Source organism: Canicola haemoglobinophilus, from assembly GCF_002015075.1.
In the GTDB taxonomy this organism is placed as follows: Bacteria; Pseudomonadota; Gammaproteobacteria; order Enterobacterales; family Pasteurellaceae; genus Canicola; species Canicola haemoglobinophilus.
Genome location: NZ_MUXZ01000017.1, coordinates 1 through 57,671, shown reverse-complemented (window position 1 = coordinate 57,671; position 57,671 = coordinate 1). Strand labels below are relative to the sequence as shown.

General features: G+C 37.0%; 60 protein-coding genes and 1 pseudogene (1 of these 61 running past the window's edge). 28 read left to right on the top strand and 33 right to left on the bottom strand.

From position 1 onward, the window contains the following. Positions 1 to 675, bottom strand: the beginning of a protein-coding gene (locus B0186_RS06145; RefSeq protein WP_078218497.1) for a solute:sodium symporter family transporter. Its footprint begins 1,005 nt before the window's first position; only the first 675 of its 1,680 coding nucleotides appear in the window; its start codon is at positions 673 to 675; its stop codon lies off the left edge, out of view. Between the two features lie 225 nt (positions 676 to 900). Between B0186_RS06145 and B0186_RS06140 the strand changes: the two genes are divergently transcribed. Then, a complete protein-coding gene (locus B0186_RS06140; protein ID WP_078218496.1) occupies positions 901 to 1,701 on the top strand; it encodes a sulfite exporter TauE/SafE family protein in 801 nt (266 codons plus the stop codon). A gap of 78 nt (positions 1,702 to 1,779) precedes the next feature. On the opposite strand, the gene B0186_RS06135 is transcribed toward B0186_RS06140, so the two are convergent. The 4 genes from B0186_RS06135 to ilvY form a co-directional block, all read right to left on the bottom strand. Then, positions 1,780 to 2,820: an autotransporter domain-containing protein gene (locus B0186_RS06135; protein WP_078218495.1), complete on the bottom strand. Its 1,041-nt coding sequence runs from the start codon at positions 2,818 to 2,820 to the stop codon at positions 1,780 to 1,782. Positions 2,821 to 2,886: 66 nt separating this feature from the next. Continuing rightward, positions 2,887 to 5,310: a S6 family peptidase gene (locus B0186_RS06130; RefSeq protein WP_078218494.1), complete on the bottom strand. Its 2,424-nt coding sequence runs from the start codon at positions 5,308 to 5,310 to the stop codon at positions 2,887 to 2,889. A gap of 84 nt (positions 5,311 to 5,394) precedes the next feature. Beyond that, complete coding sequence (gene rarD / locus B0186_RS06125; RefSeq protein WP_078218493.1) at positions 5,395 to 6,282, bottom strand: EamA family transporter RarD; 888 nt, start codon at positions 6,280 to 6,282, stop codon at positions 5,395 to 5,397. Between the two features lie 40 nt (positions 6,283 to 6,322). Continuing rightward, a complete protein-coding gene (ilvY, locus tag B0186_RS06120) occupies positions 6,323 to 7,201 on the bottom strand; it encodes an HTH-type transcriptional activator IlvY (RefSeq protein WP_078218492.1) in 879 nt (292 codons plus the stop codon). Between the two features lie 149 nt (positions 7,202 to 7,350). Between ilvY and ilvC the strand changes: the two genes are divergently transcribed. Next, positions 7,351 to 8,832: a ketol-acid reductoisomerase gene (ilvC, locus tag B0186_RS06115; protein WP_078218491.1), complete on the top strand. Its 1,482-nt coding sequence runs from the start codon at positions 7,351 to 7,353 to the stop codon at positions 8,830 to 8,832. A gap of 49 nt (positions 8,833 to 8,881) precedes the next feature. On the opposite strand, the pseudogene gpt reads toward ilvC, so the two are convergent. Further along, positions 8,882 to 9,348, bottom strand: a pseudogene (gene gpt / locus B0186_RS06110) (xanthine phosphoribosyltransferase). A gap of 125 nt (positions 9,349 to 9,473) precedes the next feature. Between gpt and B0186_RS06105 the strand changes: the two are divergent. Next, positions 9,474 to 10,934, top strand: coding sequence for an aminoacyl-histidine dipeptidase (locus B0186_RS06105; protein ID WP_078218490.1), 1,461 nt, complete (start codon positions 9,474 to 9,476; stop codon positions 10,932 to 10,934). Positions 10,935 to 11,051: 117 nt separating this feature from the next. Further along, a complete protein-coding gene (locus B0186_RS06100) occupies positions 11,052 to 11,603 on the top strand; it encodes a TIGR00645 family protein (RefSeq protein WP_078218489.1) in 552 nt (183 codons plus the stop codon). A gap of 79 nt (positions 11,604 to 11,682) precedes the next feature. Here B0186_RS06100 and B0186_RS06095 read toward each other — a convergent pair whose 3' ends face one another. The 6 genes from B0186_RS06095 to ltnD all read right to left on the bottom strand — a co-directional run bounded on the left by B0186_RS06095 (position 11,683) and on the right by ltnD (position 17,794). After that, positions 11,683 to 13,149, bottom strand: a complete 1,467-nt coding sequence (locus tag B0186_RS06095; RefSeq protein ID WP_078218488.1) for a GntT/GntP/DsdX family permease — start codon at positions 13,147 to 13,149, stop codon at positions 11,683 to 11,685. An 8-nt stretch (positions 13,150 to 13,157) separates the two neighbouring features. Further along, on the bottom strand, positions 13,158 to 14,108 hold the full coding sequence (gene denD, locus B0186_RS06090) for a D-erythronate dehydrogenase (protein ID WP_078218487.1): 951 nt from the start codon (positions 14,106 to 14,108) through the stop codon (positions 13,158 to 13,160). A 126-nt stretch (positions 14,109 to 14,234) separates the two neighbouring features. After that, positions 14,235 to 15,011 (bottom strand): 2-oxo-tetronate isomerase, encoded by a 777-nt coding sequence (gene otnI, locus B0186_RS06085; RefSeq protein ID WP_078218486.1) that lies wholly within the window; start codon positions 15,009 to 15,011, stop codon positions 14,235 to 14,237. Between the two features lie 2 nt (positions 15,012 to 15,013). Next, positions 15,014 to 15,646, bottom strand: a complete 633-nt coding sequence (gene otnC / locus B0186_RS06080; RefSeq protein WP_078218485.1) for a 3-oxo-tetronate 4-phosphate decarboxylase — start codon at positions 15,644 to 15,646, stop codon at positions 15,014 to 15,016. Beyond that, the gene (gene otnK / locus B0186_RS06075; RefSeq protein ID WP_078218484.1) at positions 15,643 to 16,884 is read right to left on the bottom strand and encodes a 3-oxo-tetronate kinase; all 1,242 of its coding nucleotides are present in this window, start codon (positions 16,882 to 16,884) and stop codon (positions 15,643 to 15,645) included. Before otnK ends, otnC begins: the two co-directional genes overlap by 4 nt. Position 16,885: 1 nt before the next feature. Then, positions 16,886 to 17,794, bottom strand: coding sequence for an L-threonate dehydrogenase (ltnD, locus tag B0186_RS06070; protein ID WP_078218483.1), 909 nt, complete (start codon positions 17,792 to 17,794; stop codon positions 16,886 to 16,888). Between the two features lie 172 nt (positions 17,795 to 17,966). Here ltnD and B0186_RS06065 point away from each other — a divergent pair, with 172 nt between their 5' ends. After that, positions 17,967 to 18,725: a DeoR/GlpR family DNA-binding transcription regulator gene (locus tag B0186_RS06065; RefSeq protein WP_078218482.1), complete on the top strand. Its 759-nt coding sequence runs from the start codon at positions 17,967 to 17,969 to the stop codon at positions 18,723 to 18,725. Here B0186_RS06065 and ruvX read toward each other — a convergent pair whose 3' ends face one another. Further along, a complete protein-coding gene (gene ruvX, locus B0186_RS06060; protein WP_078218481.1) occupies positions 18,726 to 19,151 on the bottom strand; it encodes a Holliday junction resolvase RuvX in 426 nt (141 codons plus the stop codon). It abuts the gene before it with no gap. Beyond that, the gene (locus B0186_RS06055) at positions 19,151 to 19,711 is read right to left on the bottom strand and encodes a YqgE/AlgH family protein (RefSeq protein WP_078218480.1); all 561 of its coding nucleotides are present in this window, start codon (positions 19,709 to 19,711) and stop codon (positions 19,151 to 19,153) included. Before B0186_RS06055 ends, ruvX begins: the two co-directional genes overlap by 1 nt. 133 nt (positions 19,712 to 19,844) lie before the next feature. Between B0186_RS06055 and B0186_RS06050 the strand changes: the two genes are divergently transcribed. Genes B0186_RS06050 through aroE form a run of 3 tightly spaced genes read left to right on the top strand, consistent with a single transcriptional unit; the run spans position 19,845 to position 21,748 of the window. Beyond that, positions 19,845 to 20,393, top strand: coding sequence for a DNA topoisomerase family protein (locus B0186_RS06050; protein WP_078218479.1), 549 nt, complete (start codon positions 19,845 to 19,847; stop codon positions 20,391 to 20,393). Next, positions 20,390 to 20,941, top strand: coding sequence for an L-threonylcarbamoyladenylate synthase type 1 TsaC (locus B0186_RS11870; RefSeq protein ID WP_172459650.1), 552 nt, complete (start codon positions 20,390 to 20,392; stop codon positions 20,939 to 20,941). The genes B0186_RS06050 and B0186_RS11870 overlap by 4 nt, the downstream gene beginning before the upstream one ends. Before the next feature lie 3 nt (positions 20,942 to 20,944). Further along, positions 20,945 to 21,748, top strand: coding sequence for a shikimate dehydrogenase (gene aroE / locus B0186_RS11865; RefSeq protein ID WP_172459649.1), 804 nt, complete (start codon positions 20,945 to 20,947; stop codon positions 21,746 to 21,748). A gap of 216 nt (positions 21,749 to 21,964) precedes the next feature. On the opposite strand, the gene B0186_RS06040 is transcribed toward aroE, so the two are convergent. After that, on the bottom strand, positions 21,965 to 22,984 hold the full coding sequence (locus tag B0186_RS06040) for a hypothetical protein (RefSeq protein WP_078218478.1): 1,020 nt from the start codon (positions 22,982 to 22,984) through the stop codon (positions 21,965 to 21,967). Positions 22,985 to 22,986: 2 nt separating this feature from the next. Further along, positions 22,987 to 23,232 (bottom strand): AlpA family transcriptional regulator, encoded by a 246-nt coding sequence (locus B0186_RS06035; protein WP_078218477.1) that lies wholly within the window; start codon positions 23,230 to 23,232, stop codon positions 22,987 to 22,989. Between the two features lie 193 nt (positions 23,233 to 23,425). Between B0186_RS06035 and B0186_RS06030 the strand changes: the two genes are divergently transcribed. Beyond that, positions 23,426 to 23,830 carry a hypothetical protein gene (locus tag B0186_RS06030; protein ID WP_078218476.1) on the top strand — a complete coding sequence of 135 codons (405 nt, stop codon included), beginning with the start codon at positions 23,426 to 23,428 and terminating at the stop codon, positions 23,828 to 23,830. Here the strand turns inward: B0186_RS06030 and B0186_RS06025 are convergent. Then, positions 23,820 to 24,284, bottom strand: coding sequence for a hypothetical protein (locus B0186_RS06025; RefSeq protein ID WP_078218475.1), 465 nt, complete (start codon positions 24,282 to 24,284; stop codon positions 23,820 to 23,822). The two genes, B0186_RS06030 and B0186_RS06025, sit on opposite strands and share 11 nt — an antisense overlap. Positions 24,285 to 24,327: 43 nt before the next feature. Beyond that, a complete protein-coding gene (locus B0186_RS06020) occupies positions 24,328 to 24,696 on the bottom strand; it encodes a helix-turn-helix domain-containing protein (RefSeq protein WP_078218474.1) in 369 nt (122 codons plus the stop codon). Between the two features lie 110 nt (positions 24,697 to 24,806). Between B0186_RS06020 and B0186_RS06015 the strand changes: the two genes are divergently transcribed. Both B0186_RS06015 and B0186_RS06010 read left to right on the top strand, forming a co-directional pair. After that, entirely contained in the window at positions 24,807 to 25,685 is an 879-nt protein-coding gene (locus B0186_RS06015) for a hypothetical protein (protein ID WP_078218473.1), read from the top strand. Positions 25,686 to 25,723: 38 nt separating this feature from the next. Next, complete coding sequence (locus B0186_RS06010) at positions 25,724 to 27,067, top strand: FtsK/SpoIIIE domain-containing protein (protein WP_078218472.1); 1,344 nt, start codon at positions 25,724 to 25,726, stop codon at positions 27,065 to 27,067. 28 nt (positions 27,068 to 27,095) lie between these two features. Here the strand turns inward: B0186_RS06010 and B0186_RS12000 are convergent, their stop codons facing one another. Together B0186_RS12000 and B0186_RS06005 are read right to left on the bottom strand one after the other, a co-directional pair. Continuing rightward, entirely contained in the window at positions 27,096 to 27,587 is a 492-nt protein-coding gene (locus tag B0186_RS12000; protein WP_235817192.1) for a tyrosine-type recombinase/integrase, read from the bottom strand. Next, positions 27,514 to 28,374, bottom strand: coding sequence for a DUF4102 domain-containing protein (locus B0186_RS06005; RefSeq protein WP_235817191.1), 861 nt, complete (start codon positions 28,372 to 28,374; stop codon positions 27,514 to 27,516). The genes B0186_RS12000 and B0186_RS06005 overlap by 74 nt, the downstream gene beginning before the upstream one ends. 188 nt (positions 28,375 to 28,562) lie before the next feature. Between B0186_RS06005 and mutS the strand changes: the two genes are divergently transcribed. The 4 genes from mutS (at position 28,563) to yggU (ending at position 33,386) form a co-directional block, all read left to right on the top strand. Further along, entirely contained in the window at positions 28,563 to 31,154 is a 2,592-nt protein-coding gene (gene mutS, locus B0186_RS06000) for a DNA mismatch repair protein MutS (RefSeq protein ID WP_078218471.1), read from the top strand. A gap of 383 nt (positions 31,155 to 31,537) precedes the next feature. Next, on the top strand, positions 31,538 to 32,488 hold the full coding sequence (gene corA / locus B0186_RS05995) for a magnesium/cobalt transporter CorA (protein ID WP_078218470.1): 951 nt from the start codon (positions 31,538 to 31,540) through the stop codon (positions 32,486 to 32,488). Next, the gene (locus B0186_RS05990) at positions 32,488 to 33,045 is read left to right on the top strand and encodes a YggT family protein (RefSeq protein ID WP_078218469.1); all 558 of its coding nucleotides are present in this window, start codon (positions 32,488 to 32,490) and stop codon (positions 33,043 to 33,045) included. Before corA ends, B0186_RS05990 begins: the two co-directional genes overlap by 1 nt. 41 nt (positions 33,046 to 33,086) lie before the next feature. Beyond that, on the top strand, positions 33,087 to 33,386 hold the full coding sequence (gene yggU, locus B0186_RS05985; RefSeq protein ID WP_078218468.1) for a DUF167 family protein YggU: 300 nt from the start codon (positions 33,087 to 33,089) through the stop codon (positions 33,384 to 33,386). A 48-nt stretch (positions 33,387 to 33,434) separates the two neighbouring features. On the opposite strand, the gene B0186_RS05980 is transcribed toward yggU, so the two are convergent. Both B0186_RS05980 and B0186_RS05975 read right to left on the bottom strand, forming a co-directional pair. Continuing rightward, positions 33,435 to 33,929: a YfbU family protein gene (locus tag B0186_RS05980; RefSeq protein ID WP_078218467.1), complete on the bottom strand. Its 495-nt coding sequence runs from the start codon at positions 33,927 to 33,929 to the stop codon at positions 33,435 to 33,437. Between the two features lie 21 nt (positions 33,930 to 33,950). Beyond that, positions 33,951 to 34,703: an MlaA family lipoprotein gene (locus B0186_RS05975; RefSeq protein ID WP_078218466.1), complete on the bottom strand. Its 753-nt coding sequence runs from the start codon at positions 34,701 to 34,703 to the stop codon at positions 33,951 to 33,953. 268 nt (positions 34,704 to 34,971) lie between these two features. On the opposite strand from B0186_RS05975, the gene B0186_RS05970 reads away from it, so the two are divergent. Both B0186_RS05970 and B0186_RS05965 read left to right on the top strand, forming a co-directional pair. Then, positions 34,972 to 35,817, top strand: a complete 846-nt coding sequence (locus B0186_RS05970) for a PhzF family phenazine biosynthesis protein (protein WP_078218465.1) — start codon at positions 34,972 to 34,974, stop codon at positions 35,815 to 35,817. An 84-nt stretch (positions 35,818 to 35,901) separates the two neighbouring features. Next, on the top strand, positions 35,902 to 36,654 hold the full coding sequence (locus B0186_RS05965; RefSeq protein WP_078218464.1) for an LEM-3-like GIY-YIG domain-containing protein: 753 nt from the start codon (positions 35,902 to 35,904) through the stop codon (positions 36,652 to 36,654). A 53-nt stretch (positions 36,655 to 36,707) separates the two neighbouring features. Here the strand turns inward: B0186_RS05965 and B0186_RS05960 are convergent, their stop codons facing one another. Then, positions 36,708 to 37,775 (bottom strand): Gfo/Idh/MocA family protein, encoded by a 1,068-nt coding sequence (locus tag B0186_RS05960; RefSeq protein WP_078218463.1) that lies wholly within the window; start codon positions 37,773 to 37,775, stop codon positions 36,708 to 36,710. A gap of 11 nt (positions 37,776 to 37,786) precedes the next feature. Further along, positions 37,787 to 38,476: a FadR/GntR family transcriptional regulator gene (locus tag B0186_RS05955; RefSeq protein WP_078218462.1), complete on the bottom strand. Its 690-nt coding sequence runs from the start codon at positions 38,474 to 38,476 to the stop codon at positions 37,787 to 37,789. A 143-nt stretch (positions 38,477 to 38,619) separates the two neighbouring features. Between B0186_RS05955 and B0186_RS05950 the strand changes: the two genes are divergently transcribed. From B0186_RS05950 to B0186_RS05930, 5 genes are all read left to right on the top strand, one after another. Next, positions 38,620 to 39,726: an ABC transporter ATP-binding protein gene (locus B0186_RS05950; RefSeq protein WP_078218461.1), complete on the top strand. Its 1,107-nt coding sequence runs from the start codon at positions 38,620 to 38,622 to the stop codon at positions 39,724 to 39,726. 36 nt (positions 39,727 to 39,762) lie between these two features. Further along, on the top strand, positions 39,763 to 41,118 hold the full coding sequence (locus B0186_RS05945) for an ABC transporter substrate-binding protein (protein ID WP_078218460.1): 1,356 nt from the start codon (positions 39,763 to 39,765) through the stop codon (positions 41,116 to 41,118). A gap of 119 nt (positions 41,119 to 41,237) precedes the next feature. After that, a complete protein-coding gene (locus B0186_RS05940; RefSeq protein WP_078218459.1) occupies positions 41,238 to 42,122 on the top strand; it encodes a carbohydrate ABC transporter permease in 885 nt (294 codons plus the stop codon). Position 42,123: 1 nt separating this feature from the next. Next, positions 42,124 to 42,957, top strand: coding sequence for a carbohydrate ABC transporter permease (locus tag B0186_RS05935; protein ID WP_078218458.1), 834 nt, complete (start codon positions 42,124 to 42,126; stop codon positions 42,955 to 42,957). Positions 42,958 to 42,989: 32 nt separating this feature from the next. Then, on the top strand, positions 42,990 to 44,093 hold the full coding sequence (locus B0186_RS05930; RefSeq protein WP_078218457.1) for a Gfo/Idh/MocA family protein: 1,104 nt from the start codon (positions 42,990 to 42,992) through the stop codon (positions 44,091 to 44,093). A 94-nt stretch (positions 44,094 to 44,187) separates the two neighbouring features. Here the strand turns inward: B0186_RS05930 and gnd are convergent, their stop codons facing one another. From gnd to cysQ, 9 genes are all read right to left on the bottom strand, one after another. Further along, complete coding sequence (gene gnd / locus B0186_RS05925; RefSeq protein ID WP_078218456.1) at positions 44,188 to 45,642, bottom strand: decarboxylating NADP(+)-dependent phosphogluconate dehydrogenase; 1,455 nt, start codon at positions 45,640 to 45,642, stop codon at positions 44,188 to 44,190. A 25-nt stretch (positions 45,643 to 45,667) separates the two neighbouring features. Further along, a complete protein-coding gene (locus tag B0186_RS05920) occupies positions 45,668 to 46,150 on the bottom strand; it encodes a hypothetical protein (RefSeq protein WP_078218455.1) in 483 nt (160 codons plus the stop codon). A gap of 149 nt (positions 46,151 to 46,299) precedes the next feature. Beyond that, complete coding sequence (locus tag B0186_RS05915) at positions 46,300 to 46,728, bottom strand: nucleotidyltransferase substrate binding protein (RefSeq protein WP_078218454.1); 429 nt, start codon at positions 46,726 to 46,728, stop codon at positions 46,300 to 46,302. A 27-nt stretch (positions 46,729 to 46,755) separates the two neighbouring features. Further along, positions 46,756 to 47,064: a nucleotidyltransferase family protein gene (locus B0186_RS05910; RefSeq protein ID WP_078218453.1), complete on the bottom strand. Its 309-nt coding sequence runs from the start codon at positions 47,062 to 47,064 to the stop codon at positions 46,756 to 46,758. Positions 47,065 to 47,095: 31 nt separating this feature from the next. Next, on the bottom strand, positions 47,096 to 48,133 hold the full coding sequence (locus tag B0186_RS05905; protein ID WP_115252387.1) for a glycosyltransferase family 2 protein: 1,038 nt from the start codon (positions 48,131 to 48,133) through the stop codon (positions 47,096 to 47,098). Positions 48,134 to 48,150: 17 nt separating this feature from the next. Beyond that, on the bottom strand, positions 48,151 to 48,318 hold the full coding sequence (locus B0186_RS12135; RefSeq protein ID WP_158077966.1) for a hypothetical protein: 168 nt from the start codon (positions 48,316 to 48,318) through the stop codon (positions 48,151 to 48,153). Then, positions 48,315 to 49,013: a 6-phosphogluconolactonase gene (gene pgl / locus B0186_RS05900; protein ID WP_078218451.1), complete on the bottom strand. Its 699-nt coding sequence runs from the start codon at positions 49,011 to 49,013 to the stop codon at positions 48,315 to 48,317. The genes B0186_RS12135 and pgl overlap by 4 nt, the downstream gene beginning before the upstream one ends. An 82-nt stretch (positions 49,014 to 49,095) precedes the next feature. Next, a complete protein-coding gene (zwf, locus tag B0186_RS05895) occupies positions 49,096 to 50,586 on the bottom strand; it encodes a glucose-6-phosphate dehydrogenase (RefSeq protein ID WP_078218450.1) in 1,491 nt (496 codons plus the stop codon). A 72-nt stretch (positions 50,587 to 50,658) separates the two neighbouring features. Further along, on the bottom strand, positions 50,659 to 51,477 hold the full coding sequence (gene cysQ, locus B0186_RS05890) for a 3'(2'),5'-bisphosphate nucleotidase CysQ (protein ID WP_078218449.1): 819 nt from the start codon (positions 51,475 to 51,477) through the stop codon (positions 50,659 to 50,661). A 72-nt stretch (positions 51,478 to 51,549) separates the two neighbouring features. On the opposite strand from cysQ, the gene hslR reads away from it, so the two are divergent. The 6 genes from hslR (at position 51,550) to tuf (ending at position 57,501) form a co-directional block, all read left to right on the top strand. Next, the gene (gene hslR / locus B0186_RS05885) at positions 51,550 to 51,960 is read left to right on the top strand and encodes a ribosome-associated heat shock protein Hsp15 (RefSeq protein WP_078218448.1); all 411 of its coding nucleotides are present in this window, start codon (positions 51,550 to 51,552) and stop codon (positions 51,958 to 51,960) included. 82 nt (positions 51,961 to 52,042) lie between these two features. After that, positions 52,043 to 52,903, top strand: coding sequence for an Hsp33 family molecular chaperone HslO (hslO, locus tag B0186_RS05880; RefSeq protein WP_078218447.1), 861 nt, complete (start codon positions 52,043 to 52,045; stop codon positions 52,901 to 52,903). Between the two features lie 157 nt (positions 52,904 to 53,060). Further along, positions 53,061 to 53,435, top strand: coding sequence for a 30S ribosomal protein S12 (gene rpsL / locus B0186_RS05875; protein WP_005543325.1), 375 nt, complete (start codon positions 53,061 to 53,063; stop codon positions 53,433 to 53,435). A gap of 131 nt (positions 53,436 to 53,566) precedes the next feature. Next, positions 53,567 to 54,037, top strand: coding sequence for a 30S ribosomal protein S7 (gene rpsG, locus B0186_RS05870; RefSeq protein ID WP_078218446.1), 471 nt, complete (start codon positions 53,567 to 53,569; stop codon positions 54,035 to 54,037). 105 nt (positions 54,038 to 54,142) lie between these two features. Beyond that, complete coding sequence (fusA, locus tag B0186_RS05865) at positions 54,143 to 56,245, top strand: elongation factor G (RefSeq protein ID WP_078218445.1); 2,103 nt, start codon at positions 54,143 to 54,145, stop codon at positions 56,243 to 56,245. A gap of 71 nt (positions 56,246 to 56,316) precedes the next feature. Next, on the top strand, positions 56,317 to 57,501 hold the full coding sequence (tuf, locus tag B0186_RS05860) for an elongation factor Tu (RefSeq protein WP_078218444.1): 1,185 nt from the start codon (positions 56,317 to 56,319) through the stop codon (positions 57,499 to 57,501). Positions 57,502 to 57,671 lie beyond the last annotated feature (170 nt).

Below are 57,671 nucleotides of genomic sequence, written 5' to 3'. Positions count from 1 at the left end.
AGTTGTGATGATTTTAAAACCTTCACTAATGCTACCATCACCTAAATAACTTAATGCGAAAATAGGCACTAACAATGCACCAATCACAAGGATAACCGCATTCCAAGTATCAGAAACAGCAACCGCTTTTAAACCACCGAAAATCGCATAAATCGCACCAACCACGCCGATGGCGATAACCGTATAAACAATGGCTTGACCATAACTTAAACCAAAAATAGTTTCTAAGTTAAAGACTTTGTTAAACGCAATTGCCCCTGTGTAAAGTGCGGTTGGAATTACGATAAATAAATAGAACACTAAGAATAGCGTTGACATAATCAAACGAGTTTGACGGTCAAAACGGCTCTCAAAGAATTCTGGAATGGTGGTATAACCATTACGAATATATTTAGGAAGAAGATAAAGTGCTAAGAAACAGAGTGGAATAACAGGTTGAACTGTCCAAGCAATAATAGAGAAATTGCCTTTATAAGAGTTCGCATTCACGCCAATAAGTTGTTCTGTTGATAATGAGGTTAATACCATTGAACAACCAATCACCACCGCACTTAAACCTCGACCCGCTAAGAAATAGCCTTTTGAGGTGGTTAAATCATCATTTCTGGTTTTATACCAAGAAATCCCCGCAATTAAGCCTGTTACCACTAGAAAACTGACAATGGTTAAAAACATATAGTCCTCCTGTAATGCATGAAAAAATACAAGCATCTATTAAGATACGTAATTAGTATAATACATAGGAAAATGGATACTTATGATCTTCATCATAGGCCAACTCTGAGCTAGATCACAGTTCAAAAAATAATTTCAGAATTTTTTTATTGAATATGAGCATGATCATAATAATTATTTCTACTCTAATTAGATAATTAAAGAAAAACTAAAAAAGGAGTCGTGATGAGTTTACAGCTACTTATGATTTTGGTGTTATGCGGCATGTTAACTAACTTGATGTCCGCTATATTGGGTATTGGTGGTGGCGTGCTGATGGTGCCTATTCTCTATACGCTTTTTCCTAATTTCCCTTTACAGATGGTTGCCGCCACATCTTTAACTATTGTTATTGGGTCTGCCCTGATTAATCTCACTTATTTTTATAAACAGAAAATTCAGATTAACATTAAGTCAATGTTGTTATGGTCATTAGGAATGTTAATTGGCGTGCAACTTGGCTTTGAGGCAAGTTTTTATCTTAATGACAATTTTATTATTGCTGTATTTGTGATAACGCTGACGACATTAGCAATAAAAACCATTTTTTCCAAAGGTAAAAAAGAACATGATGAACGACCTCATAAGGACGGATTAAAAGGCTGTCTTCTTTGTTTATTTGGTGGAAGTGTAGCAGGGATGACAGGGATCGGCGGAGGCTCAATTATGGCGCCCTTAATTAGCCAACTTCGTTCTGTGAAGCCTTATCAAATCGCACCTTATACAAACTATATGATGGTGCTTGGTGGTCTAGGAAGTTTATATGGTTATCTGTCTAAAACTGCACCATTTCAATTAGAAAACTCTTGGCAAATCGGCTATGTGAATTTCTCTATTGTAAGTATTGTGGTACTTAGTTCATTTTGTACTAGCTTTTTATCCATGAAAATCCGTGGCATTTTAAAACCTGAATTAGCAAGAAAAATTCTCGGTTTTATTTTGTTATTTATTGCTAGTTATATGTTGGTTGTACATTTGACTAAGTAAGATATAGCTGAAAAGTGCGGTTATTCTTCGAGTTTTTTGTATGCTATAAAAATAGCCTCTCAATCGAGAGGCTTATTTTTACCATGTATAACCAAATTGTAAATTCAATAATCGCTGTTTATCTACATTACTACCATACCCCAACCCAAATCCAAGGTTTAGATTCATATTTTTGTATTGCAGATTTACATTTAAATCATTGCGTAGTTGTCGATTAAATTCTGATGAAAGCTGAATATCATTACTTTCTATATTGGCAGATTTATGATTTGCATCCACATAATAAGAAGTAAATTCAGGACGTATGCTTAATTCATTGTATTGAAATACTTTACTAATTGAGATGCCAGCATGGTATGCAAGTACATTTTCATTTGCTTTGGCATTTAGCTCGTTAATTGCATAGTCAACGGAAGATAGTTGATAGTAGCGTAAAGCGAGATGAGGTTGGATTTTTACATTTGCAACATTAAACCCATAACCTAAATTAGCGCCAAAACTCCAGATATTACGACTAAACTTATTTTGTTCGCCATTTGCATCTATTTGGTTGTTGGACTTAGCATAACCAATATCAATACTGGAAAAGAAATTATCAGTCCAATATTTTTTTAGATACATTGACAATTGATGGATTTTTCTTTTTCCCACAATATTATCTGCATAAAGATCTTTTGTTTGGGTAAGAGAATAAAGCGTGCCAAAAGCAACATTATTAGATAGTTGCTTTTCTATACCCATTTGTTGCAAGTTGATATTTTGCTGATAAGAGCGGTATAAATCTGAGCGGTTATGCATTTTTTGATTTTCTACTCTTGACCAGAAATACCATTCTTTGTTTTGTTTTTCAGTCAGTTTTCTATCTAAATAGCTATTAATATGCAACAGAGCATTTATTTGCGATGAAAACTCAGATACGGCAGCATTTGCTGAAGCACTAATTAAGTCAGCTTGTGTATTGTTAGCTGCTAATAATTTCTTCTCTATTTCAGCAAGCCGAGCCATTTCAGCATCATATTCCGCTTGAACTGGGCTATATAAGTAAAACTCTTGATCATCTTTCATTAGGTGATAACGATAGGTGCCTAAATCCACGTGATCTTTATTATGTAGGCTCACATTTAGCTGATTATCTAAATTACCATTTTCGACTCTTAGTAAGGTAAGACGTTTTGATTTATCCGGCTAGGCTCCTTGATCTTCAACATCGAACTGATAGTTACCAAGTGCGGCTCCTTTTATTAGAATTTTATTTCCGACTTGATCTGAGGTATGGGTAGAAAATCGAAATATCCCGTTGCCTGATAAACTTCTATTAATGGTTAAGATATTAGTATTGTTTTCATCGCCATTTAGACTAACTCGACTGCCTTCATTTAGAACCAAATTATCGACAGTATTGTCATTGGACATAATCCAATGAGCATCTTTATAAAGCTGAACTTCAGTATTTGGCGAAGTTGTTATATGCCCTTTAAGCTCAGTTTTGCCTAATGCTAGTTTGCTGTTATCAGCTAAATTTACATTGCCTGATATTTTTGTCGTAGGAATGGATTGATAAACTTTTTCTTCGAGATTTTCTGCTTGGCAAGAAAGGACCTTGCCACTGTAATCAGAGCGAATACAAACTGGGGTATGATTTTGGATAAAACCTAAATGTAAATTGGCTTGATTTTGAGCACTAAAATTGGCATTGACACTTTGCACATTACGACCAACATAGAAATTGCCATGTTCTACATTGATTGTATTTGCGTTAAAAGTGCGGTCAATCCAATCATCTTCGATAATGACATCTTTTCCTTTCAAATGGTCATAGGCGTGTGGGGTTGGCCTACCAGAAAGTAATAAATTACCTTTTGTGATATTGATGTCACCATTAAGCTCAAGTCCACCAGTAATAAAGAAAAGGTGCTCATCTGTCTCTGGTGCAAAGTTTAAATTTAATTGCCCATTCTTTCTATTTTTATCATTTTCCCCAAAATAGCCATTAAAAGCAGAAATTTTATTGGTGTCAGTCAATGGAGGATTTGTTATTTTAACAGTGGCTGCTTTTGTTAAATTATGATTAACAATTCTCGCACCTTCATCTGTGTTTTGAATGTATTTAAAAGTTAAATTGTTACCATTTAAATCTAAGCGTCCACCACGGAAACCAAAATAGATTTTATCTGGATCGACTTGTGTTGCATCATTAAGAACAACTGTTGAACGTCCACTAACAATGCCAACTTGATTAAAGGCTTGTTTTTCTCCTGCATCATTCTCTTGCTGAGCAAGGATAACTTTCCCTTCACCAACACTAATGTCCCCTTTATTTGCCCCTTTGCCATTTACATATAAGGTTCCTTTGCCTATTTTAGATAAGCGATCATTCTCAGGGTTATGAATTTTCCAAGTTACTTGTTTATTTTCTGCAACCGAAACTCCTGCGCCAATCCATTCAATATCATCCCTGTTGCCTTCAACGCTGAAGTTGGTATCGAAATATAACGCACCAGCACCTTGATTGATATTTTGCATTAAATGCAATACACAATCTTGACCACTAAAATAGACGGTTTTACCATGATTTTTAGCTAGGTCAGCAGGTCTTTTTGATTCATTGACTAAATTAGGATTATGTATTGCGAGGCTAAAATCAATATCTGAACCATTGCTAATGTTACTTATTGCATTATCTTGAATTGTCCAATTAAGTGGCGCTGTGCTGTTATTTGTGATTGTGCCTGCAATATCTTCTTGCATTTGCTGCTTATTCCAATCTTTTCTAACAACAATATAACTATTTAGATTTCCATTAATCCCATTTTTTCCACCTCTTAGTGCAGCATAATAGACCCAGCGGTTTTCTTGCTTATCGAAAACCCAAAGAGGTGAGCCACTATCTCCAGCTGCTGCATAGTTTGCTAAAGGTCCATAATAGTCTTCAAAAAGGTTACCGCTGGCATCTGCCCAACCATTTAAATCTCCTCGTGTGATGTTGAGTGGTGTTCCACCAAGCAAATATCGGTAAGGATCTGCAATTCTTGTGGTCACATTGTTTGGATCTCGAGTTCCCTGAGTGCCTGCTCCCACACGAGCAAAAGAGGGAAAACGATTTTTATTTAAATAGGTTCTACTTGCGGAACCAGCAGATGTAATTACTGTAGGTTCAATTTCAGTAATTAATTTATGTAAGCGAGGTAAGTGGTAATCTGCATTGATCCCTTTGTCTTCACCTAGAAAATCATTTCGATCTACAACTAAATAATTATAGTGGTTAGCATCAGGGTTCTTTGTTGCTCCACCAAACTGAACACTCCCATAACCAGTATTATGCTTAACACTATTAATATACTGAGGGGAAATTGCTGTTGCAAAGCCATCACGGACTACCGCACTTAAATCAGGCATTGGTAAATCACGCATGGCAATTCCAACTAAATCGCCATTCTTATTATGAATGGCAATATTACTTGCCCCAACAAAAAATTTCCCTTTATTTTCAGCAAAATCTCGGAAGTATTGGTAATCCACATCATCGCGTACCACAGAAGCATAAGCAATTTGTTGGAATATTAAATGAGTGAATATAGCAAGAGCGGTTAATTTAAGGTTATTTTTCATTGGGTTATATTATTGGTTCACATTCGGTAAAAAAAGGGGCGAATTATAAAGCTGAACAAGTTAAAAATGAATACTAAACTATGATTATAGATGCACTTTATTTGCATTTTTGCCCCTTATTTTTATTATTCCATCAACCAAAATCAGCAACATTGCTGAAATTAAACAGATAAATAATGGATAGCTTTCAAGGGATATTTTTTCTCCCAACATAAAGGCAACCCCAAGCATTAATATGGGTTCTATATAACCTAGCAAACCAAGTAAATTGATTGGAAGTAAGTTGCTTGCAGCAATATAAAAAATGAATGCTACGCCACTGAAAATACCTAAAAGTAAGAGTAACCAAATGATATGCGGGTTAACTTGCTGCACTTGTTCAATATTGACTTGAGCAGCAAAAAAGATACAGATCGGCAAAATTAAGCTCATTTCAATAGCAAATCCTGCAATATCAGCGATATTGAAGTGTTTTCTTATCATGAAATATAAAGCATATCCACATACTGCAATACTTTCCCAAGACAATCCGCCTGTTAGGACTATATTGGTTGCAACGCCAATTGTTGCCAATAAAATAGCCAGGTATTTTAATTTTGAAATATGTTCTTTAAAGAAAATTCTACCTGCTGCCACCATGACTAAAGGAAGCAATAAATAGCCTAATGAGACACTTATCGCACCGCCATTGTTTGGCGCCCACAAAAATAGCCACATTTGAAATCCCATCATTAATCCGTTGAGTAAAAAGACGAGAATGAACCAAGGCTGGCGTTGAATACGTTTGAAATGAGCGATTAAATGGTATTTTTGCTTAAATAAAAACACCGCACTTATGACAAAAGGAGCGGTAAAAATAACACGATAGCCAAAAATATCCTCTCCACCTAGAGGTAAAAGCAACGTAGAAAAGTAATAAATATAGCCAAAGAGAAAAGAGGCTAATAATGAAAAAATAATACCTTTTATCATAATTCTCACAAAATAATAACCGCACTTAAGGCTGTATAGCCTACTCTAATACTTGCCAAAATGCACGAATTAGCGGTAATTCAAGGCACTTTTTTTGCACGCAAATACCTAGTTCAAAAGGCTCAATTGGCGTGTCGAGGGAGACATGAGAAACTTGGCTGTGCATTGGGCTATTGTTGATAACGACATCTGGCAACATTGCTAATCCACAACCTAATGCCACCATGGACACAATGCCCTCATGCCCACTGACTGTGGCATAAATTTTAGGGTGTTTGATTTTTTTCTGTTTAAACCATTGATCAATGCGTTGGCGAGCAGGGCCTTCCACCGGCAGAATAAAAGGAATGGTTTGCCAATCGATAGGATCTTGTTGCAGTAACTGTGTTGCTGAACAAGCTATTCGTGGTGCAATCAGGGATAAGGCAATATCATCAATATAATGGAAAATAATATTGTGCGGTAAATTTTGAGGACGTCCAGCTAGCGCTAAATCTACTTGTTGTGATTGTACCAGATGCAAGGCTAACGCTGGATCGCCTGTAGTTAGTTGAATTTCTACTTTGGGATAAAGGGTACGAAAACGTTCGAGAATAGCGGGCAAATGGCTATAGGCGGCGGTTACGGAGCAAAATAATTTCAATTCACCACTTAATTCCTCTTCGTTCGTATTTAGTTGCTGTTTGAATTGTTGCCAATGCTGCCAGTTTTGTTGAGCAAATTGCAGAAATTTCTCACCGCACTCTGTGAGCGATACCTGACGATTATCACGTAAAAATAAAGGCTGCCCCAAATTATCTTCCATTCGTTGAATTTGGCGTGAGAGCGTTGAAGGGGACATGTGGTGTTGAATGGCTGTTTTACTGAAGTTTTTATTTTCAGCTAAGTCAAGAAAGAGTTTTAAATCATTAAATTCCATAAAAAGAGACCGCACTTTTGATGTGATTTTGTTGCATTAATTGCAATATTATATTGAAATAATTTCAATTTACGCAATGATAAAAATACTTATAATGAAATACACACAAACAACATCATACAATTAAAATTTATAGAGGAATTAAAAACATGGCTAATTATTTCAATACATTAAATTTACGCCAGCAATTAGACCAATTAGGTCGTTGTCGTTTTATGGATCGTAATGAGTTTGCCAATAAGGCGGATTATTTGAAAGGGAAGAAAATCGTTATTGTTGGCTGTGGTGCACAAGGTTTAAACCAAGGTTTAAATATGCGTGACTCTGGTTTGGATATTGCTTATGCATTACGCCCAGAAGCCATTGCAGAAAAACGAGCCTCTTTCCAACGAGCAACAGAAAATGGTTTCAAAGTTGGCACTTATGAAGAACTGATTCCAACAGCAGATTTAGTGATCAACTTAACGCCAGATAAACAGCACTCAAAAGTCGTTGCTGATGTTATGCCTTTAATCAAAAAAGGCGCCGCACTTGGCTATTCGCATGGTTTAAACATTGTTGAAGTTGGCGAGCAAATTCGCCCCGATATTACTGTTGTTATGGTGGCACCAAAATGTCCGGGAACAGAAGTGCGGGAAGAATATAAACGTGGTTTTGGTGTACCAACATTAATTGCTGTGCATCCTGAAAATGATCCGCAAGGCGATGGTTTAGAAATTGCTAAAGCATGGGCAGCTGCGACTGGTGGTCATCGTGCTGGGGTTTTAGAATCTTCTTTTGTTGCGGAAGTAAAATCAGATTTAATGGGCGAACAAACCATTCTGTGCGGTATGTTGCAAGCGGGTTCAATTGTTTGCTATGAAAAATTAGTGGCTGACGGCAAAGATCCTGCTTATGCTGGAAAATTAATTCAATATGGTTGGGAAACGATTACTGAAGCCTTAAAACAAGGCGGTATTACCTTAATGATGGATCGTTTATCTAATAGCGCTAAGTTACGTGCTTTTGAGCTATCTGAGCAAATCAAGGAAGAACTTACTTTCTTATTTGAGAAACACATGGACGATATTATCAGTGGCGAGTTTTCGGCAACTATGATGGCGGACTGGGCAAATGGCGATGCGAATCTATTGAAATGGCGTGAAGAAACTGGCCAAACCGCTTTTGAAAATGCACCTGTTGGCGACAATATCAAAATTTCTGAACAAGAATATTTTGATCATGGTGTGCTTATGGTGGCAATGGTTAAAGCTGGGGTTGAACTTGCATTTGATACTATGGTTGCGGCAGGTATCTACGAAGAATCAGCCTATTACGAGTCGTTACATGAATTGCCATTAATCGCAAATACAATCGCTCGTAAACGTTTATATGAAATGAATGTTGTTATTTCAGATACTGCGGAATATGGTAACTATTTATTTGCGAATGTGGCGACACCAATTTTCCGTGCGAAAGTATTACCAACCCTACAACGTGGTGATTTGGGTGAACCAACACCAGCAGTAGAAATTGATAATGTTGTATTGCGTGATGTGAATGACGTTATCCGCAATCACCCAATTGAGCTTATTGGTCAAGAATTACGTGGTTATATGACAGATATGAAACGTATTTCATCAAAAGATTAACACATAAATGAATAAAGCCAGCATTAACGCTGGCTTTATTTTGTAGTAATTATTTTCTTGCCAATGGTGGAACGAAAGTAATTCCCATATCCCAAGGCTGTTCAATCCACGTATTTTGTGGAATATCAATAACACATAATCATCAACTAAAGCAGCGCCTGCTGGTTTAGCAAACACTGTTACAAAACGTGCATTTGGATAGAGTTCGCGAATAGCACGAGCTGTATTTCCTGTATCCACTAAATCATCTACAACGATAAAACCTTCGCCGCCATTTTCTACTTGCGCTGCGTGTAATACATTTAGCTCGCCTTGTTGATTATGGTCATAGCTTGAGATACAAACTGTTTCAACGTGACGAATACCCAATTCACGTGCAATTACTGCCGCTGGAAATAAGCCGCCACGACTTACTGCAATAAGACCTTTCCATTGTGTTGCTGGAAGTAAACGTTCAGATAATTTACGTGTATGCATTTGGAACATGTCCCAAGTTACAACATATTTTTCGCTCATAATTCACCTTAAAGTCAGTTAAGGGCGGAATGACCGCCAGAGAAATAAAATTGCGTTAGGATAACCTGAAATCTATTTTTATGCTATTATTTTCCACATTTTTCACAGATAAAAAGGAGAAACTTATGTCAGATCTTCAATCTTTACAACCTAAATTATTGTGGCACTGGTTTGATCAAATTTGTGTTATTCCTCATCCCTCTTATCAAGAAGAACAATTAGCGTTATTTATCCTTGATTGGGCAAAGGCTAAAGGCTTTTTTGCTGAACGTGATGAGGTGGGCAATGTGCTGATTCGTAAACCAGCAACAGCTGGAATGGAAAATCGTAAACCAGTGGTATTGCAAGCGCACTTAGATATGGTTCCACAAGCAAATGAAGGAACACAACATGATTTCAGTGTTGATCCAATTTTGCCTTATATTGATGGCGAATGGGTTAAGGCGAAGGGTACAACCTTAGGGGCGGATAATGGCATTGGTATGGCATCCGCACTTGCTGTATTAGAAAGCAATGATATTGCGCATCCTGAATTAGAAGTATTGTTAACCATGACTGAAGAAAGAGGCATGGAGGGGGCGCTTGGACTACGCCCAAATTGGCTTCAATCTGAGATCTTAATCAATACAGATACGGAAGAAAATGGCGAAATTTATATTGGTTGTGCTGGTGGCGAAAATGCTAATTTGGAATTACCAATTGAATATCAAGCGAATAATTTTGAACATTGCTATCAAGTGGTATTAAAAGGCTTGCGTGGTGGACATTCTGGCGTAGATATTCACACTGGACGAGCCAATACCATTAAAGTTTTAGTGCGTTTCCTCGCAGAACTTCGCCAAAATCAACCGCACTTTGACTTCACTTTAGCCAATATTCGTGGTGGTTCTATTCGCAATGCTATTCCAAGAGAAAGTTTTGCAACTTTAGCCTTTAATGGCGATGTGGCTGTGCTAGAAAGTGCGGTACAAAAATTTGCTGATTTAATTAAAACTGAATTAGCGCTTATTGAGCCAAATCTAACATTCACAATTGAAAAAGCAGAAAAAGCGCAACAAGTATTTTCTACCCAATCTGCGTACAATATCCTACATTGTTTGAACATTTTGCCAAATGGTGTAATGCGCAACAGCGATGTGATTGAAAATGTGGTGGAAACTTCATTGAGTATTGGTGTGTTAGATACGGTAGATAATGTGGTGAGAGGGACGATTTTAGTTCGCTCATTAATTGAAAGTGGCAAAACCTATGTTGCCTCATTATTAAAATCTTTAGCCGCATTAGCACAAGGCAATGTGAGTTTCTCGGGAGATTATCCAGGTTGGGAACCACAAAGCCACAGCGATATTTTAGATTTAACCAAGGAAGTTTATGCACAGGTTTTAGGTGCAGAACCAGAAATTAAAGTCATTCATGCAGGGCTTGAATGTGGCTTATTGAAAAGAATCTATCCAGCAATGGATATGGTATCTATTGGACCTACTATTAGAAACGCACATTCTCCAGATGAAAAAGTACATATCCCAGCAGTAGAAACCTATTGGAAAGTTTTAACTGGCATATTGGCTAATATTCCAGCTCGTTAAAATAACCTAGGATAAAAGAGCGGTGCAAATTTGCACCGTTTTTTTGTCTTTACATATTGAAATCTAGGGAGAAAAACGGTAATTTTTGCCGCTCAATTTTATTATTTATTTAGGAACATCATGGAACATATCCAACCGACAAAAAACAATTCACAACGCAGAGCGCCCACGTTTTTAAGTCATATTATTTTTGCTAGCCGTTGGTTACAGCTACCTATCTATTTAGGATTAATTGTTGTTCAAGGCGTGTATGCTTATAAATTTATCAAATCATTATGGCATTTGATTGTTAATTTACAAGAACTCGACTCTACAGCGATTATGTTGGCTGTATTAAATTTAATTGATGTGGTGATGATCGCAAACTTATTGGTCATGGTAATTGTGGGCGGGTATGAGATCTTCGTATCTAAATTACGCACAGGCGGACATCCAGATGAACCAGAATGGTTAAGTCACGTAAATGCTTCTGTCTTAAAAGTAAAACTTTCCATGTCGATCATTAGTATTTCTTCTATCCACATGCTACAAACCTTTGTAAATGCTGCAAACATGGATGAGAAAACAATGATGTGGCAATTATTTCTCCATTTAGGGTTCTTAGTTTCCGCAGTCGCTATGGCCTATACCGATAAAATCCTCTACGGCACAAGCCATAAAACTCATTAGGTCAAAGGTAAATTTTGATAAAAAACACCGCACTTTTTGGAAGTGCGGTGTTTTTTTGAGTTATATGTATTAGTATCAGCTACATTTTTTTGCTTTGTAGATTTACATAAGCAAGAATTGCAACTAGCACGCCTACTGGAAGTAATAAATCAGTAATTGAGCCATCGTTACCCCAAATTAAATTAGCGAGAATAACTAAACTACCGCCAATCGCCCAAGCAATAGTTGTTGGTACAGACCAAACGATCATTTGCTTTTTAACGTCATTAATTCCCATCATTCGATTTACAACCCAGAATAAACTATCGTTAAAGTAACCAAAGAATAATGATCCCATTGTCGCAGCCTGCGCTGCTAACAACATATTTACACCAGGAATTTGAGCCAAAATTGGAGCAGAAATAGAAGCCGCCGTAATCATTGCAACAGTACCAGATCCCTGAATAAAACGAACTAATGTTGAAACAATGAATGGGATTAAGATTGGTGAAATAGGTAACGCTGCAACTTGCTCTGCAAGTTGTTTTCCTGCTCCACTATCACGTAATACAGCGCCTAATGCCCCACCAGCACCAGTAACTAACAAAATAATACCTGCAGTTTTTACTCCTTCTTCAAGATGAAGTGCGGTTGTTGTTTTATCTGTTTTTGGTAATAAGGTATATACAGCTACAAGTACACTAATTGCTAATGCGATCATAGGATGGCCAACAAAATTAAATACTTGATATAACGTATTTTCTGCTAATGCTGGGTTACCTTTTGCGATTAAACCTAATATAGCTTTAATAAAGATTAGACCAATTGGTAATAAAATGGGTAATAATGATAAACCTAAGCTTGGTAAGTCTTTTTTCTCACGACTTTCAATATAATCATCGTATTTTTGCTTAAGTTCTTCTTGCGTAAAGACTTCTTGATTAAAAGTTGGGTACTTTTTATCTAACCATTTAGCATAGAGAACAATCCCAACTACAGGAAACACCGCCATTGCCATACCAACTAGCAACATAGCACCAATATCGACACCAAATAATCCTGCTACGCCTAACGGACCTGGTGTTGGTGGAACGGTATGGTGAGTTACCACTAAACCACCAGCTAAAGCAACCCCTAAAGTCAATAGTGAGCGTTTACCATTTTTGGCTAAGGCTTTAGCTACTGGATAGAGAATAACAAAGGCTGAATCCACAAAGATTGGAATACTAACAACATAGCCTGTAATTGCAAGTGCCCATTCTTCTTTTTTCTTGCCAAGGAATTTAATGAAGCTATATGCCATTTTCTCAGCAGCGCCTGAAACTTCTAGGATACTTCCCATCATAACGCCTAAGCCGATCACAATACCAATACCACCTAGCGTACCACCAAAGCCTTTGGTAATTGCACCTAAAGTACTATCTACACTCACACCGCCAATTAAACCAGCAATTGCAGAAGCAATTAACATCGCAATAAAGGCATGAACTCTGGTTCTTAACACTAAAATAACTAAAACAAATACCGCAACTAATAATCCTATAATGGGGATAGGTAAACCAAACATAATGCCTCCTATGACATGTCAAATTGAATAAATTGCTGGATAACATCAACAAAATTTTGATCTGCTTTAAAGCCAAGATTTAATGCTTGCTGACAGTTAATTTGAGCAGGCCAACTTGCCACGATATTGTTAATATTTTCATCAAATTCAAATCGCACTTTTTCTAGAATTTCTTTCCCTCTTACTTCTACTAAATTAGATAACATTTGTTCTACGCTGACAGTAAATCCAGGTAAGTTGATGGTATGCCAATCTCTCAAAGGCAAAGATGGAAGTGTTAAAGCATGAATAAAGTTATTTACTACGGTATTTGGACTAGAAAGCCATAAGTCCAATTTTTCAGAAACAGGACAAATGGCGTCTTCATGATTTAATGGCTCTCTAATAATACTGCTGACAAAGGAAGATGCAGCTTTATTTGGTTTTCCTGGACGGATACAAATTGTTGGTAAACGTAATGCGATACCATCAACAAAACCTTTGCGGGAATAGTCATTGATAAGTAACTCACACATTGCTTTTTGTGAACCGTATGTAGATTGTGGGGTAACAGAGGTATGATCTTGGATAACATCAGGTAAATCTCCACCGTATACTGCCAAAGAACTGGAAAAAATAAACCGCACTTTAGGGTTATTTTTCCGACATACTTCTAATAAATTACGAGTTGCTAGAAAATTAATTTCATATCCTAAATCAGGATCTTGCTCTGCATGGCTACTTACTATCGCGGCTAAATGGAAAATAGCATCTGTTTTAGCATCAATAATATCTTCTAGTCCTTTTGGATTGCGTAAATCCATTTCTAGACAACGTGCTCTAGGATCATTATTGGGGGCAACAGGTTGAATAACATCAATTAACACTAGCTCATCTATGGACAAATTTGAATGAGATAACAAAGTTTTCGCAAGGCGTTGCCCTAAAAATCCTTGTCCTCCAGTAATAACAATTTTCATTGTGTTCTCCTTAAAATTGTTTGCACCTTATACAAAAACTGCTTGTTTTTGGCACATTTTGCTGTTTGCAAGATGTAAAAAGCCCTACCCATGAAAAATAGGGCATTTCACGAAAAACGCTATAAACTATTTGTAGGGTTTAAACCAATCTAAACCAGCGATGGTTTCAGAGCGTGGTTTATACTCACAACCAACGAATCCTTGGTAGCCAATTTCATCAAGTTTATTGAATAAATATTCATAATTGATTTCACCTTCATTTGGTTCATGGCGATCTGGCACTGAGGCGATTTGAATATGTGCGACTTTATCTTTCAAGCGGTCAGTTAAACGAGATAAATTACCCTCTACATTTTGTGCATGAAAATAATCTAACTGAATAAATACATTCTCACGATCAACCAACTCAACGATTTCTAATGAGTCTAACTGACTCTTTAATAAATAATTGGGTTTGACTTGTGGACTAAGTGCTTCTAATAAAATTTTAATTCCATAAGGTTTAAATTTTTCCGAAGCATAACGAATATTATTTACAAAGGTTTGCTTATATAGTTCTCTGTCAGCATCTTCTGGTACTACTGCTGCCATAATGTGTACATTAGGGCAGTTCAACGCTAACGCATACTCCAAAGCAAGATCAATATCTTTATGGCTATCTTGTTCACGATTTGGGATAGCGGAAACACCCCATTCTCCAATATCTACATTACCTGCAGGAGTGTTAAAAAGAACCTGTTGTAATCCATATTGATCTAATTTTGCTTTTAGTACATCTGCGGAATATTCATAAGGCCAGAGATATTCGACATACTTAAATCCAGCTTTAGCTGCGGCTTCAAAGCGATCTAAAAAAGGAACCTCTGTAAACATCATTGTTAAATTTGCGGCAAATTTTGGCATTGTTATTTCCCCCTATTTTGCAGATCTTTAATTTCATTTTCCGTTAGATAGCGAATTTTCTGTCCTTGTAAAATGAAATAAAGCTTAGCGGTTTCTTCTAATTCTTCTGTATTATCTACTGCATCAATTAAGTTTTTTCCTGTAACTACAACCCCATGATTAGCAAGTAAGAAGGCTTTTCCTGATAAAGCTCTTTCGCCTAATTCTTTGGCTATATTTATATCTCCTGGTCTGTAATAAGGAATGACAGGCAATGTGCCAACACGCATTACATAGTAGGGGGTAAAGGCTTGTATTGCGTTCTCTGTATTGAGATTTTCTAAACAGGATAAGGCAGTTAAATACGTTGAATGCAAATGAACAATTGCATGACACTCAGGATTCTTGCGATACATTTCTAAATGAAAAACAGATTCTTTAGACGGTTTATCCCCAGACAACAAATTACCAGCAAGATCTAATACAGATAAACGTTCAGCTTGTAATCTACCTAAAGATGAGCCTGTTGGTGTAACCAGAACCCTATTCTCATCTAAGCGTACTGATAAGTTACCCGCCCCCCCGACTGTATAACCTCGTTCAAATAATGAACGAGCCAAATTGACCATTTCAATTTTTTGCTCTAATTCCGTCATAAAAACATTCCTTGTGCAAAAAAGAAAAAGTCTTCAGAACCAAAATTTCCTGACTTGAGAGCGAGGAAAATATCTTCGTCTAAGGCTTTTAACCAAGGAACACCAGGGGCAATCTGTTTACCTATATGGAATCCTGTAAAACCTAGCTGCTGAACAACAATACTCGAGGTTTCTCCACCCGCAGTAATGAAATTCTTAATCCCTGCAGCTTTCAGTTTATCTGCCAATTTTGCAAAAGTATGTTCGATGGACTGACTCGCAACATCTGCACCAAATTTTTGTTGAATTTCTTTTAATTTCTCTGGAGGAACTGTTGCATAAACGATTGGTGCAAACTCGCTCGATAAATTATTTAAAACCCACTGAGCGATTTCTTCTGCATAGTGAGAATTAGATAAACTTTGCTCCACATCTAAATAAAAGTGCGGTGCATTTTCTGAATATTTAGCAACTTGCTTATTTGTCATGACTGAGCAAGAGCCTGACAGTATTACAGTCTTGGCTTTTGGTGGAGTAAAGGCATTCTCCCCCCTTTTTCCTCCGCTAATTCTTTCTGCCATATAGGCAGCAAGCCCTGATCCACCGGTTACTAATTTCATATCCTTAATTGCTTCTGCAAGTACAGCTAATTGGCTATTATCTACAGAATCCACAACCGCATATTTAAATCCTTGTTGCTTTAATTCAGAAAAACGTTTCTGAACAAACTCAGCACCTTGCATAAGATCAAAATAAGTAACAAGCCCTGTTCTGCCTTGTGCCTGCATATCCATTAAGCGTACTAAGTTAGCATCTTTCATTGGTGTGATTGGATGATTCTGCATTCCAGACTCATTCAGCAAAACATTACCCACAAACAGATAACCATTAAAAATGGTACGTCCATTAATCGGAAGTGCGGGGCAAATCACTGTAAAATCTTCATTCAGTTCTTTCAGCAAAGCATCTGTAACAGGACCAATATTTCCGTTTTCAGTGCTATCAAATGTTGAACAATATTTAAAATAAAATTGAGTACAGCCATTATTTTTTAGCCATTTTAGAGCGCTCAAAGATTGTTCTATCGCCTCATTTACTGGATTAGAACGAGATTTTAGGCTAATAACGATACCCTCTACTTTGTATGTCAATGATGAACTAGGTACACCGTTCATCTGTACGGTATTTAAACCATTCTCCACAAGGAAACTAGCAATATCACTTGCTCCAGTGAAATCATCTGCAATAACGCCTAACATCCTATTTCTCCTGTTTCTTTGGTAAATCAATGCCATTAAAAATTTTAATTACCGCACTATCATCTTCTTTTCCATAGCCTGCATTACTTGCTTCTGTAAACATATTAAAAGCGGTGCTTGCTAACGGTAATGGAAATTTTAAAGATTTTGCAGTGTCAGCAACTAGCCCTAAGTCCTTAACAAAAATATCAACCATTGATAAAGGGGTATAGTCACCATCAACAACGTGTTTCATTCTATTTTCAAACATCCAAGAATTACCCGCTGCATTTGTTACGACATCGTACATAAGAGCTAAAGGAATACCGGCTCTTGAAGCTAATGCCATAGCTTCTGCACCGGCCGCAATATGAACCCCCGCAAGCAGTTGGTGGATAATCTTAACAGTAGAACCCAACCCAATTTCTGCACCAATGTTATAGACTTTCCCAGCAACAGCATCTAAAACAGGTTTTAACTTCTCGAAAGCTTCTTCTGAGCCTGATGCCATAACTGTCATTTCACCATTTGCAGCTTTAGCGGCACCGCCTGATACTGGTGCATCTAACATTAACAATCCTTTACTTGTTAATTTTTGTGAAAGTTCTTTAGCGTCTTGTGCAGAAATAGTTGATGAAACCATTATTGCAGTTTTAGGTTTTAAGTGTGCTGCTAATCCTTGTTCTCCAAATAAAACCTGATTGACTTGATTTGCATTTACAACTAGTAGTAATACTGCATCTAAATCTTTTGCAAAACTTACTGCTTTTGTGTCCACTTGAGTTGCGCCAAGCGCTTTTAAACTCTCTAATGCGTGTAAATTCAGATCCACTCCATAGGTATTTAAACCTGCGCGAATACAAGATTTTGCTGCGCCCATTCCCATTGCTCCAAGTCCAATGATAGCTACAGAATATGAGTTGTGGCTCATGTTTATTTCTCCTTCTATTATTTTTTATATATTTTGCAATTTTTTTACACAAAAAAATGAGATCGAAGTCACATAATTTAACATTTATGTTAATTAATGTTAAATTATGTGATGTGTATTAGCCTAAAATGAAAAGTGATATAATGACGAATAAAAAAATTAGGAGCATAGAATGATACCGGCAGAGAGACAAAAGAAACTCCTCAAGCTGATTAGTCGGCAAGAAATAATCAGTATTAATGAATTAGTAAAATTATTAGATGTGTCTCATATGACAATTCGCCGAGATATTCAAAAATTAGAGCAAGAGGGGGTTGTTGTTTCTGTATCCGGCGGCGTTAAATTATTAGAACATTTATTTACCGAACCCACACATAATGACAAATCACTACTCTCAACTTTACAAAAAGAGAATATTGGTCGCCGTGCTGCTGAACTAATACCAACAAATACGACTGTATATTTAGATGCAGGAACGACAACATTAGAGATTGCTCATCATATAGTACAAAGAGAAGATTTATTAGTTATTACGAATGACTTTGTCATTGCGAATTTTTTAATGACAAATGGCCAATGTGAATTAATTCATACTGGGGGCTCAATTAATAAATCAAATTTCTCTTCTGTGGGAGAATTAGCGACACAATTGCTGAAACAACTTTCTATTGATCTTGCTTTTATTTCCACATCATCTTGGAATTTGAGAGGGTTAACCACTCCAGATGAAAGAAAATTGCCTGTGAAGAAAGCAATTTTACAATCTAGTCATAATAAAATTTTAGTTTCTGACTCTTCTAAATATGGGAAAACCGCTACATTTTCTATTTGTGAACTAGGTGTTTTTAACCGCATTATTTGCGATAAAAATCTATTACCCAATGTACAAGAGTCAATCAGAGAAATGGAAATAGAGTTAATTTTAGTGTAATTACTCCTCACAATCCCTATTTTCAAACCAGCTTTCGAGTATTAAGCAAGCGGAAATGCCGTCTACTTTGCCTTTTTCTAGCGCTCGGTAGCCGCCTCTTTGGAAGATTTCATCTCGTGCTTGGGTAGTGGTGAGGCGTTCATCTTGTAACTCAACTTTGACCCCAAATCGTCCATTTAAACGATTAGCAAATTTTCTTGCTCTGAGGGTTAATTTTTGTTCAGTTCCATCCATATTTAAAGGCAAGCCAACGACGACAATATCGGGTTGCCAGTCTTTTAAGCATTTCTCAATTTTTAGCCAGTCTGGAATACCATCTTGTGCTTTAAAGGCTGGAAGAGCTTGCGCTGTGCCCGTGATACTTTGTCCTACGGCACAGCCGATACTTTTGGTGCCAAAATCAAAGGCTAAAACAGTGATTGCCATTAGCTACGTCCTATTTGTTGATAAGCAAAATTGACATGCTCAATGCCAAGTAATTGATTGGCTGCTAACCAGCGTTCTGAAGCCTCTACATCAAATAGAATATGCTCATCGGCAGGTACCACCAACCAATCGTTATTCGCAATTTCCTGTTCCAGTTGGTTTGGTTCCCAACTTGCACAACCTAGGGTGACCAAATATTTTTCTGGCGATAGTGCGGTGCCAAAAGTATTGATAATATCCGCTGAAGTGGTGAGGTAAATTTTGTCAGTGACTTTATAGCTATGTTGGAAATCTTGATTTGTTTTACTATGTAAAATAAAGCCTCGTTCTAGATTTACGGGGCCACCAGCTAAGACTAATTTATCGGAATATTCACGTTCATCTGCCATCATAAAATTCATTTTGGCGCATAATTCAGCAATACTTAAATCTGTGACTTGAGTTAAAACTAGGCCCATTGCGCCCTGCTCATTATGTTCGCAAATATACACCACAGAACGTTGAAAATTTTCGTCCTCTAAATGAGGCATGGCGATTAAAAAATGATCTTGTAAATTCATAAAATTCTTATCCTAAATACAATGATGCACATTTTACACTGGGCTAGAATGGCTTTCAAATTGGGATTCTAAGTTGATATTATTGATGGGATAGTTTATTGTTAGCCCTTCTCGTCAGGATTGAAAAAAGAATATGTCAAAGCGCCTTTTCCAACATACCAAACATCAGGAACATTGTCCTCAATGTGAGGCTATCTTGCAGATAAAACAAGGGAAAAAAGGATTGTTTTTAGGTTGTTCTAATTATCCAGCCTGTGATTATATCAAGCCGCTTCACCCACACAATGAAAGTAAAGTGCTTAAAAATCTTGCGCAAAATTGTCCAGAGTGCGGTCATATTTTACAACTAAAACAAGGCAGTTACGGCATGTTTATTGGTTGCAGTAATTACCCAGAGTGCCGTTTTATTGTGCATGAGGAGCAAGAAACCACAGAGCAACCAATTGTTTGCCCAGAATGTCAACTTGGCGAGCTTGTTGCTCGACGTGGGCGGCAAGGAAAAACTTTTTATGGTTGTAACCAGTATCCAAAATGCAAATTTACTTTGGCGCAAAAACCGCATTTGATAACTTGTCCGCAATGTCAAACACTGGGGGCGATTTTGAAAAAAGAGGAAGAAAACCACCGCACTTGGTTATGCATCAATAAATCTTGCCAACATAGCTTTAAAACAACAATATGAATATCATCGAAATTAGCGAAAAATTAACACAAAATGAAGTCGTTGCTTATCCAACGGAAGCGGTTTTCGGCTTGGGTTGTAATCCTTTTAGTCAAAGTGCGGTAGAAAAATTATTAATGTTAAAGCAACGTCCAATCGAAAAAGGCTTAATTCTCGTTGCGCCAAATTTAGATTATTTTCGCTCTTTTATTGATGAAGATAAGCTCAATTCGCAACATTGGCAAAAACTACAAAAAGTCTATGATCGACCGACAACATGGGTTGTGCCAGCCAAAGCAGATATTGCGAAATTTTTATGTGGTCATTTCAATAGTATTGCTATTCGAGTTAGCCAACACCCAGCGATTAAGATGCTTTGTGAGCAAACTGGTTTTGCTTTAACCTCGACGAGTGCCAATTTAACAGGGCTCACGCCTTGTAAAACAAGTGATGAAGTGCGGTTGCAATTTGGCGAAGATTTTCCTGTATTAGATATGTCCGTTGGCACAGCAAGCCAGCCTTCAGAAATTCGTGATCTATTGACAGATCAATTATTTAGACAAGGATAACGTATGGATAAATACGCTGTTTGGGGAAATCCTATCGCACAAAGTAAATCCCCTCAAATTCATCGTCATTTTGCTCAACAAACTCAACAAAACTTGGATTATGTAGCGATCTTGGGGGATGAAGAACAATTTGAACAACAGTTACTCGACTTTTTTGCACAAGGTGCGCAAGGCTGTAATATTACCGCACCTTTCAAAGAGCGTGCATTTAAACTAGCGCAACAACATAGTGAACGTTGTTTAAGTGCCGAGTCTTGTAATACTTTAAAAAAATTAGCGGACGGAACTTTATTTGCGGATAACACTGACGGCGCAGGTTTGGTCAGTGATTTACAGCGCTTAAACTGGCTAAAAGCAAATCAGAACATCTTGATTTTAGGGGCTGGTGGTGCGACAAAAGGTGTTTTATTACCTTTGTTACAAGCTCAACAAAATATCCTTATTACCAACCGCACTTTTAGTAAAGCGCAAGAGTTGGCGGCTAAATTTAGCCAATATGGCAATATTCAAGCCGTTGAACTAGAGCATATTCCAGTGCAAAAGTTCGATTTAATTATTAATGCCACATCAACAGGGCTCCAAGGTAAAACCTTGAATATTAATCCACAGATTTTACAACTTGCCACTGCCGCTTATGATATGCAATACAGCAAAGAAAGCGATACGCCTTTTATTGCGCTATGTAAACAACAAGGGGTAAAACAAACTTGTGATGGTTTTGGTATGCTTGTTGGACAAGCTGCTCATGCCTTTTATTTATGGAGTGGCGTGATGCCCGATGTTGAGCCTTTGTTAATGTTGGTTTAGATCATTCGCAGAAAAACTCCAGCAAATTCAACCGCACTTTTGTTATAATTCCGCCCATTCTTTTTATCTATTAAAGCCATGAACGCTATGCAAAACTTTGAAAATCACACGCCTGATGCATAAGGCTATGTTGCTTGATTTACAAGGATTGGCACGTTTTTGAAATGAAAAGTTACATAATAACCTACACTTATGTAGCTTTTTTGTTGTGAGTTGTTATTTATAGAATGGTTCGAGATTTCTTGCTATATCTTGCCATTTAGCCCAGTTTATATCAAGTTGAAATTTGCTTTCAGCTTTTTCTAATAGGTCATTCAAAACAGCTCGATTATAGCGAGTTGAACCATTTTGTTTTGCTAAGTAACACTTGATTGCAACAGGTAAACTCTTTTTAGCTTGCAAGAATGGTAGAAAACCACAGATGTCATTCCTTATCAGTTCCTCATCGTAAATCTTGATGAGGGGAAATGGATTGTCCAGCTTGGATAAATTCCGAAGTTGATACTTTTTATCCTTATCTTTGGGCTTTATCCGAAGTTCTAACCTCGTTATACGAGTTTCAATATCTTTTTCTCTGACAGTTATCAGCTCTTCTGTATAACTATTAGAAGTGTACAGTTTTACTTTTTCATAAACCAATAGATAAAAATTTGAACGTTGTGAACCAACAGCGTAGTTATTTTTAAGATCATCCTTGTTGTTTATAAATTTCACTCCACTTCTCGCTTTTAATATGGAAAAATAGTAATCGGTTATAAATTTTTTACTATAGATATCAATAGTGAGATCTAGCCTTGTTATCCTAGCTCTTTTAAATAATCTCTCTATTGTTCCTCCGCCAATACCTTTCTTTAACCATCCTACTATATTAAAGATTGAATCTGTTTCTGCATATTGTGGAGATAGCTCAAAACGAACGCTCGGGCTATTTGGATTATGCAAAGGCTCATAGGAAACCAATAAATAAAAGTCGGAATTGTCTTTAGCACTAATTTTAAAGTTTTCTTTATATTGCTTACTCAATACTTTTTTGACTTTATACCTTCTTGATTTCTCTTTGGATAAGAAATCTAGCTTTCTATATATATCTTGAGATTCTATCTTTGATTTAATATCGCAAACAAAAGAGAGCTTATCAATTCCCATATAAAGCAAATTCCCTTTGAATTTACCAACCTTAATAAAATTGTTATTTCTATAGATACTTGCCTTATTTAATATAACCATATTATTCATAGTTATTTCCCCATATTAGTATTATTAAGTAAATATGCTTGTAATGTGCTAATAGAGTGAGCAGAAACAGATTTACAAGCAGAAGAACGCTCTTTAATCCATTCATCTATTTCACTTTCAAGCCACGCAACCGCCCGTAGAGATAACTTCTTCGGTTTGGGGAAATCCGCAGTTTTGATCAATCGATAAATAGTTGATTTTGATAATGTGGTTTTAAGCATTACTTGGTTTAATTTGATTAGTTGCATAAGCACCTCTTTGAGTTATCAAAAGGCGGAATTACCTTTTGCTCTAGTGCTTTACAAAAATCAGATTTAGGTATGATTTTAGGGAGAAAGGTGTTTTAAAGCTGACAGTCAGCTTTAAATAGGCTAAATTACTGACTGTCAGATATAGGTAAATTGAGTTCTGACTGTCAGCTAGTTTGAGGGAAATTTAATAATGCATAAAAATTTGATAGGGCAAACAGAGAAGCAAAAAAGAAACTGTGAAGAGCAACAAAATAGAAGGGCTGATATTAAGAAGAAGTTTCCAAAGACAATAACTTTCTACACATATGAAAGGACTGTTCAGAAGGTAGAAAAAAGGATTGCTAAACTCGCTGCTATATATGAGAAACTAGACATAAAACTAAGAAAAAGTGAGTTAAAATCCCTTGCGATCACTAGCTATATTGATATGTCTAATAGTACAGATAAATTTGAGTTACTTAGATTTATTCACGATCAACTAGTTGAAAATAACGTATCTATCAAAAAGCTCACATTAAGATTAAATAGAAAATTTCCTGAAAAAGGTGAGTGGAATAGAGAAAGATTGGAAGATTTTGTGTTGTTTAAGGATTAAATGATATAAAGAAAACTGATGTGGGTAGGATCTCTGCGATATTAATACTTTTTATTGAACAGCTATCAAAAAGCATTAATTCTTCATCAGTATAATGATTGATTACACTCCAATGGGAATTAGTAGAGAATAAAACGATTGAATTTGGGGATTGTAAGTGGGTAATAATGTTCGATTTTAGCGTTGATCGTCGCTTTATCTCATTAGGCTGAATTTTAAGCTTTTTGTATAGCTTAGAGATATGGTTGAGCAAATATTGCATTTGATAAATATCTAAACCACCTATCAGAAGATCATAAATCCCCCAATTATTCATATAGGCGAGTAATAACTCATTGAATAGAGGTTTACGCTTTATTTTTCTATGAGATACAAAATACACAGCATTAACAATGCTATAAATTCCACATAAACAGTCAAGCTCACCTTGTTGCAATGCTTTCATAAAAAACATAATTAAACCTTATATATCAATATTTTAACATATTTAACGTTATCTACAAAACAGTCTCCAAAAATACTAAAAGTCCTCGTTTTTTATCCGCACTTAGGCGTTCTAAATGAGTATTTAATCGGTTTTGAATACTATCTTCAGAAATAGGAATAAATGTCCTTTTAGCATTGCTTTTCAGATCAGACATACAATCGATAAAAAACCAACCAATATCAGTATTCAGAGCTGTGGCAATTTCAACTAAATGGGCAACATTAATCTTATTTTCCCCACGTTCATAGCGAGAAAGTTGCTGTTGAGCAATACCGATTTGTTCGGATAGCATAGCTGCACTAAGTCCCATTTCTTTCCTTTTCTGTTGAATCCGTTTTCCAACCAGTCTATCTACTTCTGTTACCGAGAGTTTTGACATACCAATAAGCTCTTTTATTATCGTTTATTGGTATTTTGTGATTGTTTTACTCTTTTAAGAATATCGGTTATAGTATATTTCATCTTTTTTGTACTTTTAAGGAGATTATTATGATTACCCAAGAACAAGTTATTGATGCTTTCTTTCGTTTATATTGTGCTTATCACAACAAACGTTTCACTAAAACTCTCAATTTCACTCAAAAAACAGAGCAAGAGTTGCTACCAGCGATAAGGCACTATCTTCTAGGATATTTTGATCAACTTGAACCCGAATCACCTGTTCAGGTTACAGCTAATTATCAGGGGCGTTTTGATTTTCTCATTGGTAATGTCGCTGTAGAGCTTGCTTTAAGATCAGCAAGAAAGGGAGGAAATAATCTTAAAGCTGAGCATAATGTGAACGAAGTCAGAAAACTTATTAGACACCCAGAACATTCTTTAATGGTTTTATTTGATTTTAAAGGGCGTAGAACTGATGAAGAAGTCATTGAAACTCTTAAAGAATATCGAAATATTCCTTCATTAGGGCGAGGTAATCCACACAGATATCCATTTACAGTAGCTTACTTTTATCAAGCTGAAGATGGGCAATTATGCTACTACACAAGAAGAATTAGAGTTAAAAGACGTCCTGTTAGCCTAATCGAAGATCAAGAGATTATTGAACAAAATAATATTATTAGCCAAAGAGAGCTAACCGCTAGAGAATACGATCTTCATAGTGGAAACTATCTTCAATCCTACCCTGTTGAAATCAGAGTTAAAGGTAAAGAATTAACGATAGAATACCAAGATGAAGAAGGAAATTATCATCAATATAAAGGAACGGAGGTAGAGTTAGATCAATATGAGTTAATCTCTTCACAAAATTCCAATAATAAAGCAAATGTAACTCTATCTATTGATGAAGATGATGGTAGCTTGGGTGTTGAGGGTGTTTTAGTTGAAGATGGCGATACTAAAGAATGGATTATTGAGAAAGAATAACTCAATTTTCTCCATAATCATCAAATTAGGTGAACACTATGAATAAAGAAAACTATAACAATATTATTTTCTATTCAGACTCTCAGATAAATAGAGCCAAAGAAATACAGGCTTTCTATGAGAGCAAGGACATAAATATTGAATTTAGATCAATCACTTCTTATTTAAATTTTAAATCCTATACATTTGTTAAAAACGAATCTACCCACTTATCTCATATAAAAGAGTTTCTTTTTGAGTTGACTCATCATTTAAACCTCAAAGTTATAAGAGTTGTATCAGATAATGATACCCATATCTCTTTTGAACTACATAATAAAAAGAGCAAAGTCTATAATTTTCTTACTGCCATTGAAGATGAAAAATTCCAAAATCCTCAAGAAATGCAATTACCTGTTTTACTTGGAGAAAGAAAAGGTGCTTTTGTTATTGATTTAGCTAAAACACCTCATTTATTGATTGGAGGATCGACAGGAAGTGGGAAAAGCGTTTTTATTAACTCCTTATTATTAAGTCTTTTATATCATCATTCGCCAGAAACCCTAAAACTAGTTTTAATTGATCCTAAGGTTGTGGAATTCTCAATCTATAATGATATTCCTCATTTACTATACCCAGTTATTACTGATCAACATTATGTAAATTCAGCATTAGCTTGGTGTATTGAGGAAATGGAAAGGCGTTATGAATTATTATCTAAAGCTATGGTACGTAATATTGAACAATATAATGATAAGGTCAAAAGTAGCGAGAAATTACCTTATATTGTTGTTATTATTGATGAATTTGCCGACCTGATGCTTTCTAAACATAAGGATAAATTTGAGGAATTAGTAGTTCGGTTAGCTCGAAAAGCAAGAGCAACAAACATTCATTTAATTATGGCAGCTCAACGCCTAACTTATGATGTGATCACAGACGTTATTAAAGCTAATATTCCTAGTCGAATTGCTTTTACTGTTGCAACAGAACCAGGCTCAAGACTTATATTAGATAATGAGGGAGCAGAATGCTTAATAGGGCTAGGAGATTTTCTATTTCTTGGTGCGGGTGCAACTAAACCAATCCGACTTCAAGCACCACTCTTATCAGATGACGATGTTGCCCGTATAACTGATGAGCTGCGTAAACAAGGTCATTCTAAGTATATTGATTTATCAAAATATCTACCGCCAAAAGAAGAAATCCAATACTCAGATAGTGAATTAGATCCGTTATTTGATGAGGCAGTTCAATTTATACGTGAAACAAATATCTTATATACTAGTGCTATGCAGCGACATTTTAGAATAGAATTTAAGCGAGCAGCTGTCATAATGGATCAACTTGAACAAAAAGGAATTGTTTCTGCAATGAATAACGGAAAGCGGACTTTATTATAAAAATAAGGCGGAAATTCCCGCCTTTTGTTTACTTTTCATCAGTTAGACTATCCAAATAATCTCCCCACTTTTGCAACCAAATACGACATTCTTTATCATAAGTATGTAAGTTATAAGTGCCTTCAATACCCTTTTTAGAATGTCCTAAGATTGCCTCACCGACTTCATTAGGGCAGCCTAAACGAGCCAAGCCTGTGCGAACTGTTCGGCGTAAATCGTGTGGCGACCAATGCTCAATATCTAACATTAGCCCATTCTTTCTTAGTGTCCACGTTCTTTCCGTTAAATATTTTTGTTGAATTGGCTTTTCTTGTAACCGCATTTGAAATAGATATTTTGTCGATCTATCGCAGCTTTTTATAAGCTCTATTGCTTGTGTTGATAGTTGAACGTAGCGAGAGGCTCCCGTTTTGGTTTCTCTAAGAAAAATGGTTTTCATATCTAAATCAATATCGTCCCAAGAAATAGCACAAATTTCCCCTGTACGGCAGCCCGTCAATAATGTGAGTAAAAAAAACATTTTGGATTTTCTTGGTAAAACTCGATTGCTTTATCCAATTCATAAAAGTAGTCAGTTCTTTATGATCGAAAGCACGAGTTCCTTTGTTATTTGTCAGCTTAACAGCTGTCATTTTTAACGTTTCTTTTGCTAAAAATGCTGGATTTACAAAGTTTTCATCAAATTTATCTAACCCTATGGCAAAGCGATAAGCCAGCGACCATTCTCTAAGAACACTACCTGCTTGAACCCTTGCTCCTCTTTCATTTACAATTTTTAAAATGTGTTCGACGATTTCTTTTCTTGTTACAGAGGAGGCAATTCGATCACCAAATGGAATAACCACATCATTGTATAACGTTCTCCGAACCTCATCTTGCCCTTTAGGTTTTCTAGCTCCTGCTATCAGTTTTCCATTATCACTATAATGATCCTCAATATACTGCGACATATAAAGCTCAATAAGATCTTTAACATAAAACTGCTGCTGTTTTCTTTTTTGTTCTTGTTCCTTCTTATAAGCTTTCAGTTCCGTAGCTGGACAACGACCAGAAAGTCTAATATTTTTCAATTCTTTAAGTTGTTTTCTTGCTTCTGCTAAACTAACAGCAGGAAATGAGCCTATTTTGACTTGAATGAGTTTATTCGTTATTGGGCTTGAATAACGATAAAAAAAGGTTTTTATACCAGTTTTCCCACACGTAACTCTTAAACCAGAGTATTCTCCAATATCAGCTTTATCTTGATCTTTAGGTTTCATCATTTCAATAGTTTTTGTTGTTAATGGCTTTTTTGCTGCATTACTCATAAAATAACTCCTCAAAAGAAAAGTGCTTATTTGTGTACACATATTATACTATTGGTTATGATAACCTACAAATAAACCTACACTTAAGTATAGGTTTTTATGAGACCTTATAGTGCTTTGAGAAACTTTATAAAACGATGAGTTTATATAAAATTATTTAATATCAATTATTTACATAAAATAAAAATATGAATTTAAATGAAAAAATACAACAACACACCCCAATGATGCAGCAATACTTAAAACTTAAAGCAGAAAATCCCGATATTTTGCTGTTTTATCGCATGGGTGATTTTTATGAGTTATTTTATGATGATGCAAAGAAAGCAGCGGAATTATTGGATATTTCTCTGACCAAAAGAGGACAATCAGCGGGACAGCCCATTCCCATGGCTGGTGTGCCTTATCATGCGGTAGAGGGATATTTGGCAAAATTGGTGCAACTTGGCGAAAGTGTGGCGATTTGTGAGCAAGTAGGTGATCCAGCAACGGCTAAAGGTCCTGTTGAGCGCAAAGTTGTGCGCATTGTGACACCGGGAACAGTAAGCGATGAAGCTTTGTTGCCTGAGAAACAAGACAACTTGATTGCGACTATTTATCAAGAAAAAACACAATTTGGCTTGGCTATTTTAGATATGACATCTGGGCGTTTTCAGATAACTGAGTTACAAGATGTTGCAAGTTTACAAGCCGAGTTACAACGAATTCAGCCCGTTGAATTGCTCTATGCAGAGGATTTTGCGGATAAGCATTTGATCGAGCAATTTAAAGGATTGCGCCGCCGTCCGATTTGGGAGTTTGAATTAGGCACTGCTGTTCAGTTACTTAATCGCCAATTTGGTACTAAAGATTTGCGTGGTTTCGGGGTGGAAAAAGCAATTTTGGGCTTATGTGCGGCAGGTTGTTTGTTGCAATATGCCAAAGAAACCCAACGCACCGCACTTCCTCATATTCAAAGTATTAGTTTGTTGCAAAATAGCGATACTGTACAACTTGATGCAGCGACTCGCAGAAATTTAGAATTGACCCAAAATCTTGCTGGTGGCAGTGAAAATACCCTTGCGGCTATTTTAGATAAATGTGTGACACCAATGGGAAGCCGTTTGCTCAAGCGTTGGATTCATCAGCCTATTCGCAATATTGATAAATTACAGCGCCGCCAACAGCATATTCAAATGCTTTTGCAGCAAAATTTAGTAGAAGAATTACAACCATTTTTACGTCAAGTGGGCGATATGGAGCGTATTCTGGCGCGAGTTGCACTGCGTTCTGCTCGCCCGAGAGATTTAACTCGACTCAGAACCGCCTTAGAGCAAATCCCTTTTATTCAAAAACAATTAGAAAACACACCGCACTTTACGCAGTTTTCACAGCAAATCGCCGATTTTTCGGTGCAATTAACCCTTTTGCAAAAGGCGATTATTGATAATCCGCCATTGCTTATTCGTGACGGTGGTGTGATTGCCGAAGGATATAATGCAGAGCTTGATGAATGGCGTAGTTTATCTGCTGGAGCTACTCGTTATTTAGAAGAATTGGAGCAACGTGAGCGTGCGAATACGGGTATTGATACCTTAAAAATAGGCTTTAATGCCGTGCATGGCTACTATATTCAAATTAGCCAAGGGCAAGCGCACAAAGCGCCTATGCACTATGTACGCCGTCAGACGTTAAAAAATGCGGAACGTTACATCATTCCTGAATTAAAAACCTACGAAGACAAAGTGCTGAAAGCGAAAGGCGCTTCACTTGCTTTAGAAAAACAACTTTATGATGAAATTTTCGAGCAATTATTACCGCACTTAGCTGAGTTACAACTCGCTAGTTTGGTCCTGGCAGAACTTGATGTTTTAACTAATTTAGCGGAGCGAGCAGAAACCTTGAATTATGTGCAACCACAATTTAGTTCGCAAATTGGTTTGCAAATCACACAAGGTCGTCATCCTGTGGTGGAGCAAGTGCTAAAAGAGCCTTTTATTGCTAATCCATTAGAACTTCATCAAGATCGCCATTTGTTGATTATTACAGGTCCAAATATGGGCGGTAAAAGTACTTATATGCGTCAAACGGCATTGATTACTCTCATGGCTTATATGGGGAGTTTTGTGCCAGCAGAAAGTGCGGTTATTGGACCTGTTGATCGCATTTTTACTCGTATTGGTGCCTCTGATGATCTTGCCTCTGGTCGTTCAACCTTTATGGTGGAAATGACAGAAATGGCAAATATTTTGCATCAAGCCACATCGCACAGTTTGGTGTTGATTGATGAAATTGGGCGAGGAACATCAACTTACGATGGACTTTCGCTTGCTTGGGCTTGTGCAGAGCAATTGGCACAAAAAATCCGTTGTTTGACCTTATTTGCCACACATTATTTTGAGCTGACTGTTTTGCCTGAACAAATTAAAGGTATTCACAATGTTCATCTTAATGCCCTTGAGCACAAAGACAGCATTGCCTTTATGCATTCTGTACAAGAAGGAGCGGCAAGTAAAAGCTATGGTTTAGCGGTTGCCGCTTTGGCTGGAGTACCGCAAGAGGTCATTAAATCAGCGAAACAGAAATTGCAGCAGTTGGAAAAGTTATCTCAACAAAATCATGTAGATCTGCCAGCCAAGAATGTTTTAACTCAAGCACAAGGCGAATTAGCTTTAATGGCAGAAGATGAAAAACAAAGTGCGGTCTTATCTATGTTAGAAAAACTAGATCCAAATGAACTTAGTCCGAAACAAGCTTTGGACTATTTGTATCAGCTTAAAAAGATATGGCGTGAAGAATAAAAAATAGTTCAGTATAGGGAATTTTCTCTATACTGATTTTTTCTTTCATTTATTCTCATTATTAGCAAAATCCAGTTCCCCCAGTTCATAACTTTTACCGCAAAATCCTTGACGAATAGGCGTTTCAAGCGTAATATTCCGCACGATTTAGTAATAAGAGGACATACACTTTGGACAGTCATAGTCGATACCTATTATCTTTTTTCTAAATCTCGTCTTGTCTTTCTAGCACTTATCGGCGGGATTACGCAGGTAAGTTCCATTACCTATTTTTTCAGGTATCTTTTTAATCAAATAGATAAAATTTTCTCCGCACTTTTATGCACCTTATTTGATTTTCCTTGTTCATTGCGTTGTTCATAATCCTTTAGGAGTATGACAAAATGATTAATGCTTTTTCACTCGAAGATGCTCGTTTAGTCCGTATTGATGACAATACTGATACAGAACTGAATAATGCTATCTGGTTAGATTTACTTGAACCGAGTAAGGAAGAACGTGATTTATTACAAGAAGGGCTAGGGCAAAATTTAGCGACTTTTCTCGAGTTAGAAGACATCGAGGCATCTGCTCGTTTTTTCGAAGATGAAGATGGCTTGCATTTGCACTCTTTCTTTTATTGTGAAGACGAAAATGATTATGCCGATTTAGCTAGCGTTGCTTTTACCATTCGTGATGGTCGTTTATTTACTTTAAGAGATCGTGAGTTGCCCGCTTTTCGTTTATATCGTATGCGTTCGCGTAATCAGCGTTTGGTTGAATGTAATGCTTATGAGGTTTTATTGGATTTATTTGAAACCAAAATTGAGCAGCTAGCGGACGTTATTGAAAATGTGTATGCCGATTTGGAAAAATTGAGCCGCATTATTTTGGAAGGTAAGCAAGGCGAGGCATTTGATGAAGCTCTTGCGACTATTACAGAACAAGAAGATACCAGTTCTAAAGTGCGTTTATGCTTAATGGATACGCAGCGCGCTTTGAGCTTTTTGGTGCGTAAAACACGTTTGCCAGCTAATCAGTTAGAACAAGCTCGTGAAATTTTACGAGATATTGAATCTTTGCAACCACACAATGAGTCTTTATTCCAAAAAGTAAACTTTTTAATGCAAGCGGCAATGGGCTTTATTAATATTGAGCAGAACCGCATTATTAAAATCTTCTCCGTTGTGTCGGTGATTTTCCTACCACCAACATTAGTGGCATCAAATTATGGTATGAACTTCAGTAATATGCCAGAATTGGGCTTTAAATTTGGCTACCCAATGGCATTGGGTTTAATGGCATTGGCTGCATTTGCACCTTATTGGTATTTTAAACGTAAAGGATGGCTATAATGGTTTATCAATTGAACTCAATTCAATTTCTCTTGAATACAGTTTTTGACATATTAAGTTTTATTTTTATGTTGCGTATGTGGTTTCAATATTGCCGCATTGATTTTTACAATCCTTTTTCACAATCTTTGGTGAAATTTACCAATCCGATTATTTCGCCTTTGCAAAAAGTTTTTCCAACCATAAAAAACATAAATTTTGCACCGCTCTTTTGTGTCTTTGTATTAGGCGTATTGAAATATCATGCCATTTTTGCCGTAGTGGGTACGCGTTTCCCTATTGAGCAAAGTGTCATTATCGCCCTGTTACATACCTTGCGTACTTTCGGCGAATTGTTCTTATATATTTTATTTTTAGGCGCAATTTTAAGTTGGTTTAATCGTGGTGCTTTAGGCTACTTATTGCATCAACTTGGTGAGCCTTTGTTGCAACCAGTACGTCGTTTATTACCAAGAACGGGCATGATCGATTTTTCCCCAATGCTACTCGCCTTTATTTTGTTCTATGGTAATCGTGTACTCTATGATTTATTAGGCAGCTATTGGGCTTTAGCATAAGTTACTAGGGCAAAAGTGCGGTCAAAATTGGTGGATTTTTTATGTTTGCCGTAGAAAAAATCGGAGATGATTTACGCTTGAGAATTTTTTTGCAACCGAAAGCGAGCAAAGATCAGATTATTGGATTGCATGATGACGAGCTTAAAATCAGTATTACAGCCCCACCAATTGATGGACAAGCCAATGCACATTTACTGAAATTTTTAAGTAAGGCTTTTAAAGTGGCGAAAAGTGAAATTGTGCTAGAGAAAGGCGAACTTAACCGCCACAAACAGATTTTAATTCCTCAACCAAAGATTATTCCGCCAGTTGTGGCAAATTTATTGTTGGAAACTGCATAAAAAAATACCGCACTTTTTGCTAAGTGTGGTATTTTTTATCAAGCTTTATTAAGCGTTTAAGATTTTCTGAATTTCTGCCATGCTTAAATGATATTCATGTGGACAAGCACGCCATGCATCAAGCATTTTCAGATATTTATCCCACATTGGTGTTTGTGAATCACAACCATGTTCACAACGCATAAACTCTTGATATTTGCCTTCAACAGAAGTAATAAAACGTAGATAGTTAAGATATTTTTTCTCGCGAACAGCACAATAGCCAGCAAATTGTAAGCGATGTGGCGTTAATCCAGATTTATCTTGTAGGTTGTTGTAAGAAATTTGTAATGCGTTATACATTTCTAACGTATCTAATACCGTACGGCATTCTGTTTCTGAAAGATCAGAAAATTCTTTGTCTAACTCTTTCAATTCCAAACCAAAGCCACCTTTAACAATAGCTTCTAAACGTTGATATTTTTGTGCATTAGTTGGATCTAATAAGCCCATTAATCTGTATTGATTGGCTAAGATTAAGCGCTGAGTTGAGGTCATTTCCATAATAAATTCCTTCTTAAGTATTTAGTCGATGTCTTTTAAGTCTTCTTTAGAAAATTCTTCTTCCGTGGTTCTTTTTATTTTGCCATCATGGGTGTGATAGTCTAAATGTTGTAAATAACCTTCGCGGAAAGTCACATAAGGATCTTTGGATTGTTCTAATAAAGTTTCTTTTCCGAGCAAGTTAGCGCGAGAATCTAAACTTTGTATGCCAGATTTGAGTAATGCCCAAGGACCTAGTAAGGACAACATCGGATAGGTGGTATCCACTAGATTTCCAATATCTTGACGAGGTGTTGCAGGCCCATAAAGTGGCAACATAACATAAGAGCCAGTTTCTACGCCATAAGTCCCTAAAGTATCGCCGAAACGATGTTGATTTTCGATTTTCAGTGGTTCGCTATAACTTGCCCAGTCAATTAATCCACCTAAACCAAAGATAGAGTTAATCCAAAAGCGGTTAAAATGCACCATAGCTTTTTTAAATTCGCCTTGCAACAAGCGGTTAACCATACTTGCTGGTTCATCAAGATTATTTGCCACATTAGTTAAGCCTTTTTTAACAGGCTGTGGTACATATTCTTTCCAACCTTTTGCCATCGGTTTTAGCACATAAGGATCAGCAACTTTATAGTTAAAATCCCACATTGCACGGTTAAATCCCTCTAAGGGATCTTTACGCTCTCCCGTTTGTTCATCAATAGTGGCACAAGCGGAAAGTAATAACATTGCACTAAGTGCGGTGATAATTAATTTACTTTTTTTGGCTCTTTTCATTTTTTGATCCTGATGAATAAAAAATCCTAGTGCATTGTAAACAACTTATTCCTTAACTCAAAGTAAATCATACAATTAATAAACAACTTATTCCTTAACTCAAAGTAAATCATACAATTAATAAACAACTTATCTAAATTAATGATTTACTTAATCTAGAAATATAACGAACTATAAAAATCCCCCAATTAGCTTGAACAAGCATCAATAGCTCCCTAAAATCTGGCTAGTTAATATTTTCATATTGGGCATTTATAGGGAGAACAACATGCGAACATATTCTTTTAAACTGGTAAATGTTTTTGCACAAACGCATTTTGGTGGTAATCCGTTGGCAGTATTTCCTCAAGCTGATGGATTGAAGGATGAAGAAATGCAGCAAATTGCTAAACAGTTCAATTTAAGTGAAACCGTCTTTGCTTTTCGTTCACAAAGTGCGGTGGCAAATTTACGCATTTTTACCCCTGAGCATGAGTTAGCACTTGCTGGGCACCCAACTTTAGGTTGTGCATTTGTATTGCAACAATTACATCAACTACCAAACCAATTTGTGCTAAACACACCTGCAAAAGCAGTGAGATTACAGACTGAGGACAATAATATAGAAATGGCAATCGAAGGCTATGAAATCAGAGCCAGCCTTGCCACACAGCAACAACTTGCCGATTGTTTAGGGTTAACGGTAAATACAATAGCACCAACAGCTTATTGGCTTAACAGTGGCTCCCCTCAGCTTTTATTGCAATTACTGGAGCCACAAACCATTGAGCAAGTTAACGTAGATTTCCATAAACTTCAGCAAATTTGCCAGCAAGATAATGGTAGAACTGCGATTTATATTTGGTATGAAGATGAAAAGTGCGGTCAAATTTTCAGTCGTTTTTTCTATGGCAAAGATGGCACAATTTTAGAAGATAGCGGCACAGGTTCTGCCGCTGCCAATTTAGGCGCATACTTTCTTTCCCAAAGCAAATTTCCACTCACTCGCCAAATTCATCAAGGCGACCAAATGGGAAGAGCCAATAGATTATCTCTAAAAGTGGACGAACAAGAAGTAATTTATGTTGGTGGACAAGTGATTGAGGTAGGAGACGGGAATTTTAGGTTGTTATAATCTATGTTATAGCTACTAAAAATAGCTTCGTAAAGGAAAACTCTTATGAGTTAGATAAAATGAGTTAAGAAAAGTGAGGGCATCATGAATACAATCCAAGGTTTTTCTCCTGAAACATGTAAAGAGTTAAAACATTATGTTTATCGTTTAATAGATCCACGGAACGCAGAAACGTTTTATGTGGGAAAAGGACAAAATAATCGTATTTTTGAGCACTTAAAACGTGCTTTGCAATTAGATAGCAATGAAGATGAAGCAACAGCAAAATATTCTCGTATTCAGGACATTCAGAGAGCAGGGCTAGAGGTCATTCATATTATTCATCGACATGGAATGACTGATGAAGTTGCCCGAGAAGTAGAAGCAGCTTTAATTGATGCTTATCCTGGCTTGACGAATTTACAGAGTGGTAAAAACAATGAGCATGGGGCAATGAATGTTTTTCAAATAAATCAACTTTATGATGCAAAGGTTGCGGAATTTGATCCTAAACATAAGCTATTAATTATTAATATAAATAGATCTTTTTCGGAGCAGAAAAGTGCATATGATGCAGTTCATTTAGCATGGAAATTGGATAAAAAAAGAGCAGAGAAAGCTGATTTTATCTTGGCTGTTGAGAAAGGTTTAATTGTTGATATTTTAGAGGCTGATGAATGGTTAGAGGCAACTCCAGAAAATTTTCCTGAATTGCAGCAAAAACGTGAAGGAAGATTTGGGTTTAAGGGAAAGCCAACCGATAAAGAATATATTCGTGCTTTATATAATCGAAAACGACTTCCTGAAATTTATCGTAAAAAAGGAGCAAGTAACCCAGTCAAATATACTTTTAAATAAGCTCTAAATATTTTTAAAAGACGTTTATAGGTAAAGCGGTTAATCACCGCTTTTTATATTAATTGAATAAGTTGTTTTTCTAGCATCGATTTTTTAGCTGCGCTTGCTACGATTACTGCATCAAGCACGTTGCTACTCAGTAGGCAATTTTCATTTTTATTGAGCAAACTTTGGATTACGATTTCAGCCTCAATTTCGACAGCTCTACTTAACCAAAGTGGAGAAAGGGTGTTTGGCAAATTATATTTTTGTGTACCTTTCCCACTTTCTCTTAGAGAAAGGTCAGCTTCAAATTCGTTATAAAGATGAAATTGTTCTCTCGTGCCATCAGCGAGAGTAAGCGTCATTGTTGATGTGAAGAAATTTACTACTAACGCACCAAGCTCTCCATGTATAGTGATGCCCCATTCATGTAAGCGATAAGCTGTTCCCATTTCTAATGAAGCGAAAACACCACTCTCGAATTGCAATAGAAGCTGGATAATATCGTGGTTGTCTGGTGTATCATTGTGGGAGCGGTTAGTTGATTGTGCATAGACAGATTTCACATCACCCAGTAACCAGCAGAGTAAATCTAGTTCGTGAATTTCATTAAAAAGTTTGCCGCCTGTTAAATTGACGTCATTTTTCCACCAGTTCTTATCTTGAAAAGAATCAATCCAACGTTGGCGGGTTGCTCTAGCGACAGTTATTTTTCCTAATGTGCCTTCTTGTAGAATTTGTTTTGCTTTAATTAAACCTGGTAAGGTACGAAGTAGATGACCAACAAAAACTTTTTTCTCGTTCTGTTTAGCGACACTCAAGATTTCTTCAGCATCAGTTTGGTGAATACTTAGAGGTGTTTCAATAAAAACATCGCATTGATGTTTTAAGGCTATAAGTGCAGGGATTTTATGAGCATAATTAGGTGTGGCAATCAGCACTAAATCAGGCTTAGTTTCATTCAGTAAAGTATCAATATCAGTATAAGCCTGAGTATTGAATTTTTCCGCTAGATTTTGTGCAAAGCTCATTGAAACATCAGTAACGCCAAGTAGATTGGCGCCTGCTTTAGTAAAGCCTGATGCTAATTGTTGCCCGAAGAAACCACAGCCAACTAAAACAACATTTATTTTATTCATTCTCATTGCCTCTAATTCAAATTCTTTCTAATCGTATGAAAATAATAAAGGATAGCCCTTAGCATTCTTTCTAAATCTCGTGCTTCAACGGCATCAACTAATTCTCGATATTGCATAGCCAATTCTGTAGGTGAAATAGCAAGCGGTGGTAGATCAGCATTCACTTGTTGGTAGATTTCCCAAAAGGCATCAAGGTACTGAGTCAATAAATCATTTTTAATGGAATGATAGGTAAGCAAATGTATCTGATGTTCTTCTTGAATAGAAAAATGTCCAAGAGAGGCGTTTTGTTCAATGATTCTGACTAAACGTTGCAATTCATCAACTTCATTCTCTTGGATTTTTTCAAGAGCTAAGGGCGCAAAGCCATATTGTAAGATTTCCCGAATATCTAAAATATCAATAATGCTTTTTAGATTATCTTGTAAATGGAGCTGTGCGTGAAACGTCAGCCCACGTACCATAGGGGTAAGGGATGGCGTTCCCACAAAAGTACCTATACCATGCTTGATATCGAGAATATGCAACGCTTCTAAGGATTTAATGGCTTCTCTTAAACTTGAGCGACTTACCTCAAATAGATCAATCAATTCATTTTCTGTTGGCATTAAATCACCCGATTTCATCTTACGTTTGATAATCAGTGATTTGATTTTTTCTTGAAGTGCTAATGACGCAGCTTTTTTTGTTAGTTTTTCCATAAATTTCTCATTTATGTGATCTAGATCTCTTTATTTTTTGCTGGATATAAGACATCATATGTCTAGAGTTAATTAAAACAAAGAAATCTCAACATTAAACTCAATGGATCAGATTTCTATATATTACTTTAAGGTGGACATGTATGGCAACGTTATTACTAAATAATATTAATAAACGTTATGATAATGGCTTTGAAGCAGTACAAGATTTTAATCTAGCCGTTGAAGATCAGGAGTTTATTGCATTAGTTGGCCCTTCAGGTTGTGGTAAATCAACTTTATTAAGAATGATTGCTGGTTTAGAAGATATTTCCAGTGGTGAATTTTATATTGATGATCTACTTGTTAATGATGTAGAGGCAAAAGATAGAGATATTGCAATGGTATTTCAATCCTATGCGTTATATCCACATATGACTGTTTATGAGAATATGGCTTTTGCTTTAAAACTACGTAAGTTTGCTAAGGAAGATATTGATCGTAAGGTTAAAGAAGCTGCTGAAATTCTCGGCTTGGATGCATTATTAAATCGTAAGCCTAAAGCCCTTTCTGGCGGACAACGTCAAAGGGTTGCATTAGGAAGAACCATTGTTCGCTCACCTAAAGTCTTTTTAATGGACGAACCGCTCTCTAATCTTGATGCAAAATTGCGTGGCAATATGCGTGCGGAGATTATCCGTATTCATAAAAAGCTGAAAGCAACTACTATTTATGTTACCCACGACCAAACAGAAGCGATGACCATGGCAGATCGTATTGTGGTAATGAAAGCGGGTGTCGTACAGCAAATAGGAACACCAAAAGAAATTTATAATAAACCCAATAATATTTTTGTCGCTGGATTTATTGGTGCACCAACAATGAATTTTGTCCGAGGTATCGTAAAAGAAGGAAAATTCGTTACACCAAATGGCATATCAATTGCAGTAAATGATCAACATTATGAAATGATTAAACAAAAAGGATTTGAAAATAAAGAAATTATTTTAGGTATTCGTCCTGAGAATATTTCTAATGATCCAATGTTATTAGGTGTTTATCAACATTCTATTCTTAAAGCAAATATAAATGTCTCAGAGTTATTAGGGGCAGAATATATTTTACATACTGATATTGATGGGCAGCCAATTAAAGCGATTGTTCATTCAAGACAAAATATTTCTATGGGGCAAGTTTTAAATCTTGTGTTTGATATGAAATACGCCCATTTCTTTGATCCAGAAACAGAAAAATCATTAATGACCATTTAATGATTTTTTATTCTCAATAAAATAGGAGACACTGTTATGAAACTAAGAAAATTATTCTCTGCATTAATTCCGTTGATTGCTGGTGCATCAATATTAGCAGGCTGTAATGAGGAAAATAAGGCAACAAACACCAATGCTGCGATGCCTAAAGATAATCAAGAGCTGGCTGGAAATATCACTTTCTGGCACTCTTTCACACAAGGCCCTCGTTTGGAAGTCATTCAAAAAGCAGCTCAAGAATTTGAACAAAAGCACCCGAAAGTCAAAATTAAAATTGAGACTTTTTCTTGGAACGATTTCTATACCAAATGGACAACAGGGCTTTCATCTGGAAATGTGCCTGATTTAAGTACCGCACTTCCAAATCAAGTGGTAGAAATGATCAATTTTGGTGCATTACAACCATTAGGTGATCTTATTGATAGCATCGGTCGTGAGAAGTTTGCTCAAGCCTCTATTAATGAAGGAACAGTGGATGGAAAAAACTATTCGATTCCACTTTATTCACATGCCCAAGTAATGTGGGTACGTAAAGATTTATTGCAAAAGCACAATTTACCTGTGCCTAAAACGTGGAATGAACTTTACACTACAGCCAAAACATTAAGCCAAGATGGTGTGTATGGTATTTCTGTACCTATGGGCAGTAATGACTTTATGGCAACTCGTTTCTTGAATTTATATGTACGTAGTGGCGGTGGTAGTTTGCTAACTAAGGACTTAAAAGTTGATCTTACTAGCCAATTAGCACAAGACGGTATCAAATATTGGGTGAAAATGTATAAAGAAATTTCACCGAAAGATTCTGTAAACTACAACGTCTTACAACAAGCTACCTTATATTATCAAGGTAAAACGGCATTTGATTTTAACTCTGGCTTCCAAATTGGCGGTGTAAAAGCAAACTCACCACAATTGCTTGAGTTTATTGATGCTTATCCTGTACCAAAAATTAATGAAAATGATCCAGATAATGGCTTAGAAACAGCAAATATTCCGATGGTGGTTTGGAAAAATGCAAAACATCCTGACGTAGCTAAGGCCTTTATGAAAACCTTATACGATAAAGATCGTTATGTCAGCTTCTTAAAAGCCGTTCCAGTTGGTATGTTACCTGCGATTACTGGCATTTCTGAAGATCCAGCCTATAAAGATGACCCAATGGTTCAACAATTTAATCATGCTGAAAAAGTGATTGCTGATCACGTCAAACGTGGCACCGCTATCGGATATGAGCATGGACCGAATGTACCAGCAGGGGTTATCACTAATCAGCATATCATTGAGAAAATGTTCCAAGATATTGTTATCAACGGCACAGATCCAATGGTGGCTGCACAAAAAGCAGAGAAAGAACTAAACAGCTTATTAGAGGCAGTAACGGCTAAATAGACTCCTCTGTCCCCCTAATCTTATTCTTCAATCAAGGTTATGAGTGCTTACGAAAATAAGCATTAGGGGGCTTTTACCTAAAATTCAGTACATTAGCAACGAAATAAGGGGTTTTCCTTATGTATTATCGACAACAAAACTATACAAGATGGATATTTGTATTGCCTGCATTATTAGTCGTTTCGGTACTTTTTATTTATCCATTCCTATCAAGTATTTTTTACAGCTTTACCAACAAAAACTTAATAATGCCAAATTACAGTTTTGTTGGATTTGCGAACTATAAAGCAGTACTTTCCGATCCTAATTTCTGGATGTCTTTTCTAAACTCTTTGAAGTGGACCGCACTTTCCCTTGTTGGACAAGTTCTCATGGGATTCTTCCTTGCTTTAGCACTAAACAGAGTAAAACGTTTCAAATGGCTCTATAAAATTTTACTCATTATTCCTTGGGCATTCCCAACCATTGTTATCGCTTTTTCTTGGCAATGGATCTTAAACGGTGTTTACGGCTACTTACCGAATATGCTAGTTGAACTCGGTTTTATGGATATTGCACCGAATTTCTTATCGGATAGAACCTGGGCATTTGTCTGCTTAGTCTTTATTAATATCTGGTTTGGTGCACCTATGATTATGGTTAATGTACTTTCAGCATTACAAACCGTACCAGCGGATCAATATGAAGCCGCCAAAATTGATGGTGCAAATGCATGGCAAATTTTCCGCTACATTACCTTACCGCACATTAAATTAGTCGTTGGTTTATTAGTGGTACTCAGAACCATTTGGGTATTCAACAACTTTGACATCATCTACCTTATCACGGGTGGTGGTCCTGCTAACGCCACAATGACGCTACCAATATATGCCTACGATATGGGCTGGGGAAGCAAATTATTAGGACGTTCGTCAGCCGTTACCGTCTTGCTATTTATCTTCCTACTCGCCATCTGCTTTATCTACTTTACGATTATCAATCGCTGGGAAAAGGAGAGTAAATAAAATGAAAAAGAAATCAACACTTATTGGCGATATTATCTCCCACGTATTCCTAATTGTTACCACCATTATTGCCGTTTTCCCCTTGGTTTGGATCTTCCTATCTTCGGTGAAAGGAAAAGGCGAGTTAACTAGCGAACCTACTCGCTTCTGGCCAAAAATATTCACCTTAGATTATTTTGACCATGTGATTAATGATCTCAATTTCATTGTGAATATTAAGAATAGTTTATTTATCTCACTAATCACCACAGTGATAGCCATCACGATTTCGGCAATGGCAGCTTACGGTATCGTTCGTTTCTTCCCGAAACTGGGTTCAATTATGTCGAAACTATTGGTCACCACATATATTTTCCCGCCGATTTTACTTGCTATTCCTTATTCCATCGCAATGGCAAAAGTTGGGTTAACCAATACAACAAGCGGTTTAATTATCGTGTATTTATCCTTTAGTGTGCCTTATGCAGTGTGGTTACTTGTGGGATTCTTTCAAACCGTGCCAATTGAAATTGAAGAGGCAGCCAAAATTGATGGTGCAAATAAATTCACTGTCTTCTTCAAAATTGTATTACCGCTTGTTGCCCCAGGTATTGTCGCAACCGCAATTTATACCTTTATCAATGCGTGGAATGAGTTCTTATATGCTCTGATCTTAGTGAACGACACGAGCAAAATGACTGTAGCGGTAGCATTACGCTCTCTCAATGGAGCAGAAATTTTAGACTGGGGCGATATGATGGCTGCTTCCGTTTTAGTGGTAATTCCATCGGTTATTTTCTTCTGTTTTATCCAAAACAAAATTGCGAGTGGGCTTTCTGAAGGCTCAGTGAAATAAACTTAATATAAACTTAAATGAGGAGACTCAAAATGATGAAATATGGTGTTGTTGGCGTTGGCTATTTCGGTGCAGATTTGGCTCGCTTTATGAACGAAAATGAAAATGCAAAAGTCACTATGGTTTATGATCCTGAAAATGGTGAAACCATTGCTGAGGAAATTAATTGTGTTGCAGCAAAAAGTTTGGAAGAACTCGTAACAAGCCCTGAAGTGGATTGCGTTATTGTTGCCACACCAAATTATTTGCATAAAGAACCCGTAATTTTAGCCGCTCGTAATAAAAAACACGTTTTTTGTGAAAAACCTATCGCACTTAGCTATCAGGATTGTGATGAGATGGTCAAAGCCTGTGAAGAAAATGGCGTTGTGTTTATGGCGGGGCATATTATGAACTTCTTTAATGGTGTTCATCATGCCAAAGAACTTATCAATCAAGGCGTTATTGGTAAGGTACTTTATTGCCATTCAGCCCGTAACGGCTGGGAAGATGAACAGCCAACGATTTCTTGGAAAAAAATTAGAGAGAAATCAGGCGGTCATCTTTATCACCATATTCACGAACTAGACTGTGTACAATTCCTAATGGGAGGAATGCCAAAAACCGTTACGATGACAGCGGCTAACGTTGCCCATAAAGGTGAAAAATTTGGTGATGAAGACGATATGATGTTCTTAAATATGGAATTTGATGACGATCGTTTCGCTGTATTGGAATGGGGTTCCGCCTTCCGCTGGGGGGAACACTATGTTCTCATTCAAGGGGAAAAAGGCGCTATTAAACTTGATATGTATCATTGTAAAGGTACATTACGTTTAGATGGAAAAGAGAGCTATTTCTTAATTCATGAAAGCCAAGAAGAAGATGATGATCGTACTCGTATCTACACCAGTACAGAAATGGACGGAGCTATTCAATACGGTAAGCCAGGTAAAAGAACACCAATGTGGCTAAGCTCTGTGATGAGAAAAGAGATGAAATATCTCAACGATATCATGCATGGCATGGAACCAAGCGAAGAGTTTATTAAGCTTTTAACTGGTGAAGCTGCTCGTGCAGCCATTGCAACTGCGGATGCTTGCACTAAATCACGTTATGAAAATCGTAAAGTGAACTTAACGGAGATTACTGGTTAATAATAAAAAATTAACCTAGCTAGATATTTTATATAATCTTACTAGGTTAAACATCAAATGATTATAGCGGACATTATGTCCGCTTTATTTTTAACTACACATCATAAGTCGTTGACGCTGTATTTCCACCACGTCCTGTCCAGTTGGTATGGAAGAACTCGCCACGAGGCTTGTCGGTACGTTCATAGGTGTGAGCACCGAAGTAGTCACGTTGTGCTTGTAGTAAGTTGGCTGGTAAACGTTCAGATGTATAACCATCTAAAAATGTCACCGCACTTGCCATACAAGGCATTGGGATACCCACTTCAATAGATTTCGCTACCACTTTACGCCAGTCGCTCAACGCATTTTCTAAAATGTTTTTGAAGTATGGATCTGAACCTAAGAAAATCAGATCTGGATTTGCTTCATAGGCATCACGAATATTGCCTAAGAAACGGCTACGGATAATACAGCCTTCACGCCATAAAAGTGCGGTCGCTCCGTAGTTGATGTTCCAGCCGAAATTTTCTGACGCTTCACGAATAAGCATAAAGCCTTGTGCGTACGAAATGATTTTTGAAGCTAATAGAGCTTTACGCACCGCTTCAATCCACACTTGTTTGTCGCCTTCTACTTTGCCGATGGTTTTGTTGAACAATTTAGCGGCTGCCACACGTTGATCTTTGAAAGAAGAAACACAACGAGCGAATACAGATTCTGTGATTAAGGTTAATGGAATACCGAAATCTAACGCATTGATCCCCGTCCACTTACCTGTGCCTTTTTGCCCTGCAGTATCAAGGATTTTTTCCACTAACGGTTCGCCATCAGCATCTTTGTAACCAAGAATATCGGTTGTAATATCAATTAAATAGCTATCAAGCTCGGTTTTTTTCCACTCTTGGAAAATCGTCTGCATTTCATCATAGCTTAAGCCCAAACCATCGTTTAAGAACTGGTAGGCTTCACAAATCAACTGCATATCGCCATATTCGATACCGTTATGCACCATTTTCACGAAGTGGCCTGAGCCTTCTTTACCTACCCAATCACAGCAAGGCTCGCCTTTATCTGTTTTAGCTGAAATCGCTTGTAGAATTGGTTTCACATATTGCCACGCTTCTTCATTACCACCAGGCATAATTGAAGGTCCATGACGTGCACCTTCTTCACCGCCCGATACGCCCGAACCAATAAAGCGAATGCCTTTTTGGCTCAAGGCTTTTACACGACGGTTAGTGTCTGGATAGTTCGAGTTACCGCCATCAATAATGATGTCGCCTTCTTCCAAGTGCGGTAGTAATGCGTCAATAAATTGATCAACCACCTCACCCGCACGCACCATTAACATCACTTTGCGTGGCTTTTCTAACTTGCTTGCTAAATCTTCCAACGAATAAGCCCCGATAATATTCGTGCCTTTCGCAGCCCCGGCTAAGAACTCATCAACTTTAGACGTGGTGCGGTTGAACGCTACCACTTTAAAGCCATTGTCGTTCATATTCAGAATTAAATTCTGCCCCATTACCGCTAATCCGATAACGCCGATATCGCCTTTTACTGACATTTTTTGCTCCTGTTTTTTAAGAAATCTATTTTTTATCCTTCATCAAGAAAAGACCACCGACTACCGCCCCAATCGCCACTGCAGCCCCCCCTGTTATATATTTCCAGAACTCATTATTGTTAGCATTCATCTCTTTAAGAATCTCATTAGTGTTTTCGGAAATTTTTAGTAGAGTTTTTGCTATATCTGATCTTGTCTCGTCTGTTTGAGCTGACTTTGCTAAAGTTTCTAATATAGCCATTTGTTTATCAATGACATCAAAAGCACTTTTCTGAGAACTGCCCGCTTGTTCTGCTATTTTTTTAACACCATCAATAAAGTCTTTTTGTAGTTCTACGAAGTTAGGCATCAACTCAACTAAAAGAGATAATTCTTGCTGAGTAAATTTATTCTCACTTATCATCATTCTCTGAATTTCATCAAATTTTTCTTTTGATATGGAGTTAAATGTTGAAACCCCAGTTTTGTTTTTTAAAAGCTCAATTTGGTTTTGCTTATTTACATACATAAAAATCTCCTAGATTAATATAGTTTTTGTAACAATTTTAAAGAAAACGGATTGCTTGTTTTTTATTTATACAATTTTATAACATATAAAATTCGGATAATTTTATGTTTTTTAGAAATAATATTTTTAAATTTAAACCGCACTTTCCCTCATTTCTGCAACGCTTTTAATTTTTCAACTAAAAACTTAGCAGAAATAAGGAAATTTTGAATATTTTCATAGATTTGCTGTGCTTTACTTTGATCATAAGTATGAGAAGTGATATTCCTCATTTGACGATATTTTATCCAACTTTCAATATCATTAATCAAACCTGCTTTTACTGATAAACGTAAAACATCACGAAAATCGCTTTGATCGATCTCATCTTCAAAATCCGCCATTGCTTTAAGCTGACGTTTTAGCATTTTAATACTGAGCTCATAGACAAATTCAAATTTCTGAATAGTACCTGCAATTAAAGTGTCCTGAACAATTTCCTCTTGTGCATTAAACCATTGTTCGTCCGCCAGTTTTTCCAACGTATTTCCTAGTGAAATAAAGGCATTTTCAAATGGTGCTATGTCTAATTTTTTCATGTTTTCTCTCTTAAAAATTACCGCACTTTAATCATCTATTGATTGAACAACTTCATACTTCTCCCGAATAATCTCTCGAAATGCTTCTGAAGTGGTTGCCCAATCTAAAATATCCACTTTCCAAGGTAGATCAGAATCGGAAAAATCGTCTGTTAGGTTTGCCAAGGTTAAAAAATCCAGCGGTTCTTCACTGATAATCGCTAAATCTAAATCAGAATAAGGACGAGCTTTTCCCTTTACTCTCGAGCCAAACGCCCAAACTTCTAAGTGCGGTACGTTTTTTTGCAAAATTTGTTGCACAATATCCAATTCTTGTGGGCTAATCATCAATGCCATTGAACCGATCCTATTTTATTGGAATTTGATCCTATTCATTTAAAAGATTTTTAAATTGACCAATATTTTCTAATACATGTTTTAACAAAGATAAATAACGCTTACCACTTTCACTAGTTAATAACATATATTTAAATTCATCTAAATAAAATAAATTTTCCTGCGTAATTAAATGCCTAACATATAATTTATCTTCTTTATTTAGTTGTGGATAAATATCACAACAAGCAACATAACTAAGCCGTAATGAAATAAATCGTATTGTCCATAATAATTTCAATTTTTCAAAAAAATAATTTTGATCTTTGTTTAACATCATCACTTTTTTTTCGATATTTTCACAGTGTTTTAACATTAAGGGCAAAACTGCTAAAGATCCCTTAAACTGTTCTATCAGAAAGTTACTAGAGCTTGATTGATTATAACGATAAAAATAAACAGGTATAGATATTTCAAATAAATTGACATCAAGCGAGCAACTAAATACTAATATCTCAAAATATTCATCTTCGGCATTATTTATTGGCAAATTAGGAAAATAACAGTGATTTTCTCTTAAAAAATCAGTACGATAAAATCCTGCGGTGATTTTAGGCGTAAAACCTTCATTTATACTTCCTAATAAAAATTGGCTATTTGAAATACTTTCAGCATATTTATTTTTTTTAACATATTGTTCGAGAACTTTGTTTGATGCAGGAGAAAGTATTCCAGCCCCTCCATTTTCATCTTCCCGACAAAGCAAACCTCGCACTAAATCACGTCTATGATTATCAGCGATTCCAATAAGTTCTGCCATATCATCGACAAGTAAATAATCATCTGCATCAACAAACCAAATATAACGTCCATTCGCTTTGTTTATTCCTAAATTTCTTGCTTTAGACACACCTTCATTTTTCTTATTGATAATTTTTATTTCAGGGTATTTTTTTGCATATTTTTCTAAAATATTAAGACTATTATCCGTTGAGCCATCATTTATACATAAAATTTCTTTAGCTACATTCTGCCATAAAATACTTTCTAAACATTCGGATAAATATTTTTCTGCATTATAAATTGGCACAACAAAAGTAATATCAACTATGCTCTGCTTGCTTGCTTGCTTGCTTGCTTGCTTGCTTGCTTGCTTGCTTGCTTGCTTGCTTGCTTATCATTATATGTTTTTCCTCTTATATCTAGTGTTACAAATTGTGGTTCTAAAGTGCGGTATCTTTCACTGAAACTTTGAAAATATTTACCGCACTTCATAACAGTTTCGCCACTTCTTTATCCAAAAACCATTCCGTTACGCCATTTTTTGCTTTAATTTTAGCTGCTGGGTAAGGTAATTGATCTGCTGGTGTTGTTTGAATTTCTTTTAGAATCTCCGCTTTTGAGCCTCCTGTTACCAAATAAGTAATTCGTTTAGCTTTTTCGATCAATTGAGCGGTTTTAGAAATACGGATTTGCCCTGTTTCAGGGTGTTTTGCAATCACTGCCACATTCGGATCGTTGAAATCGGTTTGATGTGGGAAAAGCGAGGCGGTATGACCGTCCGTTCCCATACCTAAAATAATCCAATCAAATTCAAGGTTCGGTACGCAAGCGGTCAGTTCTTCGGAAAATCTTGCAAGTTCTTGTTCTACAGGCTGTTCGCCACGAATACGATGAATATTTTTAGCTGGAATTTGGATATGATCGAACAGTAATTTTTGCACTTCACCATAGTTACTTTCTGGATCATTTGGTTCAACCATACGATCATCGCCCCACCAAAAATGTAAATTTTGCCACCGCACTTCTGTATTAAAAGGGGCTTGAGCTAGGGTTTTAAACAGTAATTTTGGCGTTGAACCGCCTGAAAGAGAAATATGCACAGGGCGATTTTGTTGGCTATATTGCACAAATTCGTGGGAGATTTGTTCAACGACTTGCTGGGCTGTGTCGAAAACTTTGCTGTTCATTCATATTCCTTACAATATTAAGTTGGATGGCTGTTAATCATTGTGCAGCGGATTGCTGCACAATTTTATTGACTTCACTGATTTAAACTTTCTTCTTCATCATACCACTTGGTTTACGCCAAACTCGGCCTGTTTTAGCGATGAGTTTATCGGCTTCTGTAGGTCCCCAAGTACCAGTTTCATATTCGTAAACTCTGCCATTTTCTGCTTTGTAGTCTAAAATTGGTTGTACAAATTTCCAACAAGCGTGAACAGCATCAGTACGAGCAAATAAAGTCGCATCACCTTTCATGGCATCAAGTAACAAACGATCGTAAGCACTTAATAGGCTTGGTGTTGCTAAGTCTGCGTAGCGGAAATCCATTGAAACTTCTTTAGATTCAAACCCTGCTCCTGGTTTCTTCAAGCCAAAACGCATTGAAATACCTTCATCTGGTTGAATGCGAATAATCAGTTTGTTATCAGGTGCATTTTGACTAAATACTGGGTGAGGAGTGGTTTTAAAGTGAATAACAATTTCTGTTACTCGAGCTGGTAGGCGTTTACCGCTACGCACATAGAATGGTACGCCAGCCCAACGCCAGTTATCAATTTCACAGCGTAACGCAATATAGGTTTCAGTATTTGAATCTGCTGGCACGCCTTTTTCTTGTAAATAGCCATTAACTGTTTCGCCATCAATGGTTGAAGAGGTATATTGACCCAATACAAGATTGTTTTTGATGTCGTCCTCACTTAATGGATGCAAGCAATGTAAGACTTTTGCTACTTCATCACGCATTGAGTCAGCATTGATAATCGCTGGTGGCTCCATGGCAACCATGGCGAGCACTTGTAATAAGTGATTTTGGAACATATCACGCATTGCACCAGAACCATCATAATAGCCGCCACGTTCTTCAACGCCGATTTCTTCAGCACCAGTAATCTCAACATAGTCTATAAAGTTACGGTTCCACAGCGGTTCAAATAAGCCATTTGAGAAACGTAAAACGAGCAAGTTTTGTACGGTTTCTTTGCCTAAATAATGGTCGATACGGTAGATTTGATGTTCTTCAAAGAAACGATGAATTTGTACATCAAGCTCTTTCGCCGTTTTCATATCGTAGCCAAATGGTTTTTCGACAATGATACGTTTCCAGCCAAATTCTTCGGTGTTTAGGCCATGGGCGGCAAGACATTCTGGAATTACGCCATATAAACTTGGCGGAGTGGACATATAGTAAAGGGTATTACCGCCAGTGTGGTATTTGTCATGTAGCTCATCTAAACGAGGGACAAGTTTGCCATAATCGGAAGCATTAGAAGTATTGATGGCTTGATAATAAAGATGTGAACAGAATTTTTCTAGTCGTTCATCATCCGCATCTCCAGCTTTAATCAGCGCATTATGCATTTTTTCACGAAATGCCTCATCGCTTAATTCCGTTCGGGCAACACCTAATACGGAAAAATCTTCGGTTAGGCGCCCAATTTTATAAAGATTATATAAGGCAGGGATTAATTTTCGGTATGTTAAGTCTCCTGATGCGCCAAAGATGACAATACAATTGTTTTCTGCGTTTACATTCATTCTTGTTAACCTTTTGTTATTTTTTGTGGCGTTATGATATTCATTATTGGTAAAAATTACCAATATTTATAGTTAAGTAAGCTGAAAGATTTTTTGCCAACAAGCATTTTTATCTGCATGAGCCAGAAAATCCGGGTTTATTAAGGTTTTGCGTTGATTGTAACTTAGAGGACTAAATTGCAAATCAACAATATCGCCGCCAATTTCTTGTAAGATCGCCTGTGCAGCAGCAGTATCCCATTCGCCTGTTTGTCCTAAGCGAAGATAACAATCAGCACGACCTTCGGCGACAAGTGCGGTCTTTAATCCACTTGAACCATAAATGGTAAATTCATACTGGTAATTTGGGTTCAAAATAGACCGCACTTTTTGTTCGGCACTTTTTGAACCAACAGCAATATTTACACTATGGCTTAAATCTATCTTTCTTGCTTGTAACTGTTCTAGCGAATGCTCACTTTGTTTATAAGCACCATGTCCTTGCATCGTGTAATAGGTTTGTTTGAGCACGGGGGCATGAATGATACCTAAGATCGCTTTATTTTGTTGAACTAATGCGATGAGAACTGAGAATTGGTCTGTGCGATTAATAAATTGTTGTGTGCCATCTAAAGGATCTATGAGCCAATAAGTGTGCCATTGTTGGCGTTGTTCAGGAGATACTTGGCAACTTTCTTCTGATAAAACGGGAATATTTGGGGTAAGTGCGGTCAGTTTTTCTATTAGAAATTGGCTTACAAATAAATCCGCACTGGTGACAGGTGTCTTATCTGATTTTGTTTTCGTCTGAAGACTAACCTCGCCATTATAAAAGCGATTGAGGTGCTGTCCTGCTTGATAAGCGATTTGTAAGGCGTTTTCTAATAGCGCCTGACTTTTCAATTCCTTCATTATCTTCCCTTTTACAAATGTCTTTAATCGCCCTATCATACCCCTGATTTTAACTGAATGAAAATGACGAATATGGCAAAACAGCATTTACTCGCAGAAAAAGATGATAGCGTTCGGCTCGATAAATGGCTTTGGGCAGCGCGCTTTTATAAAACTCGTACTATTGCAAAAGAAATGATTGATGGTGGCAAGGTGCATTACAATAACCAACGCACTAAGCCAAATAAAACTGTGGAATTGGGCGCAATGATTAAATTGCGTCAAGGCAATGAAGAAAAAGAAGTGGAAGTGATCGCTTTATCTACACAGCGCCGAGGTGCGCCAGAAGCACAATTGCTCTATCGTGAAACAGCCAGAAGTATTGAACAACGTGAAAAAATGGCAATAGCACGTAAGAATAATGCACTTTCTATGCCACATCCAGATCGCCGGCCAAATAAGAAAGAGCGGCGAGATTTGCTCAAGTTTAAATATCAGGAATAGAGAGGTGCTTGCAATTTAGGCTATTAGCCCTATATTAGCCACCTCTTTTTAAATGATGAAAATAGACAATTAGGAAAAATATATGACATATCAAGTAGATAATGACAAACTTTATCGCTACCTTTTTAAAGATCGTGCAGTGCGTGGCGAGTGGGTGCGTTTGAATAATACTTTTATCGATACGCTTAACACCCATGAATATCCGCAAGTTGTACAAAACTTATTGGGCGAAATGATGGTTGCCACCAATTTGTTAACCGCAACCTTAAAGTTCAATGGCAATATTACGGTGCAAGTTCAAGGTGATGGTCCATTAAAATTAGCCCTGGTCAATGGTACCGACAGTCAACAAATTCGTGCATTAGCGCGTTTGCAAGGCGAGGTTCATAATGAGATGACCTTGACTGAATTAGTGGGCAAAGGGGTTTTAGTAATTACTATTGCGCCAACAGAAGGAGAGCGCTATCAAGGTGTGATTGCTTTAGATAAACCAACGATCACAGAATGTTTAGAAGACTATTTTATTCGTTCGGAACAATTGCAAACTCAATTACTTATTCGCACGGGCGAGTTTGAAGGTAAACCTGTGGCTGCTGGATTATTACTGCAAATTATGCCCGATGGCACAGGTTCACAAGAGGATTTTGAACATTTGGCTACATTAGCGGCAACAGTAAAAGATGATGAACTATTTGGCTTAACTGCAGAAGAATTACTGTATCGCTTGTACCATGAAGAAACTGTAGAAATTTATCCACCAAGTGCGGTGGAGTTTCATTGTGGTTGCTCGTTGGAGCGCTCAGGGGCAGCATTGCTTTTAATTTCTGATGAGGAAATAGAAGAAATTTTGCAAGAACATGGTGGAAGTATTGATATGCAATGCGAATGTTGTGGGACACATTATTTCTTCAATCAAGAAACTATCGAGAAGCTTAAAGCATAACTTTATCGTTTTGGCAGTAGGATCCTTTGTTGTTTTTGCAGGATCGAACTGCTTAATTCTTGACAATATCCGTTTGGATGATTAAAATTCTGCGTCTATCTTTATATAGGTAGATTATTAAATATACATTTTTGTAAAAACTATTGGAGTTTTATTAATGGCAACTATCAACCAGCTAGTACGCAAACCGCGTGTGAAAAAGGTTGTAAAAAGCAACGTTCCTGCATTAGAGGCTTGCCCGCAGAAACGTGGCGTGTGTACTCGTGTATACACAACTACACCTAAAAAACCGAACTCAGCATTACGTAAAGTATGCCGTATTCGTTTAACTAACGGTTTTGAAGTAACTTCTTATATCGGTGGTGAAGGTCACAACCTTCAAGAGCACAGTGTTGTATTGATCCGTGGCGGTCGTGTTAAAGACTTACCAGGTGTGCGTTATCACACAGTTCGTGGTGCATTAGACTGTGCCGGCGTTAAAGATCGTAAACAAGGTCGTTCTAAATACGGCGTTAAACGTCCTAAAGCTTAATGGTTCTCCGTTAAGTAAGGCCAAACGCTAATTAAACAAATTAATTATCATAAACTCCAGTAACCGTAAGATGTAATATCTCACACAAAGAGTTTTGGATAATCCTGAAGATAAAAATCGGAGAAATTGCAATGCCACGTCGTCGTCGTATTGAACCTCGCAAAATTCTTCCAGATCCGAAGTTCGGTTCAGAATTACTTGCGAAATTTATTAATGTTTTAATGGTAGATGGTAAGAAATCTATCGCTGAATCTATCGTTTATGGTGCATTAGAAACTTTATCTCAACGTACAGGTAAAGAAGCATTAGAAGCTTTTGAAATTGCATTAGAAAACGTACGTCCAACAGTTGAGGTTAAATCTCGTCGTGTTGGTGGTTCTACATATCAAGTACCAGTTGAAGTTCGTCCAGCTCGTCGTAACGCATTAGGTATGCGTTGGATTGTTGAAGCTGCACGTAAACGTGGTGATAAATCAATGGCTTTACGTTTAGCGAATGAGTTATCAGATGCGTCTGAAAACAAAGGTGCAGCGGTGAAAAAACGTGAAGATGTTCACCGTATGGCTGAAGCTAACAAAGCGTTCGCGCATTACCGTTGGTAATTGGTTAGCAAGTAAGTTTTTCAGGCTTCATCTCATTTTATGCGGTGGAGCCTTCTCCATATTTAAAATTTTAGATTTATAGACTTCCAAACAAGGAAATAAATAATGGCTCGCGTAACCCCTATTGAGCGCTATCGTAATATCGGTATCAGTGCTCACATCGATGCAGGTAAAACAACTACATCTGAGCGTATCTTATTCTATACAGGTGTTAGTCACAAAATTGGTGAAGTACATGATGGTGCTGCAACCATGGACTGGATGGAACAAGAACAAGAGCGTGGTATCACAATCACTTCTGCTGCAACAACAGCATTCTGGAGTGGGATGTCACAACAATATCCACAACACCGTATCAACGTTATTGATACTCCGGGACACGTTGACTTCACTATCGAAGTAGAACGTTCAATGCGTGTTCTTGACGGTGCGGTAATGGTTTACTGTGCAGTTGGTGGTGTTCAACCTCAATCTGAAACTGTATGGCGCCAAGCTAACAAGTATAAAGTGCCACGTATTGCATTTGTAAACAAAATGGACCGTACTGGTGCTAACTTCTTACGTGTTGTTGAGCAAATCAAAACTCGTTTAGGTGGTAATGCTGTTCCTTTACAATTACCAATTGGTTCAGAAGATAGCTTCAAAGGTGTTGTTGACTTAATTAAAATGAAAGCAATCAACTGGAATGAAGCTGACCAAGGTATGACTTTTACCTATGAAGATATTCCAGCAGAAATGCTTGCTGACTGTGAAAAATGGCGTGCAAACTTAGTTGAAGCTGCAGCTGAATCTTCAGATGAGTTAATGGATAAATTCTTCTCTGGTGAAGAGTTAACTGAAGAAGAAATCAAAGCAGGTTTACGTTCACGTGCATTAAAAACTGAGATCATCCTTGTAACCTGTGGTTCTGCATTCAAAAACAAAGGTGTTCAAGCAATGCTGGATGCAGTAATTGATTACTTGCCAGCACCAACAGATATTGAGGCGATCAAAGGTATTAACCCAGATGAAACAGAAGGTGAACGTCATGCAAGTGATGATGAGCCATTCTCAGCATTAGCATTCAAAATCGCAACAGACCCATTCGTTGGTAACTTAACCTTCTTCCGTGTGTACTCTGGTGTGGTTGAGTCTGGTGCAACTGTATTGAACTCTGTAAAAGACAAACGTGAACGTTTTGGTCGTATCGTACAAATGCACGCAAATAAACGTGAAGAAATTAAAGAAGTTCGTGCGGGTGATATCGCAGCTGCTATCGGCTTAAAAGATGTTGGTACAGGTGATACTTTATGTGCAATGGATGCGCCAATTATTCTTGAGCGTATGGAATTCCCAGAGCCAGTAATCTCTGTTGCGGTAGAACCAAAAACTAAAGCTGACCAAGAGAAAATGGGCTTGGCATTAGGTCGTTTAGCACAAGAAGACCCTTCATTCCGTGTTCATACAGATGAAGAATCTGGTGAAACCATTATTTCAGGTATGGGTGAATTACACTTAGATATTATCGTTGACCGTATGCGTCGTGAATTCAAAGTTGAAGCGAACATTGGTAAACCACAAGTATCTTACCGTGAAACTATCCGCACTCGCGTAAATGATGTTGAAGGTAAACATGCAAAACAATCTGGTGGTCGTGGTCAATACGGTCATGTTGTTATCGACTTATACCCATTAGATCCAGAAGGTCCAGGTTACGAGTTCGTTAACGAAATCAAAGGTGGTGTAATCCCTGGCGAATATATCCCAGCGGTAGATAAAGGTATTCAAGAACAACTTAAATCAGGTCCATTAGCTGGTTACCCAGTAGTAGATCTAGGTGTTCGTTTACACTTCGGTTCATACCACGATGTTGACTCTTCTGAGCTTGCGTTTAAACTTGCTGCATCTTTAGCATTTAAAGCAGCATTTAACAAAGCAAACCCAGTATTACTTGAGCCAATCATGAAGGTTGAAGTTGAAACTCCACCAGATTACGTTGGTGATGTAATCGGTGACTTAAGCCGTCGTCGTGCAATGGTAAATGGTCAAGAAGCAAATGAATTTGTTGTTAAGATCAATGCTGAAGTTCCATTAGCAGAGATGTTTGGTTATGCAACAGACCTACGTTCACAAACTCAAGGTCGTGCATCATACTCAATGGAACCATTAAAATACGCTGAAGCACCGAAAAATGTTGCTGATGCAGTAATTGAAGCACGTAAAAAATAATTTTATTTAATCAACAAAACTCCCCAAATTTGCACCGCACTTTTGGGGACTCAATAAAAGGAAACTGAAAAGTGTCTAAAGAAAAATTTGAACGTACAAAACCGCACGTAAACGTGGGTACAATCGGCCACGTTGACCACGGTAAAACAACTTTAACAGCAGCAATCACGACAGTATTAGCAAAACACTTCGGTGGTGCAGCTCGTGCATTCGATCAAATCGATAACGCACCAGAAGAAAAAGCGCGTGGTATCACTATCAACACCTCACACGTTGAATACGATACAGAAACTCGTCACTACGCACACGTAGACTGCCCGGGACACGCGGACTATGTTAAAAACATGATTACTGGTGCGGCACAAATGGACGGCGCTATCTTAGTAGTAGCAGCAACAGATGGACCAATGCCACAAACTCGTGAACACATCTTATTAGGTCGCCAAGTAGGTGTACCATACATCATCGTATTCTTAAATAAATGCGACATGGTAGATGACGAAGAGTTATTAGAATTAGTAGAAATGGAAGTACGCGAACTTCTATCTCAATATGACTTCCCGGGAGATGATACTCCAATTGTTCGAGGTTCAGCATTACAAGCATTAAACGGCGTACTGGAATGGGAAGAAAAAATTCTTGAATTAGCGGGCTACCTAGACAACTACATTCCAGAGCCAGAGCGTGCAGTAGACCAACCATTCTTATTACCAATTGAAGACGTATTCTCAATTTCAGGTCGTGGTACAGTAGTAACTGGTCGTGTAGAGCGTGGTATCATCCGTACAGGTGAAGAAGTTGAAATCGTTGGTATCAAAGAAACTACGAAAACAACAGTAACTGGTGTTGAAATGTTCCGTAAATTGTTAGACGAAGGTCGTGCAGGTGAGAACATTGGTGCATTATTACGTGGTACAAAACGTGAAGAAATCGAACGTGGTCAAGTATTAGCGAAACCAGGTTCAATCACGCCACACACAGACTTTGAATCAGAAGTTTACGTATTATCAAAAGAAGAAGGTGGTCGTCATACTCCATTCTTCAAAGGTTACCGTCCACAGTTCTACTTCCGTACAACAGACGTAACTGGTACTATCGAATTACCAGAAGGTGTTGAGATGGTAATGCCAGGCGATAACATCAAAATGACAGTAAGCTTAATTCACCCAATCGCAATGGACCAAGGTTTACGTTTTGCGATTCGTGAGGGTGGTCGTACAGTAGGTGCTGGTGTTGTTGCTAAAATTATCAAATAATTTTATTTGTTAATTAACAACTGATTGAAAATAAAGGCGCATTTAATAGCGCCTTTATTTTTTGGTGTAATGGACAAAATAGTTGCTAATAATATTTTTCTCAAGTTATTAGCAACTTTTTTTATTTAAAAAATCCTTAATAAACATAACATTACGTCTTTTAGTTAATC

Bases quoted from the DNA above. Each gene is read 5' to 3' on its own strand.
- gnd (WP_078218456.1), bottom strand. From the start codon at position 45,642: ATGTCAGTAAAAGGCGATATCGGCGTTATCGGATTAGCGGTAATGGGG.
- B0186_RS12000 (WP_235817192.1), bottom strand. From the start codon at position 27,587: ATGTTTTTTTTACTCACATTATTGACGGGCTGCCGTACAGGGGAAATT.
- B0186_RS11870 (WP_172459650.1), top strand. From the start codon at position 20,390: ATGAATATCATCGAAATTAGCGAAAAATTAACACAAAATGAAGTCGTT.
- B0186_RS05935 (WP_078218458.1), top strand. From the start codon at position 42,124: ATGAAAAAGAAATCAACACTTATTGGCGATATTATCTCCCACGTATTC.
- B0186_RS05920 (WP_078218455.1), bottom strand. From the start codon at position 46,150: ATGTATGTAAATAAGCAAAACCAAATTGAGCTTTTAAAAAACAAAACT.
- B0186_RS06010 (WP_078218472.1), top strand. From the start codon at position 25,724: ATGAATAAAGAAAACTATAACAATATTATTTTCTATTCAGACTCTCAG.
- B0186_RS05930 (WP_078218457.1), top strand. From the start codon at position 42,990: ATGATGAAATATGGTGTTGTTGGCGTTGGCTATTTCGGTGCAGATTTG.
- B0186_RS05960 (WP_078218463.1), bottom strand. From the start codon at position 37,775: ATGAATAAAATAAATGTTGTTTTAGTTGGCTGTGGTTTCTTCGGGCAA.
- B0186_RS06140 (WP_078218496.1), top strand. From the start codon at position 901: ATGAGTTTACAGCTACTTATGATTTTGGTGTTATGCGGCATGTTAACT.
- aroE (WP_172459649.1), top strand. From the start codon at position 20,945: ATGGATAAATACGCTGTTTGGGGAAATCCTATCGCACAAAGTAAATCC.
- pgl (WP_078218451.1), bottom strand. From the start codon at position 49,013: ATGAACAGCAAAGTTTTCGACACAGCCCAGCAAGTCGTTGAACAAATC.
- B0186_RS05970 (WP_078218465.1), top strand. From the start codon at position 34,972: ATGCGAACATATTCTTTTAAACTGGTAAATGTTTTTGCACAAACGCAT.
- B0186_RS05915 (WP_078218454.1), bottom strand. From the start codon at position 46,728: ATGAAAAAATTAGACATAGCACCATTTGAAAATGCCTTTATTTCACTA.
- B0186_RS06040 (WP_078218478.1), bottom strand. From the start codon at position 22,984: ATGAATAATATGGTTATATTAAATAAGGCAAGTATCTATAGAAATAAC.
- ilvC (WP_078218491.1), top strand. From the start codon at position 7,351: ATGGCTAATTATTTCAATACATTAAATTTACGCCAGCAATTAGACCAA.
- mutS (WP_078218471.1), top strand. From the start codon at position 28,563: ATGAATTTAAATGAAAAAATACAACAACACACCCCAATGATGCAGCAA.
- B0186_RS06035 (WP_078218477.1), bottom strand. From the start codon at position 23,232: ATGCAACTAATCAAATTAAACCAAGTAATGCTTAAAACCACATTATCA.
- rpsL (WP_005543325.1), top strand. From the start codon at position 53,061: ATGGCAACTATCAACCAGCTAGTACGCAAACCGCGTGTGAAAAAGGTT.
- fusA (WP_078218445.1), top strand. From the start codon at position 54,143: ATGGCTCGCGTAACCCCTATTGAGCGCTATCGTAATATCGGTATCAGT.
- hslO (WP_078218447.1), top strand. From the start codon at position 52,043: ATGACATATCAAGTAGATAATGACAAACTTTATCGCTACCTTTTTAAA.
- ruvX (WP_078218481.1), bottom strand. From the start codon at position 19,151: ATGGCAATCACTGTTTTAGCCTTTGATTTTGGCACCAAAAGTATCGGC.
- ltnD (WP_078218483.1), bottom strand. From the start codon at position 17,794: ATGAGCCACAACTCATATTCTGTAGCTATCATTGGACTTGGAGCAATG.
- B0186_RS06050 (WP_078218479.1), top strand. From the start codon at position 19,845: ATGTCAAAGCGCCTTTTCCAACATACCAAACATCAGGAACATTGTCCT.
- B0186_RS06105 (WP_078218490.1), top strand. From the start codon at position 9,474: ATGTCAGATCTTCAATCTTTACAACCTAAATTATTGTGGCACTGGTTT.
- B0186_RS05940 (WP_078218459.1), top strand. From the start codon at position 41,238: ATGTATTATCGACAACAAAACTATACAAGATGGATATTTGTATTGCCT.
- B0186_RS06065 (WP_078218482.1), top strand. From the start codon at position 17,967: ATGATACCGGCAGAGAGACAAAAGAAACTCCTCAAGCTGATTAGTCGG.
- B0186_RS06030 (WP_078218476.1), top strand. From the start codon at position 23,426: ATGCATAAAAATTTGATAGGGCAAACAGAGAAGCAAAAAAGAAACTGT.
- otnI (WP_078218486.1), bottom strand. From the start codon at position 15,011: ATGCCAAAATTTGCCGCAAATTTAACAATGATGTTTACAGAGGTTCCT.
- B0186_RS05975 (WP_078218466.1), bottom strand. From the start codon at position 34,703: ATGAAAAGAGCCAAAAAAAGTAAATTAATTATCACCGCACTTAGTGCA.
- B0186_RS06130 (WP_078218494.1), bottom strand. From the start codon at position 5,310: ATGAAAAATAACCTTAAATTAACCGCTCTTGCTATATTCACTCATTTA.
- B0186_RS05945 (WP_078218460.1), top strand. From the start codon at position 39,763: ATGAAACTAAGAAAATTATTCTCTGCATTAATTCCGTTGATTGCTGGT.
- B0186_RS05965 (WP_078218464.1), top strand. From the start codon at position 35,902: ATGAATACAATCCAAGGTTTTTCTCCTGAAACATGTAAAGAGTTAAAA.
- corA (WP_078218470.1), top strand. From the start codon at position 31,538: ATGATTAATGCTTTTTCACTCGAAGATGCTCGTTTAGTCCGTATTGAT.
- B0186_RS05990 (WP_078218469.1), top strand. From the start codon at position 32,488: ATGGTTTATCAATTGAACTCAATTCAATTTCTCTTGAATACAGTTTTT.
- B0186_RS06020 (WP_078218474.1), bottom strand. From the start codon at position 24,696: ATGTCAAAACTCTCGGTAACAGAAGTAGATAGACTGGTTGGAAAACGG.
- B0186_RS05950 (WP_078218461.1), top strand. From the start codon at position 38,620: ATGGCAACGTTATTACTAAATAATATTAATAAACGTTATGATAATGGC.
- ilvY (WP_078218492.1), bottom strand. From the start codon at position 7,201: ATGGAATTTAATGATTTAAAACTCTTTCTTGACTTAGCTGAAAATAAA.
- B0186_RS05910 (WP_078218453.1), bottom strand. From the start codon at position 47,064: ATGGCATTGATGATTAGCCCACAAGAATTGGATATTGTGCAACAAATT.
- zwf (WP_078218450.1), bottom strand. From the start codon at position 50,586: ATGAATGTAAACGCAGAAAACAATTGTATTGTCATCTTTGGCGCATCA.
- B0186_RS06005 (WP_235817191.1), bottom strand. From the start codon at position 28,374: ATGAGTAATGCAGCAAAAAAGCCATTAACAACAAAAACTATTGAAATG.
- yggU (WP_078218468.1), top strand. From the start codon at position 33,087: ATGTTTGCCGTAGAAAAAATCGGAGATGATTTACGCTTGAGAATTTTT.
- B0186_RS05955 (WP_078218462.1), bottom strand. From the start codon at position 38,476: ATGGAAAAACTAACAAAAAAAGCTGCGTCATTAGCACTTCAAGAAAAA.
- otnK (WP_078218484.1), bottom strand. From the start codon at position 16,884: ATGTTAGGCGTTATTGCAGATGATTTCACTGGAGCAAGTGATATTGCT.
- B0186_RS05980 (WP_078218467.1), bottom strand. From the start codon at position 33,929: ATGGAAATGACCTCAACTCAGCGCTTAATCTTAGCCAATCAATACAGA.
- cysQ (WP_078218449.1), bottom strand. From the start codon at position 51,477: ATGAAGGAATTGAAAAGTCAGGCGCTATTAGAAAACGCCTTACAAATC.
- B0186_RS06015 (WP_078218473.1), top strand. From the start codon at position 24,807: ATGATTACCCAAGAACAAGTTATTGATGCTTTCTTTCGTTTATATTGT.
- B0186_RS06025 (WP_078218475.1), bottom strand. From the start codon at position 24,284: ATGTTTTTTATGAAAGCATTGCAACAAGGTGAGCTTGACTGTTTATGT.
- rarD (WP_078218493.1), bottom strand. From the start codon at position 6,282: ATGATAAAAGGTATTATTTTTTCATTATTAGCCTCTTTTCTCTTTGGC.
- B0186_RS06055 (WP_078218480.1), bottom strand. From the start codon at position 19,711: ATGAATTTACAAGATCATTTTTTAATCGCCATGCCTCATTTAGAGGAC.
- otnC (WP_078218485.1), bottom strand. From the start codon at position 15,646: ATGACGGAATTAGAGCAAAAAATTGAAATGGTCAATTTGGCTCGTTCA.
- B0186_RS12135 (WP_158077966.1), bottom strand. From the start codon at position 48,318: ATGAAGTGCGGTAAATATTTTCAAAGTTTCAGTGAAAGATACCGCACT.
- denD (WP_078218487.1), bottom strand. From the start codon at position 14,108: ATGAAAATTGTTATTACTGGAGGACAAGGATTTTTAGGGCAACGCCTT.
- rpsG (WP_078218446.1), top strand. From the start codon at position 53,567: ATGCCACGTCGTCGTCGTATTGAACCTCGCAAAATTCTTCCAGATCCG.
- hslR (WP_078218448.1), top strand. From the start codon at position 51,550: ATGGCAAAACAGCATTTACTCGCAGAAAAAGATGATAGCGTTCGGCTC.
- B0186_RS06095 (WP_078218488.1), bottom strand. From the start codon at position 13,149: ATGTTTGGTTTACCTATCCCCATTATAGGATTATTAGTTGCGGTATTT.